Here is a 55374-nt window from a genome sequence, read left to right as displayed (position 1 = left end):
AGCGTCATGGTCCTGGGTGATGATGCAAAACCACTGGCTACCGTGACGACAAAAACCGCCGTCAGGACGCCCCAATAGATCATCAGAAAACGCTGCCCCGACACGCTCATCGTTCCATCCCCTCCCGAATGAGGTGCGCCGCAGTCTTTCAGATAACCACCCGCAACTCAGGGAGAAAAGCAATGAGAGCCATCGGAGCAACACTGATTGCGGCGATTGCGATGATATCGATGCCCGCCAAAGCGGCCAACGACACCGGCGAAGAACTCTACACTTTGCTGAAGCGCTACGTTGATTCCGTTGAAAGGCAGCCGGTTATTCCAGACGAGGCCAAGGATTTCGCCATGGCCCAAAACATAGGCTACGTTCTGGGCGTTTGGGATGGCATCATGATTGCGCGCGTCATGGCCAAGAAGGATACGAGCTGCATGCCCGCCGGACTGTCGAATGTCGCGCTGGCTCGAACGGTCCTCGGACACATTGACGCGAAACCTGGCGAACGATCGATCAGCGCCACTTACGTCGTAGCCAATGCGCTGATCGCGTCTTATCCCTGTCTTAAAGATTCCAAGTAGCTATGGTTGAGCCCCGCCATGAGTGAGGCTCTTGGCACTTGGCTACAGCGGTTCAGAAGCGGAATTCCACCCCTGCCGCATAATTATCGAACGTGACCTTGTTCTTGAAACCGTACGCCTCGTAGCGCGGAGCGTAGTGGTCATAGGTAAAGGCCAGGCTGACCTGCGGACTGAAGTCGTAACCAAATCCGATGCCTGCGTAATAGTCGGTGTCGTAGCTACGGTAATGGTCACTGAAACCCTCCGTGGCTACACCATCGAGCGTACCTGTCGAACGCACGCGAATGGTGTTCCTGTAACGGGCGACGCCAGCATGCGCGGTGATGAAGTACTGCGCGGGGAGTTCCCACTTGCCGTTCACACCGAGGAGCAGCGCTTCGTTCTTCGACGTGATCCGGCTATGGCTCGTATACGCGTGCGTACCCGTAACGTCGGCAAAGCTCATCGACTGGTCGAATGTGGAATGAACGCGGTTGAGATTCGCATAACCACCTTCGACGCCGAGGTAGAAAGGCGCATCGACTGCCCAACGGTAGCCACCCAGCGCGCCATACGCGGGACTGCCTTTGGATTCCGAACTGGAGCGTCCGACGTTCGCCTGGACGAAGGCCCCCTGGCTATCCGCATACACGGCGGCGGAGGCGGAGAGTGCCGCGATGGCAGCGGCGAGTAACAGAACGTTCTTCATGAATTTCCCTGTTCCTGATTCGACCCCCGGCCAACTGGCCGGCGAGACCCTTGGGGCGGTCGCATTCTAGCCGTAAGACGGTGCGACCGTAGTCAACGACGAGCTTCAGCAATGACCCCTTATTGTCCGGGCTTATCGCCGCCCAGCAGAATCATTTCAGTCAGTAATGCAGCCCCTAGCCCCGGCGAGTCCACCTCCCGATAGCCCACTGCCTTGATTCCCGAGCTTTCCTCAGCCTGTATCAAGATGACGGGCGTCTTCTTTCCGGACGCCTTGTCGACGTGCCAGGCGTATTGCGGGATCTTGATGTCGAGGGGCGTACCAACGGACGTGCCGGCGTTACCGATAGCGAATGCCGCGCAGCCTTTCTTCATGTCCGCCGATGTAGCAGGACGAGCACGAACGAAGCAGTCTTTGGGCAACTCTGGCCAGACGATGCCGGTGGCTTTTCCCGTTTCCGAGAAAACACCTAAGGCGAGCAAGCCGATGAAAACCAGCCTGAGATTTATCACGACAGGCATCCTTAGTGGCGCTGGTTGTGCTCGCGTATGCACTGAGCTGCGTCCTTTGCCGAGCCGCTGCCTTTGTTAAGGCACTTGATGAAGGCTTTGTCCCGGCGCTCATCCTTCAGGCAGCGTTTCATCGCGTCTTCTCGCTCGGATGAGGACAGCGGTGAGGCCGACTCGGTAATGTCCTTCAGAACCGCTTCGCTGGCCCCCACGACTTGCTGGCATTCGGCTTCTGAGTAGTGCCGGCGACACCCTCCAAGGGCTAGCGCGAGCAGGAGAAGGACCGCAAGGTGTGCCTGACGCATAATCATTCCTTGAAGGAGCGTTGGGTGACCGGCGCCTCCCCATAGAGCGCCACCGGCAGCAAGTTTTTGCGATGGTATCTATGGATTGAGAGCCTGTCGATAGCGCCTGAGGACTGAACTCAGTCTTCCGTGGCCGGAAAGAAGATCGGCTTGATCTCAACCCCGAAGGGTTCGTGCATGACCCAGGTGGGTTCGGCGACCGTCAGACTCGGCGCCAGGAGCTCGTAGGGCACGTATATGAAGCGAGCAAAGCCCGGCGCTTCCAGCTGCACACGAAGTGCGTCCTTCACCGGCGAGTTGTATCGATCCGGAATGTTTACGTCAGCCGCAAGCGCGACACCAATGACTCTCCCCTCCCCTACCGCTGCGAGGAATGCACCGGCCATCAGTTGATACATTTCCTGGCTTTTGGGCATCTCATCGCCGTCCCAACCTCCGACAGCGGCCAGGTCGCCATCGGGCGACAGTGTCGCGCCGAACGGAAAGAACTCCCCGGCGTCCTTGAGCATGGTGTGGGCGAAATCCATGCAATAGGCCAGAAGCGGATGTAGTTGATCAGGTGTCGCTGCCATGGATTTACTTCTTTGACTGGATGGCCGTGTTTTCGAGAATCGCCGTGGCGCACGCAGCGGTCTTGCCGCCGGGGCCCGATGAGCACATGGGCTTGGAGCCCTGCACACCGACGGGGGGACGATCGTCAGCCCAGTTGGGCGACGCCGTGGCGCAGGCCGAAAGACAGAACACGACGCACAAGCAGGCAAGAAGGCGCATGGATGACACTCCTTAGACCAAATTGATTCGACGCGTTCAGCGCGCGCCAGAAGCGGCGAGAATGGGGGCGAGGTATTGCTGGGCGATCCACCAGAATCCTCCTACCAATGCCACCATCACGGCCATCGCGCCCCCCATGACCCAGGCCTTCGTCGCCACATGTGCCATCTGTGTCTCGATCCGTCCGATCGAAACCTTGATGTTAGTGAGATCGCCATCAATTCGCTCGACGACTCTTTCCAGGCGGTCAACTCTCGGGTTCATACCACCATCGTGGGGCCCGTCCCCGCCACCGTCAACAGGTGGTCGATATTTTGATCCTTTGAGATCGTGGACCGTTCCCATCAGCGAATTCCCTCCGGCGGGAGAGGTTCGTTGCCGTTCTTCAACCAGTAGTCGTACAACTGCCGATTTGTAAACCAAACATTTCCGCAGTTCATGCAGGTCATAACAATGAGCGGCAGGAAGAGATCGACATTTGCTTTGGTCTGATCTAGCGCCGAGGGCAACGCAGCCGTCGGTGCTGACGCATCATCATTCATGATCGCCCAAGCTAAAGTCCCACATCGGTCGCAGGTGTGAGAGATCACTCCTTTAGCGGAATGAAATCGAAACAGGGAACCCCCATCGATGGGGGAATAGTGCGTGTTTTCGTCCGTCGACATGACCTCACCAAGTTGACCCAGATACGCTGACGAGTCTGAGCAACAGACCAAGCCGTGTCTGTAGGACAACGGCGGCCAGTCGCAAGATAACGCGAACGTGACGTGAATCACGCCTGGAGCTGTGTAGGGAAAGGACTACAGAAAGTTCAGAGCCACCCTACAGAATTACCGCCGAGACGGTACTCATGATGCCCTCGCCTCTTCGATGCATGGGGCGCCCACTATCAGGGGAAACGTATGAAACGAGCCGCGCTCGTCGTCGGCAGTTCGGTCGCGCCTGCCCTCACGCAAGAGCATCTCTGCAGATGAAGAAACTACTCCTTCTCGCGTGCCTATTGGCGCCACCAGTAGCTTCCGCGCAAACCACAAAATTTTTTGGCTATTTCGGCGGTGACGGAATCACTCCAGGCGCTCCACCAGCATTTTCTGAAATGAAGGACCACATCAACCTCTACACAATCTTGGGATCCCAGCCGGGAAATACGCCGGGAGATCGTGCCATCTCTGAAGCCTACATTCTCGGCCAACTATCATTGGCCAAAGCCGCGCACGTTCATGCGATGGTTCCTGGCGCACCAYTCATCTTTCAAGTGAATGGAGCCTGCTCGACCCCCGATCCTACCGGCGCGGCAAACTGGGCGGATTTCGCCCAGAAAATGGTTGACCAGGGCTACCTCATTCCTGGCGACGCGGCGAGAAGCACTTTAGTCGCCATATACATCTCGGATGAACCGAACAGCGAAAACTCGTGTCTTAACGATTCTGGCGGAGCGGCAAATCCAACCTTCCAGGGCGGCGTATCTATCCTTAGGCAAAACCCGTTTACTGCCACCGTCCCCATTGCCTCGGTACTGAGCCGGAACGCGAACAACTTTACGCAAGGGGCGAAGTTGCTCGATTGGGTGGGATTTGACTACTACCCCGACGATGGAAACAAGTGGAAGAATGACTTCGCCTCCTTCAAGGCCGCCGTTCCGGGGAAGAGATACATCATCCTCCCGGGAGCGCAAACCGGGTGCAAGGACGTTACTAAGAATGATCCAACAGCATTCTTGGATGCAATGAGCAACGATCCTTCGGTCGTTTGGTTGGCACCGTTCGCGTGGTTCTCGGGTAGTGAAGCTTCAGGGTCGGCCCCTTGTCTCGGAGTGCGCGACATACCTTCCCTGAGAGCCACGTACACGGCAGAGGGACACCAGATCACAGATCTGCAGTGCAGCTCTTCGATCGCCGACAAGTGGTTTTGCGGCAAGCCGACAAACATAAACGCGGCGGTCAATTACCTGCTCGACAACTAACGCGATCCGCCTCGCTTTCAGATCAACGGAGCTCGGAAGACAACTCGCTCCATACCCATACAGAAGCCAAGGGGAATCCCATGAAGACTGCCACCATTGCTATCGCTCTTATGAGTCTATTCGCCTCAGCACATRCATTCGCTGCTTCGGACGTTAACCGCACTATCGTCTCACTGGGATCRCAAGGCACGGGCTATGTCCAGGTCGCGCCTGTTCTCTCGCAGCCCTGCAAGTTCGGCACCGTCTATTTGCCCGACCTTAGCCAGCCCAACGCCAAGGGAATGATGGCTGTGCTGCTGTCAGCCCAAGCACGCGGCGCACTTGTCGCGCTGACCTATGATATGGACGTCAACGGCATCTGCACCGCCAATACGGTTTCCGCCCAGTAACGATAGCGTTCCGGAGGGTGGACTTTATCGCCACCCTCACCCTTCGATGCGAAGAATCTCGCCGAAGCAAGTTTCGGCCTCAGTGACCGCGACATGGTGCCCGGAGTCGGACTCGAACCGACATACCCTTGCGGATGAGGGATTTTAAGTCCCTTGCGTCTACCGATTTCGCCATCCGGGCGGAAAGAAAAAAGGCGCAACCGCGGAAACGGATGCGCCTTCAAAATGCGATGGAGGCCGAGGTCGGAATCGAACCGGCGTACGCGGATTTGCAGTCCGCTGCATGACCACTCTGCCACCCGGCCATCGCTTGCGCAGCGCGAGAGTAACCGCGAAGCGCTTAAAAAACAAAACCTCGGAGGTCCGAGGTTTTGTAGAATTACATGGAGCGGGAAACGAGACTCGAACTCGCGACCCCGACCTTGGCAAGGTCGTGCTCTACCAACTGAGCTATTCCCGCGTCGTTGTCCAGCTATTCTAAATCAGATCGGAAATGTGTCAACCACTTTGCACCGACTTTTTTTCACTTTTTTTCACGTCGTCTGAATCCCCGCGCAAACTGGGCCACGCAGCCCTCAGGTAGTCCACTCCCGACCATATGGTCAAGATGCCGGCGAGGACCAGGAGCGCCTCACCGATGTTGTACGAAGCCAGGGACTCGGTGTCGTGCTGGACCAGCAGCACCACCAGCGCGACCATCTGCGCCAGGGTCTTCAGCTTGCCGAGGAAAGCCACCTTCACTTTCGAGCGCGCGCCGATCTGCGCCATCCATTCACGCAGCGCGCTGACACTGATCTCACGGCCCACGATCACCGAGGCGGTTACGGCCAGGAGCACGCCCTGCCAGCCGCCCGGATGGGACTGCACCAACAGGAACAGGGTCACCGCCACCATGAGCTTGTCGGCCACGGGGTCGAGAAACGCTCCGAAGGCCGAGGTGAGGTTCATCCGGCGGGCCAGGTAGCCGTCGAGCCAGTCCGTAAATCCGGCAATCACGAAGACCGCGGCGGCCCCGAGATTGGACCAGCGGAATGGCAGGTAGAAGACGACGACCATGACCGGGAGCAGGAGCACGCGGAAGAGGGTCAGCCAGGTAGGCAGGTTGATTCGCATAGTCGGTCGCATGCAACTTAGGGATGAAGCATGGCATAGATGCGTTCGGCGAGACCGCGATCAATCCCCTTCACACTCATCAATTCTTCGACACCGGCCGCTTCGACGCCGGCCAGGCCACCAAAAGCCTTCAGTAGCGCGGCGCGGCGACGTGCACCCACGCCAGCCACATCTTCCAGCGTACTCCGCTCGCGTGCGGCTTCACGGCGCCGGCGGTGCCCGCTGATGGCGAAACGGTGCGCTTCGTCACGAACCGCGGCGACCAGATGCAAGGCCGGCGACGACGTGCCCGGATGCAGCGTCTTACCCGTCTCCGCCAGGACCAGCGTCTCCTCACCGGCGCGACGCCCGGGACCTTTCGCCACGCCGACCACGCGAATGCCTTCCACACCCAGCTCGCGCAGGACGTCCACAGCCTGACCCACCTGCCCCATACCGCCGTCGATCAGCAGGATGTCGGGACGGACCCCGCCCTCCACCACTTTCTTGAAGCGGCGAGTGAGTGCCTGGTGCATGGCGGCGTAGTCATCGCCGGGCGTGATGCCCGCGATATTGAAACGGCGGTAATGCGATTTCTCCGGCCCTTCGGGACCGAACACCACACAGGAGGCCACGGTGGCCTCGCCCCGCGTATGACTGATATCGAAGCACTCGATCCGTCGCGGCGGTGCCTCGAGCTCGAGCACCTTCTGCAAATCGTCGAAGCGCGCCAGCAAGGTATGCCGGCTGGCGAGACGTGATGTGAGCGCCGCGCTGGCATTGCGCTGGGCCATTTCGAGGAAGCGCGCGCGTTCGCCGCGCACACTGGGCTTCAGCGAGACGACGTAACCGGCGTGATCGGAAAGGACCCCTGCGAGTACATCGATGTCTTCCACTGGGTCGCTCAGCACCAGTTCGCGCGGCACCTGGCGCTCCAGGTAGTACTGCGCGATGAACTGCGCCAACACATCGCCGACGGAGGCATCGATCGGCAGGCGCGGGAAGAAGTCGCGCGAGCCCAGGCTCACGCCGTTGCGGAAGAACAGCACGCTCACACAGGCCATGCCGCCCTCCAGGCAACACGCGATGACGTCCATGTCGGCGCTGGCGCCCTGGACAAAGTGCTGGGCCTGCAGCTTACGCAGCGCCGAGACCTGGTCGCGCAGCGCGGCGGCGCGCTCGAAGTTCAACGCCATGCTGGCCTGGTCCATTGCCACGGCCAGCTCGTCGATCACCGCACTACTGCGGCCTTCGAGGAACATCTCGGCATGGCGCACGTCGTTCTGGTAGTCGGGTACGTCGATGAGCCGCACGCAGGGCGCACTGCAGCGACCGATCTGGTGCTGCAGGCAGGGACGCGAGCGATTGCGGAAGTAACTGTCCTCGCACTGACGCACCTTGAACAGCTTCTGCATCAGCCCAAGGCTCTCGCGCACCGCGAAGGTGCTCGGATACGGCCCGAAATAGCGCCCCGGCCCCGTCTTCGCACCGCGATGGAAGCCGAGGCGCGGATAGTCCTCGCCCCCCGACAGATAAATGTACGGATAACTCTTATCGTCGCGCAGCACGATGTTGTAGCGCGGCTTGAGCGACTTGATCAGTTGGGATTCGAGCAGCAGCGCCTCGCCCGCGGTACGCGTCAGGGTGACTTCCGCCCGCGCGATCTGCGACACCATCGAGGCGATACGCGGATCCATCGGTGGCTTGAGGAAGTAGTTGCTGACGCGCTTCTTGAGGTTCGCCGCCTTACCGACGTACAGCAGCTCGTCTTCCGCATCGAAATAGCGGTAGACGCCTGGCGAGGTGGTGAGGTGTCGGACGAAGGCCTTGCCGTCGAACGGATGCGACTCGGTGTGCTCCATGTCCGGCATTTTAGCGTGTCGGCGCCGACCAGACGCGAAAACGCCGGCATGGGGTGGAGTCCATGCCGGCGCCGACCTTCCGTGGGCTGTCGCCGTCCTTGGGGGATGACAGTGGCGACAGGGATAGATTAAGGGCTTGCCCGTGGCCACGCGCCCGGCGCCGGCCGTCTACGGGCGTCGGGCGAGCCCTCGCTCGGCTGTAGGGGAATTCCGACCCAACTCAATGGCCGCCGGAGGCCAACCACCGCTCGGCCCGCACCAGGTCCTCGGGGGTATCGATGCCCGGTGGAAACGGCTCCGGGGTCAGTTGGACCGAGATGGCGTAGCCGTGCTCCAGGGCGCGCAGCTGTTCCAGCGATTCCGCACGCTCCAGGGGCGTTCTCGGCAGGGCCGCCAGCCGGCGCAGGAAGCCCGCACGGTAGGCGTAGATGCCGATGTGACGCAGGAAGGGCACGTCCGTCGGGAGGCTGTCCCGGCTCTGGGCGAAGGGATCCCGCGCCCAGGGCGCCGGCGACCGGGTGAAATACAGCGCGCGGCCATTGCTGGCGCGGACCACCTTGACGATGTTCGGATCGAAGAATTCGTCGGCATGGGTGATCGGCGTGGCCAGCGTGGCCATGGGGGCCTCGTCGCCCGCCAGCGTGGCGACGACGGCGCGGATGCCCGCAGCCGGCGCAAAGGGCTCGTCGCCCTGAAGGTTGACCACGATGGTGTCTTCGGGCCAGCCAAAATTGCTGGCGGTCTCGGCGATACGGTCACTGCCCGAGGCGTGATCCTCCCGGGTCATGCAGACCAGGATGTCACCGCAGCCGCGCAACTCCCGCGCCACACGATCGTCGTCCGTCGCCACCACCACCTGTGCGGCACCGGCGAGCCCCGCCCGTTCGGCGACGCGCCGGATCATCGACTCGCCATCGATCTTCAGCAGGGGCTTGCCCGGCAGGCGGGTCGAGCCGAAGCGCGCGGGCACCACGACGACGAACGGTGGGATCTTGGAGACCATGACGACATCCGTAACAGGAAGGCAAAGCCTAACGCCTTCCCGCGACGGGGGCCATGTATCAGCCTGCCCTTTCCAGCTGGAAACCCACGCCGTTCGCCAGCTCCATAAAGCCCGGGAACGAGGTGGCGACGTTGGCGCAGTCACCGATAGTGATCGGTGCCGAGGCCACGAGGCCGGCGATGGCGAAACTCATGGCGATGCGGTGATCGCCGTGGCTGTCGATCACGCCGCCGCCGATCGTACCGCCCTGGATCATGGCGCCATCCGGCAGCTCGTCGATCTTCACGCCACAGGCCTGCAGACCCGCGGCCATGCTGGCGATCCGATCCGATTCCTTCACACGCAGTTCGGCGGCGCCACGGATGGTGGTCAGGCCGTCGGCCACTGCGGCGGCGACGAACAGCGCGGGGAACTCGTCGATCATGTCCGGCACGATATCCAGTGGCAACGCCACGCCATGCAATCGGCGATAACGGACGACGAGATCGCCGATGTCTTCACCGCCACTGCTCCGCTCGTTCTCCACCGAGATGTCGGCGCCCATCAGTTCGAGCGCAGCCAGCAGACCGGTGCGACGCGGATTCAGGCCCACGCCTTTCAGGCGAAGCTCCGAACCGGGCACGATGCACGCCGCGACGATGAAGAACGCCGCCGAGGAGATGTCCGCCGGCACGTCCACGTCGACAGCGTGCAACGTATGCCCGCCTTCGACCGTCGCCTTGCCCGGCGAATACTCGATCGGCCAGCCGAAGGCCTTGAGCATGCTTTCGGTGTAGTCGCGCGTCGGGTGCGGCTCGATAACTTCCGTCTTGCCCTCGGCGTACAGGCCGGCCAGCAACAGTGCCGACTTGATCTGCGCACTGGCGACGGGCGGGTGGTACGTGATGCCCTTGAGCTTCGCACCGCCATGGATACGAAGCGGCGGCCTGCCATCGTCCGTGTCGATCGACGCACCCATCGTGGCGAGCGGATCGGTCACGCGGCGCATGGGCCGGCGCGACAGCGACTCGTCGCCGACCAGGGTCGCGTCGAAAGCCTGGCCCGCCAGCAACCCCGCGAGCAGGCGCATCCCCGTACCCGCGTTGCCGCAGTCGAGTGGCTCGGTCGTACCGCGCAACCCGTGCAGGCCCACGCCATGGACCCGACGCTCGCCCGGTGCCGGTGTCTCGAAACGCACGCCGAGCTTCCCGAGGATGGCCGCGGTGGCGCGCGTGTCCTCGCCCTCGAGGAAGCCACGAATATGCGACGTGCCTTCCGCCAGTGCGCCGAACATCAGGGCGCGATGCGAAACGGACTTGTCACCGGGCACGATGACATCACCACGCAAGGCACAGACAGCGGCGCGACTCAGCCAATCCAGGCGGGTCATGGCAGGTTCTCCAGAAGACGTTGCAGCTCGGCACGACTACCGACACTGATCCGCACGGTGTGCGGCAGGCGGTAACCGCCCATCGGACGGACGATCACGCCACGTTCGAAAAGATGCGCTTCGAAGGCGGCGGCGTCGCGACCGAGGTCGACGAGCAGGAAGTTGGTTTGCGAAGGCAGCACACGGAGGCCACGGGCGGCGAGCTCATCGGCCAGCCATGCGCGGTCACGATGATTGGTTTCGCGGACGCGCGCGCGATGCTCATGATCGCCAAGCGACGCTTCCGCCGCCGCCAGTGCGACACCGTTGACGTTGAACGACTCACGCAGGCGCTCGCACACGGCGGCCACGGACGGATGACTGAGCATGTAACCGATACGCAGGCCCGCCAGCGCATACGCCTTGGAAAACGTGCGCGTGACGATGAGATTCGGAAAACGGCCGAGCAGGTGCATCGCCGTGCTCAGACCCGCGGCATCCACGTATTCGTGGTACGCCTCATCGACGACGACGAGCGCATGCGCCGGCACCTTGCCGAGGAAATCCTCGAGTGCGGCGTCGGTGAACCAGGTGCCCGTCGGGTTGTTCGGATTGGCGAGGTAGACCAATCGCGTCGACGGCGTCACCGCGGCCGCTATCGCATCGAGGTCGTGGCCATACGGTGCCTCCGGATGATCGGCAGGCAAGGCCGACACGGCGACGGAGGGCGCGCCAGCCGCGGCCGCGGCGATCGGAAACACCGCGAAGCCGTACTGCGAATGCACGACCGGGTGGTCGGCATCCGCGAAGCACTGCGCCAGCAGCATCAGCAACTCATGCGAGCCGTTACCCAGCGTGATGCCGGAGACCGGCACACCGAGTTCGCTCGACAAGCGGTGCTTCAGCGCCGCGCCAAGCGGATCGGGATAGCGCCAGATGTCTTCCAGGACACGTGTCGCGGCGCGCATGGCGAGCGGGCTGGGGCCCAACGGGTTCTCGTTGGAACCCAATTCGGACAACACGGCACCGAACTGCAGGCGCAGTGCCGGAAGGTCATGACCGGGATCGTACGCACGCAGGGCCGACGTCGCCCGGTTGGCGAGCGTGGCCGCATCGAACGCGGCGGTCATGGCAAGGCGACAGGGTAGGAGCCGAGCACGCGGACATCCGCGGCGGCCGGTTTCATCTCGTCGAGTGCCGCCTGCAGCGCGGCATCGTCCACATGACCGGACACGTCGATGAAGAAGGCGTACTGCCACTTACCGGTGTGTGCCGGGCGCGATTCGATGCGATTCATGCTGATGTCATGGCGTGCGAGCGGGCTGAGTACGTCGTAGAGCGCACCGGGCTTGTCCTTCACCGACACGAGCAGCGACGTGCGATCGTTGCCCGAGGGCGGAAAAATCGAACGGCCGATGACGAGGAAGCGCGTGGTGTTGTCCGAGCGATCCTCGATCGGTCCGGCGATGGTCTTCAGGCCGTAGACGCGACCCGCCGTCTCACCGGCGATCGCCGCGGATTCCGGCGCAAGGCGCGCCATGCGCGCGGCTTCGGCGTTGCTCGATACCGGTACGCGCTCGGCATCCGGCAGGTTCACGCGCAGCCACGCCTGGCACTGCTGCAGCGACTGCGGATGCGAGTACACGCGCTTGACGTCCTTCAGTTCGCCACTGAGCGAGAGCAGGTTCTGGTGGACACGCAACTCCACCTCACCACAGATGGTCGCCTTGGACACGAGGAACATGTCCAGGGTCATCTGGATCATGCCCTGCCCCGAGTTCTCCACCGGCACCACGCCGAAATCGGCGTTGCCGGCAGCCACTTCCTGGAACACTTCCTCGATGCTGCCCAGCGGCAGGCCGTACGCGGCGTGTCCGAAATGCTTGCGCACCGCCTGCTCACTGAAGGTGCCCTCGGGACCGAGGAAGCCGATCTTCAACGGCTGCTGCTGCGAAAGGCAGGACGACATGATCTCGCGGAACAGTCGTACCAGTTCGGCGTTCGGCAACGGGCCATCGTTGCGATCGATCACACCGCGCAACACCTGCGCTTCCCGTTCGGGTCGGTAATACTCCACCGCCGCCTTCAACGGGCCCTTGGCCCGGCCGACCTGCTGGGCCCAACGGGCACGCTCACTGATGAGCGACTGCAGTTGCTGGTCGATGCTGTCGATGCGCGTACGCGCTTCGACGAGCGTGGCTTGTTTGTCGGCAGGGGTCTTACTCATGGACGTCCAGGCGGCTAAGTGGTTGCAAATGAAACGGTTACCACCGCAACTGCCATGCTGCAGTGCGGTGACCCCCGACTTTAACCGTGCTTCGCCGCAAAGTCCCGCATGAAGTTCACAAGCGCATCCACGGCCTCCTGCGGAACCGCGTTGTACAACGACGCGCGCATGCCACCGACGGCCTTGTGTCCCTTCAGTGCAAGCAGGCCCGCAGCCTCGGATTTCGCAAGAAAAGCCGCATCCAGCGCACTGTCGTGCAGGGTGAATGGCACATTCATCCGCGAACGCGCATTCACGGCAACCGGGCTGCGATAGAAACCGCCGGAGTTCTCGAACGCGTCATAGAGGGTTTTCGCCTTGCGCGCGTTGCGCTCGCCCATAGCGGCGAGACCGCCCTGCGTCTCCAGCCATTCGAAGGTGAGACCGGCGAGGTACCAGCCCCAGGTGTTGGGCGTGTTGAGCATGGAGTCGTTGGCCGCGTGCTCGGCGTAGCGGAAGATCTTCGCCATCGGCCGCCCCTTGCGCGCCAGCAGGTCGTCGCGAATGATCATCACCACAAGACCGGACGGACCGATGTTCTTCTGCGCGCCAGCGTAGATCAGGCCGAACTTCGCCACGTCCACCGGTTCGCTGAGGATGTTCGACGACATGTCGGCAACCAGCGGCACGTCACCGACGTCGGGTACGTCGTGGAATTCCACGCCGTGGATCGTTTCGTTCGGCGTGTAGTGCACGTACGAGGCGGCCGGATCGAGGACCCAGCTCTCGCGCGGCGGGAGGTCGAGGTAGTGCGCGGCCTCGGAGCTGCCCGCAACACGGGCGTTGATGTAAGGCGCCGCTTCACGCACGGCTTTCTCACCCCAGTGCCCGGTCACGATGTAGTCGGCACTGTCACCTTCGGCGGCGAGGTTCATCGGGATCTGGGCGAAATGCTGCGTGGCACCGCCCTGCAGGAACAACACCTTGTAACCCGCCGGTACGCCGAGCAGACGTCGCAGGCGCTCTTCCGCGGTCGCTGCCAGCTGCATGAAGGCCTTGCCGCGATGGGACAGTTCCATGACGGAAGCGCCCGATCCGTTCCAGTCGAGCATCTCGGCCTGTGCGCGTTTCAATACGGCTTCGGGTAGCGCCGCCGGTCCGGCGCTGAAATTCCAGGCTCTGCTCACTTCGTCTCGTCCACGGGGAAGGTCCCCGCATTATGCCGCTCAAAAATGGACGAACAGCACCATGGCGATGCCTAAAGCGAGGATGGCTGCCGTCAGGATCAACCACCACACCTCGCCCCGCGGGCCGGCCACGTCCTCGGGAAACGAGACGTCCGGCTCGGGCTCGGGCATGACGACCACCGGTTCGGCGGACCAGCCGGGGCCGTCGAGCACGAAGCGATGCGCTGCCAGGCCGATCTGGTCGCCGGGCTGCAGTGCGGCACGCACGACCTTGACCCCGTTGACCCGCACGGCATGCCGTGCGGGAACGCGCGAGCCATCGAGCATCAGCTCGCCGTCGTCCCAGGCCAGTACCAGCAGCGCCGCGTCGTTGCCGGGCAACTCCAGCGGCAAGGCACCGTGGGTGGCGCCCAGTTCGAGGCGATCGCCCACCGGGATGGTACGGCCGGACAACGGACCGGCCACCGGGCGCAGGGCCACGGTGCAGCGGGCATCGGTCGGTTCGGTCAGATCACGGGCATCCACATCCGCATCGTCGCGAATGAGCATGCGGCAGTCGCCCAGGGAAAGGCTGTCGCCGGCGCGCAGGAGCGCGCGCTCACGCACGGGACGCGCATTGACGTAGACGCGGCCGGCCTCGGGAAATACGGACAACACCAGACCGCGACGGTCGCGATGGATGCGGACGTGGTTGGCGGCTACCTGGCTCTCGGAAACGACGAGGTCGTTATCGTCGGCGCGACCGATCGTGAGGACGGGCCGTGACCAGTGGAAATCACCGCGAGCCGAGCTGACGAATTCGATGCGCATGGAGGAACCGGGACGTTGACGAAGCGACTTTAGCAGAGTGCGGTATCTGTTTGAACGCAAAGGTGTCGCTGTCTGTGTCGACGTCACGTGACGCCGGGCCTGATAGACTCCGGCGCTTTCCACTGGACGAGGACGCCCCATGGCGAAGATCGATATCCGCCGCCCGCACGGCAAGACCGTCGCCGAGGCGCGCGCCGTGGTCGAACGGGTGGCCGACCGCATGCGTGAGAAGTTCGGTACCGAAGGCGCCTGGGAGGGCGACACCCTCACCTTCCAGCGCTCAGGCGTCAAAGGCGCCATCGCCGTTTCCCCCAGCGACGTGCACGTGACCGCCAAACTGGGCATGCTCCTGTCGCCGCTGAAGGGCACGATCGAAGAAGAGATCCGCAAGAAGCTCGACGAGCAGTTCGCCTGAGCCCCGGCTGGCCCGCGAGGGCCGGCTATGGCATACTAATGGACTTATGCGGCCATTCCGGCCGTTCATCCGACCCGGAACACATGGCAAAAGACGACGTCATCGAAATGGAAGGCACGGTCCAGGAGACCTTGCCCAACACCATGTTCCGCGTACAGCTCGAGAACGGGCATGTCATTACTGCCCACATCTCCGGCCGTATGCGTAAGCATTACATCCGCATCCTGACGGGCGATAAGGTGAAGGTCGAAATGACCCCCTACGACCTGACCAAGGGTCGCATCACCTACCGCATGAAATAAGCGAGTCTGATGCGATAACGAGAAAGGCCGCGCAGTGCGCGGCCTTTTTTCGTGCCTTCTGTAGGAGCCGATTCATCGGCGATGCCTAACTGTGTCGCGAGCACCCATCGCCGATGAATCGGCTCCTACCGAGCTAGCTCTGTAGGAGCCGTTTCCGCGGCCTTATGCGGTCACGTGCGCCGGCTCGGCCGACTCCGTTTCCACGTGCAGCTCGTCGCCCTCGACCGAGAGGGTCACCTTGCCACCTTCGGCCAGCTTGCCGAAGAGCAGCTCGTCCGCCAGTGCGCGCTTGACCTTGTCCTGGATCACGCGGGCCATCGGACGGGCACCCATCTGCGGATCGAAGCCGTGCTCGGCCAACCAGCGGCGGGCCTCCGGCGTTACATCCACACTGACCTTCTTCTCGGTCAACTGGGCTTCCAGCTCGATCAGGAACTTGTCCACCACGCGCAGGATGTGGTCGAAGTCCAGTGCGTTGAACTGGATGATCGCGTCCAGACGGTTGCGGAACTCCGGCGTGAACATACGGCGCAGGGTCTCCATGGCATCCGGTGCGTGGTTCTGCTTCATGAAGCCGATGCCGCGACGCGACGCCAGCTGGGCGCCGGCATTCGTGGTCATGACGATCACGACGTTCTTGAAGTTGGCCTCGCGACCGTTCGTGTCCGTCAGCACACCGCGATCCATGACCTGAAGCAGGATGTTGTAGACGTCCGGATGTGCCTTCTCGATTTCGTCCAGCAACAGCACGCAGTGCGGATGCTTGGTGATCTGCTCGGTGAGCAGGCCACCCTGGTCGAAGCCGACGTAGCCCGGAGGGGCACCGACCAGGCGCGAGACCGAATGCGCTTCCATGTACTCGGACATGTCGAAGCGAACCATCTCGATACCCAGCTGCATGGCGAGCTGCTTGGTGACTTCCGTCTTGCCGACGCCGGTGGGGCCGGCGAGCAGGAAGCTGCCGATCGGCTTGGACGGATCACCCAGGCCCGAACGCGCCATCTTGATCGACGAGGCCAGGGCCTCGATCGCCGCGTCCTGACCGAACACGACCATCTTCAGGTTGCGCTCGAGGTTACGCAGCACGTCACGATCCGACGCCGAAACCTGCTTGGCGGGGATACGCGCCATCTTGGCGACGATGTACTCGATCTCGGCGACGTCCACCTTGCCGGTCCGCTGATCTTCCGGGAGCAGGCGCTGGCGGGCACCGGCTTCATCGATGATGTCGATGGCCTTGTCCGGCAGCAGGCGGTCGGGAATGTGCTTGACCGCCAGGTCCACCGCGGCGCGAATCGCCTCATTCGTGTATTCCACGGAATGGTGCTCTTCGAAGCGGCTCTTCAGGCCCTTCAGGATCTCGATGGAGTCGGCCACGGTGGGCTCGACCACGTCGATCTTCTGGAAGCGACGAGCCAGCGCGCGGTCCTTCTCGAACACACCACGGAATTCCTGGAACGTGGTCGAACCGATGCAACGCAGTTCACCCGAGGCCAGCATCGGCTTGATCAGGTTGGAGGCGTCCATGGTGCCGCCCGACGCGGAACCCGCACCGATGATGGTATGGATCTCATCGATGAAGAGGATCGTGTTCGGCTGCTTCTTGAGCTGGGCGATGACCGACTTCAGGCGCTTTTCGAAGTCACCACGGTACTTGGTGCCGGCAACCAGGGCGCCGAGGTCCAGTGACCAGATCGTGCAGTCTTCCAGCACTTCCGGCACCTGGCCTTCGACGATGCGCTTGGCCAGACCCTCGGCCAGGGCGGTCTTGCCCACGCCGGCCTCACCCACGTAGAGCGGGTTGTTCTTGCGACGGCGGCACAGAACCTGGATGGTCCGCTCGACTTCGTCGTTACGGCCGATCAACGGGTCGATCTTGCCCTGGATGGCAAGCTCGTTCAGGTTGCTGGCGTATTCGCTGAGCGGATTGCCCTTGCCCTCGCCGCCTTCCTCGCCATCCCGCTCGGGGCTGGACGAAGGAGCGGCCGACTCGTCACCGATCTTGGCGATGCCGTGCGAGATGTAATTGACCACGTCCAGGCGCGTAATTTCTTGCTGGTGCAGGAAATACACGGCATGGGAGTCCTTTTCGCCGAAGATGGCGACCAGCACGTTAGCGCCGGTGACTTCCTTCCGACCCGAGGACTGCACGTGGTAGACGGCGCGCTGGAGCACCCGCTGGAAGCCCAGCGTGGGCTGCGTATCGCGCTCGTCCCCGGCCGGAAGCACCGGCACGGTCTCGGCGATGATCCGCTGGAGATCGGCCGCGAGGCGCGGCAGATCGACGCCACAGGCGCGCAGGGCGGCCAGGGCGGAGGTGTTTTCAGTCAAGGCAAGCAGCAGGTGCTCGACCGTCATGAATTCGTGGCGCTGTTCCCGGGCCTGCTTGTAGCAGTGCCCGATGGTGACTTCGAGATCCTTGCTGAACATACGGACCGTCTCCGATAGCTGTGGGCGGCGGGGACCAGCCCCTGTCATTGCCGCATGAACACCAGATGGGGGATCAGCTACATCTTTTCCATAGTGCACAACAGCGGGTGCTGATGAGACCGTGAGTATTCGTTGACCTGGGTCACCTTGGTTTCTGCCACCTCGCGAGTGAAAACGCCGCACACGCCCTTGCCTCGGGTATGAACGTGGAGCATGACCTGGACCGCACGCTCCTGATCCATGCCAAAAAAGCTGCGCAAAACCTCGATCACGAAATCCATCGGGGTGAAGTCGTCGTTGAGCAGGACGACCTGGAACAGTGGCGGTCGTGCCGTTTCCGGACGCGTCGTTTCAATGGCGAGGCCATGGCCCCGGTCGCTTTCCTGATCGTGTTCGTGTTCCTGGGACATTAATTAAGAACCTTCGGTACGCGATTCGATTATATACACCGGTTTCCCGACCACTTTGGGGTCGACATCCACAGGTAATGGCACAATATGCCTTTTACCAGAGCCCCCCTCCCCCCAATAAGCCGATGCCATCCTCACTTTCTCAGGCCGAATCTGTCTGGTGCCCCCGTGTCACGGTGGCCTGCGTGGTCGCGCGTGGCGATCGCTTCCTGATCGTCGAGGAGGAGATTTTCGGTGAGCTCGCCTACAACCAGCCCGCCGGCCACCTCGATCCGGGCGAAGCGATCCCGTCCGCCGCGGTCCGCGAGACCCTGGAAGAAACCGGGTACACGATCGCCCTGGATGCCTTCCTCGGGGTCTGGCAGTGGACCAGCCATGAGCATGGCGATCAGGTCCTGCGCTTCAGTTTCGCCGGCCACGTGGTGTCCCATGACCCCGATCGGGTCCTGGACGAGGGCATCCGTCGCGCCTTGTGGCTGCGCCGGGACGAGATCGAGGCCATGGGGCCCCGTCTGCGCAGCCCGCTGATCATGCGGACCATCGACGCCTGGCTGGACGGCCGGCGCCTGCCCCTGGATACCGTGGAAAGCCTGCTGCCCGGACTGACGCCGTGAAAGTGATCCTCGGCGTCTCCGGCGGCGTGGACTCCTCCGTCGCGGCACTGCTGCTCCAGCAGAGCGGGCACGAGGTCGAAGGCATGTTCATGCAGAACTGGGAGGAAGACGACCGCTCCGGCCCCTGCACCACCGACGACGACCGCAGGGACGCCGTAGCCGTCTGCGGCCGCCTGGGCATCCCGTTCCACGCGCGCAACTTCGCCGGCGAGTACTGGGACGGCGTGTTTGCTTACTTTCTCGCCGAGTACGCGGCAGGCCGCACGCCCAATCCGGACGTGCTCTGCAACCGCGAGATCAAGTTCAAGACCTTCCTGGAGCACGCCCAGGCCCTGGGCGCGGAAAAGATCGCGACCGGCCATTACGCACGCGTGGATTTCCAGGATGGGCGCTATCGCCTGCTGCGCGCCGTGGATGCGGCCAAGGACCAGAGCTACTTCCTCCACGCGCTCGGCCAGACGCAGCTGGCGGCCACGCTCTTTCCGGTGGGCGAGATCGAGAAGCCGCTGGTCCGCGAGCTGGCCCGTGAGGCCAACCTGCCGACCCATGCCAAGAAAGACTCCACCGGCATCTGCTTCATCGGCGAGCGCGATTTCCGCGCCTTCCTTGCCCAATACCTTCCGGCGAAGCCGGGTGCGATGGTCGATCCGGACGGCCGTGTCATCGGCGAGCATCAGGGCGTCATGTATTACACGCTGGGCCAGCGCAACGGCCTGGGTATCGGCGGCCGCGCGGATGCGCCGAACGAGCCGTGGTACGTGGTCGGCAAGGATGTCGAGACGAATACCCTGATCGTGGCCCAGGGCGGCGAAAACCGTTGGCTGCAGTCCACGCGGCTCACCGCCACCGACGTGACCTGGGTGGCCGGCGAGCCGCCCGGCTTCGACGTCTCGTGTGACCTCGGTGTCGAGCCCCCGAGCGCCCTGTTCCGCTGCACCGCCAAGACGCGCTACCGCCAGGCCGACCAGGCCTGCACGGTCGAGCTGCGCGGCGACACACTGCATGTCAGCTTCGACGAACCCCAACGCGCCGTGACGCCCGGCCAGTCCGTGGTGCTCTACGACGGCGAGGCCTGCCTCGGCGGCGCCGTGATTTCAGCGACCGACGCCCCCTACGGCGGCCTCGCCGCATGAACGGCGCAACCGCAAGGGCAGCAACGGCTCGGGAAACAACGGCTCGGGTAGGAGCCGATTTATCGGCGATGGGTGCTCGCGCCGACTCCCGACACTGCGCTCCGCAGGGATCGCCGATAAATCGGCTCCTACAAAATCCCCACTCCCTTTTTGAGTTTTTCCGATGAACGAAGAACGCGTCCTCGCACTTGCCGGGGTCTTCCAGGGCGCTGCCCTGGCCCAGCAGCTGGCCACCGATGGCCGCTGCGACGACGTGGCGTTCGAGTCCAGCCTCGCCAGTGTCTTCCGGATCGACGCCGATTCGGTGGCCTCGGTCTATGGTGGAGTGGGTGGCGTGCGCCGTGGCCTGCGCACGCTGGTTGCCCAGTTCGAAGACGAGACGCGCGACGTCGCCGTCATGCGCATGGCGATCACCGTGCTTCGCCTCGAGCGTTCACTGGCGCGTAACCGTCCCGTGCTCGACCGCTTGCGTGAAGGCATCGTCGCCACCCAGCGCCAGGTCGAACACTTCGGCATGAACCACGCGAACGTCACAGCACGACTGGCCGAGGTATACGCCTCCACACTCTCCACGCTGAAGCCGCGCGTGATGGTGACCGGAACGCCGGCACACCTGCAGCAGAAAGCCAACGTGGATCGCGTGCGCTCGGCATTGCTGGCTTCGGCGCGCTCAGCGGTGCTCTGGCATCAGCTCGGCGGCCGGCAATGGCAACTGCTCATCTATCGGAAGCAGTGCGCGATGCTGGCGCGTGGGTTGCTGACGGGGTCGACGCTGGAAGGCGGCGGTTAGAGCATCGCCGATGAATCGGCGCCCACATAAATCGGCTTTTGGCTGATAAATCGGCTCCTACCGAGCGGTAGCGGCGTCGAGGCCGGGAATCGTCCCGGCCAGCTCGCGCAACAGATCGCCGAAGCGCGCCAGGTCGTCCCGCCATGGCGTCGCGCTTCGCCAATAGAGCGCAATATGCCGCCCCGGTCGGGCACCCTCGACAGCCGCCAGGACGACGTTGGGAATCGACCCAAGCCGGTCGTGTGCAAGGATCGGCACCAGCGTGTAGCCGCCACGCAGGGCGACCAGGGTCGCCAGGCTTTCGATACTCAGGTCCTGGATACGCTCCGGACGCGCCGCCCCTGGCATGCCGAGATCCGACACCCCGTTGCCATGGCTTTCGGCCATCAGGGTCGCGTCGGCAGCATCCAGCTCGGTGAGGGCGATGGCGCTACGCCCGGCCAGCGCATGCCCTGCCTGCAGCAACAGCTCATAGGGCTCGAAGAAGAGCGCGGTCGAATCGAGCCCGGTGATCGTGGCGCTGGGCGGCGCCAGGACCGCATCGAGCTCACCTTCGTGAAGACGCCGAAGCAAGCCTCGTGGTTTGCCCTCGGAGATGGTCAGTCGTGCGCCCGGAAAACGCTGGGGAAACGGCTCGATGAAATGGGGCAGCAGGTAGGGACCCAGGGTGGAGGGCACGCCGAGCCGCAGTTCGCTGCCGAAGGCGATGTCGCCAGCCCGGGCCGCGTGCTCCAGATGCTCGGCCGCCCCCAGCACGGCCTCGATGTAGCCGAGCAGCCGCTGACCGCTGGTCGTGGGCACGACCCGCCGGCCGCCCCGCTCGAACAAGGGCATGCCCAGCGCCTGCTCCACCTTCTGTACCTGGTGCGAGAGGCCGGAGGGACTGATGTACATGGCGCGGGCCGCGCTGTTGAAGCTGCCTTCGCGGGCCACGGCCTGGACCAGCGCGAGGTCGCGCAACGACACCGATGAGAGGGCCATCGAAATCATCGAACGCTGCATGCCATCAAATACGTTTGCGCCCATCGTCCGCCCGCTCCATCCTTTCGCCGCCGAATTCGCGCGGCCTGCGCCACGAACCCGCCATTCTAGCCGGTCACCGGTCTCACGGCGGTCGCACGCAGGGACCAGACTGCGCGATAATCGACGCTTTGGCGCCTCCCCAGGGGGCGTCAGGCCTCCCCAGCTTAAGAACACGCCAGGAGTACAGCATGAAAGACTCGTTCTCAGTCCGAGACAGCATCGAAGTCAACGGCAAGCGCCACACCATCGCCAGCCTGGCCAAGTTCGGCGACAAGTTCGACATCAAGCGCCTGCCCTACTCGATGAAGATCCTCCTGGAGAACCTTCTCCGCCAGGAAGACGGCCTGAACGTCACCTCGAAGGAAATCGAGGCGGTGGCCAAGTGGGACGCCAAGGCCGAGCCGGACATCGAAATCTCCTTCATGCCCGCCCGCGTGGTCCTGCAGGATTTCACCGGTGTGCCCTGCGTTGTCGATCTGGCCGCGATGCGCGATGCCGTCGCCAAGCTCGGCGGCGACCCGAACAAGATCAACCCGCTGGCGCCGGCCGAACTGGTCATCGACCACTCGGTGCAGGTCGACGCGTTCGGTTCGGAAGGCGCGCTGGAACAGAACGTCGAGATCGAGTTCGAGCGTAACCAGGAGCGTTACTCGTTCCTGCGCTGGGGCCAGAAGGCGTTCAACAACTTCAAGGTCGTGCCGCCGCGCACCGGCATCGTTCACCAGGTGAACCTGGAGAACCTCGCCCGCGTCGTCTTCACCGCCGATGTCGACGGCGAGTCGTTCGCCTATCCGGATACCGTGTTCGGTACCGATTCGCACACCACCATGATCAACGGCCTGGGCGTGCTCGGCTGGGGCGTGGGCGGTATCGAAGCCGAAGCCGCCATGCTCGGCCAGCCGTCGTCCATGCTGATCCCGCAGGTCGTCGGCTTCCGCCTGACCGGCAAGCTCAGCGAAGGCGTCACCGCGACCGACCTGGTCCTGACCGTCACCCAGATGCTGCGCAAGCTCGGCGTCGTCGGCAAATTCGTCGAGTTCTTCGGCGAAGGTCTGCCGAACCTGCCGCTGGCCGATCGCGCGACGATCGCCAACATGGCCCCGGAATACGGCGCAACCTGCGGCATCTTCCCGATCGACCAGGAGTCGCTGAACTACATGCGTCTTTCGGGTCGTGACGAGGCGCAGATCACCCTGGTCGAAACCTATGCCAAGGCCCAGGGCCTCTGGTACGACGCGAACACGCCGGATGCCGAGTTCACCACGACGCTCGAGCTCAACCTCGCCGACGTGCGTCCGTCGATGGCCGGCCCGAAGCGTCCGCAGGATCGCGTCCTGCTCGAAGGCGTGAAGGACAGCTTCCTCGATGCCGTCGGTCCGCTCACGATCAACCGCAAGCCGAAGAACGGCGACGTCGCCCGCTTCAGCAATGAAGGTGGCGGCACGGCCGTCGGCAACGACGCCAACAACGTCAGCAGCGACGGCGTGCTCGTCGAGAAGGACGGCCAGTCCTTCCGCATCAACGACGGCTCGGTCGTGATCGCCGCGATCACCTCGTGCACCAACACGTCCAACCCGGCCGTCATGCTCGCCGCCGGCCTGGTCGCCAAGAAGGCTGCCGCGCGTGGCCTGACCTCCAAGCCGTGGGTCAAGCCCTCGCTCGGACCAGGCTCGCTGGTCGTGACCGAATACCTGAAGAAGACCGGCCTGCTCGAGGAACTCGAGAAGGTGAACTTCTTCGTGGTCGGCTACGGCTGCACCACCTGTATCGGCAACTCCGGCCCGCTGCCGGCCGAGATCAGCAAGGGTATCGCCGAGGGCGACCTCGCCGTGGCCTCGGTGCTCTCCGGCAACCGTAACTTCGAAGGCCGCGTGCACCCCGAAGTGAAGATGAACTACCTGGCGTCGCCGCCGCTGGTCGTCGCTTATGCGCTGGCCGGCACGCTGAACATCGACCTGACCAAGGATCCGATCGCCAACGGTAGCGACGGCCAGCCGGTGTACCTCAAGGACATCTGGCCGACCAACAAGGAAGTCTCCGATGCGATCGCCGGTGCGATCAATCCGCAGATGTTCAAGGACAGCTACGCCGACGTGTTCAAGGGCGACAGCCGCTGGAATGCCATCGCCTCGCCGGATGGCCAGACCTACGCCTGGGACGACTCCACGTACATCAAGAACCCGCCCTACTTCGACGGCATGTCCGCCGAGGCCGGCACGATCGAGGACATTCACGGCGCGCGCGCCATGGGCATCTTCGGTGACTCGATCACCACCGACCACATTTCGCCGGCCGGCTCGATCAAGAAGGACTCCCCGGCGGGTCGCTTCCTGATCTCCAAGGGCGTCGAGCCGAAGGACTTCAACTCCTATGGTTCGCGTCGCGGCAACGATGACGTCATGGTCCGCGGTACGTTCGCCAACATCCGCATCAAGAACCTGATGCTCGACGGCGTCGAAGGTGGCTTCACGAAGCACATCCCGACCGGCGAAGAAATGGCGATCTACGACGCGGCCATGAAGTACAAGGCCGACGGCACGCCGCTGGTGGTCCTCGCCGGCAAGGAATACGGCACCGGCTCGTCGCGTGACTGGGCGGCCAAGGGCACCCTGCTGCTCGGCGTCAAGGCCGTGATCACCGAGAGCTTCGAGCGCATCCACCGCTCCAACCTGGTCGGCATGGGCGTGCTGCCCTGCCAGTTCCAGGAAGGCGAGAACGCGCAGACGCTCGGCCTGAAGGGCGACGAAGTGTTCGACATCACCGGCCTCAACGGCGGCGAATCGAAGACGGCGACGGTCAAGGCCACGCGTCCGGATGGTTCGGTCAAGGAGTTCACCGTCAAGGTGCTCCTGCTGACTCCGAAGGAGCGCGAGTTCTTCCGCCACGGCGGCATCCTGCAGTACGTGCTTCGCCAGCTGGCGAAGGCGGCGTAAGAAGCCCCACGGAAACGCCCCGGTGAAAGCCGGGGCGTTTTTTTGTGGCTGATGCCCCTGTTGCAGCCGTGCGCCCGCTTTAGGTAGGAGCCGATTCATCGGCGATGGGTGCTCGCGACACGGTTAGAAATCGCCGATGAATCGGCTCCTACCGAGCGGGGTACGGTGACTTAGAGAGCCTTCTTCCAGGTGGCGGTAAAACAGCGCCACTCGCCACCCTCCTTCCGCCAGCCCGTTTCCACCTGGTACGCGCCAGCGTTGTCCGGAAGAACGCCCGCACCTGCGGTGAGCGTCGCGGTGAACGTCGCAACCATGCGTTCGCCGCGCCGTTCGATCGTCGTGGGGCCCATCAGGACGTGGATCGACTGCCCACGCAGCGCATAGAAGCGCACGAGGTTGGCCAGCGAGCGCTTGTCCAGCTCCCCGATGTTGCCATCGAAGTCGTCCGTGAGCACCTCCACGGCATCGCTGGCCTTGGCAGCCTCTGCGCCCGCGACCGTCGCGGCGATCGCTTTGCGCACCTGTTCCTCGTCCGGCGTATGCCGACAGCCGGCCAGTGCCGACAACAGCAGAAATGCCAGTGCTATCCAGGGTTTCGACATCGTGTTATCCCTTGTGCTGTCTCGTTGCGTTGCGGCTTGCCGCTATACGCGCGCGTATGCTCCAATGCCGCGATCGTACGACAGGCCGCCGTACGACTGTCCTTTCAGGAGTTCGTCCGATCCATGAGCATTGAGCGTCCGTGGCTTGACCACTATCCGGCCGGCATTCCCGCCGACATCGACGTCAACGCGTACCGCTCCGTGGCGGCCGTCTTCGAAGAGTCCTTTCAGAAATTTCGTGATCGCCCTGCCTATAAGAACTTCGGCAAGGTCCTCACCTACGGGCAGATCGACGAGCTGTCCGCCGCGTTCGCGGGCTACCTCTCCGGCGAACTCGGCCTGAAGAAGGGCGATCGCCTGGCGATCATGCTGCCGAACCTGCTTCAGTACCCGATCGTGCTGTTCGGCGCCCTGCGCCTCGGCCTGACCGTCGTGAACACCAACCCGCTGTACACCACCCGCGAACTGCATCACCAGTTGGAAGATTCCGGCGCGAAGGCGCTGGTCGTGCTCGACAACTTCGCCGCGACCGCCGAGCAGGCGCTGGACGGCACCCAGGTGAAGAACGTCATCACCACGGCCGTCGGCGACATGATCGGGTTCCCCAAGGGGAACATCATCAACTTCGTGGTCAAGAGCATCCGCAAGGAAGTGCCCGCATTCAAGCTGCCGATGGCCGTCCGTTTCAGGGATGCGCTCGCCCGCGGCAAGTCCCACCCGATACCGAAGACCGACGTCGGCCACGACGATATCGCCTTCCTGCAGTACACCGGTGGCACCACCGGCGTCGCCAAGGGCGCGATGCTCACCCATCGCAACATGGTCGCCAACATGCTCCAGGCCGATGCCTGGATCAGCGGCTCGGCCAAGATGGGTGAGGAAATCATCGTCACCGCGCTGCCGCTGTACCACATCTTCTCGTTGACGGCGAACGGCCTGGTCTTCACGCGCATGGGCGCGCTGAACTTGCTGATCACCAATCCGCGTGACATGAAGGGCTTCGTCAAGGAGCTCTCGAAGGAGCGCTTCACAGCGATCACCGGCGTCAACACCCTGTTCAACGGGCTGCTCAACACGCCGGGCTTTGCCGACCTCGATTTCTCCGGCCTGCATCTGTCGCTCGGCGGCGGCATGGCCGTGCAGCGCGCCGTGGCGGAACGCTGGAAGAAGACCACCGGCATCACGCTTGCCGAGGCCTACGGCCTGACTGAAACCTCGCCGGCCGCCTGCATCAATCCGCTCGACCTGAAGGAATACAACGGCTCGATCGGCCTTCCGATCCCTTCCACCTATGTGCAGATCTGGACCGATGACGGCCAGGTGCTACCCATCGGTGAAGTCGGCGAGCTGTGCATCAAGGGCCCTCAGGTGATGAAGGGCTACTGGAACCGCCCCGACGAAACCGCCAAGGTGCTCGACGCGAACGGCTGGCTGCGTACCGGCGACATTGCGCGCATGGACGCCAACGGTTACGTCTACATCGTCGATCGCAAGAAGGACATGATCCTGGTCTCGGGCTTCAACGTGTACCCGAACGAGATCGAGGACATCGTCATGGCGCATCCGGGCGTGGCCGAAGTGGCCGCCGTCGGCGTCGACGACGAGCATTCGGGCGAAGTGGTGAAGATCTTCGTGGTCCGCAAGGATCCGGCGCTCACCGAAGAAGCCCTGCGCGAGTACTGCCGCGAGAATCTCACGGGCTACAAGCGCCCCAAGCAGATCGAATTCCGCGACGCATTGCCGAAGACCAACGTGGGCAAGATCCTTCGTCGCGAATTGCGCGATGAGGATCGGGCGAAGCGGAAAGCGGCCCAGTCCTGATAAGACGACAAAGCCCCGCCTTGAGCGGGGCTTTTTTTATGCATCACCGAAGAGCATCGCCGATGAATCGGCTCCTACCGAGCAGGGGATCGCCGTCTGCCTCGTCCCGCTAGGTAGGAGCCGATTTATCGGCGATGGGTGCTAGCGATCAATCGTCAGTCCACGCCTCGAGCGTATCCGCATATCCCCCCAGCAACTCCCACAACGGGGCCTGCTTGTCCTCGGGGATGAGGGTATAAGCCATACCGATCTGCCGCGCCGAAACGCGGGCGACCATGGCTTCCATATGAATATGCAGGTCATGGCCGAAGACCATGTCGAGGATCCAGGTCTGGCCGGGCTCGCCGCGCCAGCCGAGCGGGCGACGCAGCATGGCGCCGGTCGCCGAAATGTCGACCAGGTCGGTGGGGTGTGCTTCGCCGCCGCGGCTCATCAGGACCGCGGTCTGCACCTTCATCCGCGCGTGGCGATAGCGCATGTTTGAACTCTCCTTGTCAGACATCTGCTGCATTTCCATCCATTTCGGTTCCTGCTGGACCTTATACGTCGAGTTCGGCATGACCGCACCCCGTACGACTTACGTTTCGTGTCACAAACGGACACATTAGCGCAGTCGTAGGGTTCGCCCGCAACACCGGCGTTCACTCGCTTCCGCGCGTCTTCAGCACACCCGCGCGGACCAGGGCACCGGCGCCGAAGCGCTCGTTGATCCGGTCCTGCACGCCATCGGAGCGTTTTTCCGAGACCGGCGCGGCGAACATGTCCTGTTGTTCATCGCTGTGCCGGGCATCGAACCCCGAAAGCGTCACACCGAGCAAGCGAAGCCTCGGTCGTGGATGCTGGTTCCACCAGACCTGAAGCAAGCGACGTGCCACCGCATAGATATCCGGTGTCGCGTTGCCGGGAACCGGCAACTGCGCCTGCCGGCTGTGAGTGACGAAGGGCGGCTCACGCAGCTTTACCGACACCGTCCGGGCGTCCACGCCGCGCGACCGCGCCCTCGCCCCTACCCGCTCGCACTGGCGCAGGAGCCATGCCTCGGCGATCGGCAGTTCGTCCACGTCGACATCGAAGGTCCATTCCGAACCGATCGACACTTCCGGCGCGTCCGTGACCACGGCCCGCCGGTCCTCGCCGAGGCACAACTGACGCAGTTGGGCAGCATGACGCTCACCGACGGCCTTGTTCAGCCGCCAGGCATCCGCGCGGATCAGGTCGCCAATGGTGCGGATACCGACCTTGTGCAGGGATTCCTCAGCCACCTTGCCGACCGTCCACATGCGTCCGATCGGCAGCGGGTCGAGGTAGCCCTGCACTTCCCCGGGATGGATGTGCAGGAAGCCATCCGGCTTGGACAACTCGCTGGCCAGCTTGGCGAGCAGCTTGTTGTGCGCCATGCCGACCGAGGCGTTCAGGCCCGTACGCTCGCGAATGCTTTCCTTGACCCGACGCCCGATGGCCTCGATCGAGGCGAACAGGCGCAGGCTGGCCGTGACGTCGAGAAACGCCTCATCCAGGGAGAGCCCCTCGATCATCGGTGTGACCTCGCCGAACACCGAAAAGACGATCTCCGAAATTTCTGCGTAGCGGGCGTGACGAGGGAAGATATAGACGCCGTCCGGGCAGCGGCGGCGCGCCTCGGAGGTCGGCATGGCCGAACGGACCCCGTAGGTGCGCGCCACGTAGTTGCAGGTGGACACCACGCCGCGCCGCCCCAGCCCCGCCACGATCACGGGTTTGCCGACCAGGCTCGGGTCATCCAGCTCCTCCACGGACGCATAGAAAGCGTCCATGTCGACATGGATGATCGCGCGAGGGGCCTGCTGCATACCGATATTGTGCCGGAACCGCGGGACGCCCGGCAGGCAGGCCGCTGGACTTGGGCGGGCACAGGCGATACCCTGTGCTCAATCGGGTGAACTTATTCGGGCGTCGCGCCCTCACCGGTCCGTGTTTCGGGACCGTGAGCGGACCGCTCCCGACGATCTTTCACAGGCGGTGACCCTCCTGGGGTGTCCAGCGGCAATGCCCTTCGCTCGTCGGCGACGATGCGTGGCATGCCGGGCGAGGTGGCGGTATAGCCGCCGGACGGCATCGATTGTTACGTTCCTGGTCGCACTCGCGACCCTTCTGACGTGTGCCGATGACTAACGAGACAACCGAAGTTCAGGTAGTCGAAAAAACCCAGGGTGCCTTCGCAGGCGTCCCGCAGCAGCAGGAAATGCCCCTCGCGCTCGTGCGCGGGCAGCCTGTGCTGCAAATGCCGCAGGATCTGTACATCCCGCCGGACGCGCTCGAGGTCATCCTCGAATCGTTCGAAGGGCCGCTCGACCTGCTGCTTTACCTGATTCGCCGGCAAAACCTGGACATCCTCGACATCCCTGTGGCCGAAATCACCCGGCAGTACATGGATTACATCGACATGATGCGCGAGGTGATGCGACTGGAGCTCGCCGCGGAATACCTGCTGATGGCCGCGATCCTGGCGGAGATCAAGTCCAGGTTGCTGCTGCCCCGGCCACCGAGCGAGGAAGGCCTGGAGGACGATCCGCGCGCGGAGCTGGTTCGCCGCCTGCAGGAGTACGAACGGTTCAAGCGGGCCGCGGCCGATATCGAAGCCATGCCGCGCCTGGAACGCGATACCACCGTGGTGCACGCCTTCGTCGGCGAGCACAACGTGGTGCGCGTACCGCCCCCGCTCGACCTGAAGGAGATGCTGCTCGCGCTCAAGGACGTGCTCGGACGTGCCGATCTGTTCACGCACCATGCGATCCAGCGCGAACCGCTCAGCGTGCGCCAGCGCATGGGCGACCTGCTCGAATCATTGGGTCGCGGCGGGTTCCACCGTTTTGAAACGCTGTTCGACGTGACGGAAGGTCGACTCGGGGTCGTTGTCACCTTCCTCGCCATGCTCGAACTGGCCAAGGAAATGCTCGTCGAGATCGTCCAGGAAGAAGCCCTCGGGCCGATCTATCTGAAGACGAAGGTACTGAGTGATGCCGAGCCCGAAGAGGCGCTCGCCTGACGGCCCTTGAGGGCCACGAACATCGAACCGATCCGCGCGACCCGCGCGGTACACCCGAAGGCCTATGCAACCCGAACAACTGAAACCCATCGTGGAAGCGGCGCTGCTGGCGTCGACCCAGCCGATGACGATCGCGCAGTTGAAGGCGATCTTCGGCGACGAGGACGAAGTGACCACGGACGACATCGTGGTCGCGCTCGCCTCGCTGACGCACGACTGCGACGGCCGCGGCGTCGAGCTGATCGAAGTCGCCTCGGGCTGGCGTTACCAGGTCCGTCGCGATGTCCACGGCTGGGTGTCGCGCATGTGGTCCGAGAAACCCAGCCGCTACTCCCGTGCCTTGCTCGAAACACTGGCCCTGATCGCTTACCGCCAGCCGATTACCCGCCCGGAGATCGAACAGATCCGCGGCGTGGTGGTTTCCTCGAACATCATCAAGACGCTCGAGGAGCGCGAATGGATCCGCGTCGTCGGCCATCGCGACGTTCCTGGCAAGCCGGCCCTGTTCGGCACCACGCGGGGATTCCTCGACTACTTCAGCCTGAAGTCGCTGGACTCCCTGCCCCCGCTTTCCGAGATCCGCGATCTCGAGGAAATCAATCCGCAGCTGCGGTTCGACGGTGACGGCATCCCCGCGCATGCCCGCGTCGGCGCCACCCTCTCGATCGACCCGGACAACGAAAACGAAAGCCCAACGAATACCGAAGCATCCGATGATGTCGTGGCCGAGGCCATGACGATCGAAGAAACACCCGCTTCCGAGACCCCGTCCCCTGAGGACGAGACGGTCGAGGTCGCGAACCAGCTGCCTGCCGGCGACGACGTCGCCGCGGCTTCCGCCACTGCCGAAGAGGCAGAGAACCCCGAAAGCGACGTCGCCAAAGACGACGCTGAAGAAGATACCGAGGAGTCACGCGCATGAGTGCGCCGCAACGTTCCGTTCTATCCCTTAAGCGCGGCGAAAGCCGTCCCGACGATGGTGCCGTGCTCGAAGAGCGCCTGCACAAGGTCCTGGCCAACGCCGGCCTCGGCTCCCGCCGCATGCTCGAACAGCGCATCCAGGCCGGCGAAGTCGAAGTCAACGGCACCGCCGCGACCATCGGCGCCAGCGTCCACGCCGGTGACCGCGTCGTCCTCGACGGCAAGCAGTTCGTCGTCGCTACCGACAACCGCAACGACGCCGAAGTGATCGTCTACCACAAGCCGGAAGGCGTGGTGACCACGCGCGAAGACACCGAAGGCCGCCCCACCGTGTTCGAACAGCTGCCGCGCCTGAAGGGTGCGCGCTGGGTCGCCGTGGGTCGCCTCGACATCAACACCACCGGCCTGCTCCTGCTCACCACCGATGGCGAACTCGCCAACGCGCTGATGCATCCGAAGAGCGGCCTCGAGCGCGAGTACCTCTGCCGCGTCCACGGCGAAGTGCCCGACGAGACCATCGAACGCCTCAAGGCCGGTGTCGAACTCGAAGACGGCCCTGCCCGCTTCGACGAAATCGCCACCATCAGCCGTGGCGGTAGCCACAGCTGGTTCCGCGTAACCATCCGCGAGGGCCGCAACCGCGAGGTCCGTCGCCTGTGGGACTCGCAGGGCTTCCTGGTCAGCCGCCTCAAGCGCATCCGCTACGGCAGCGTGGAACTCCCGCGCGCCCTGCGTCGCGGCGACAGCGACAACCTCGACGAGACCGCGATCAAGGAACTGCGCGAGCGCGCAGGCCTCGGTGCGCCGGCTCCGGTGCTCACCCTGAGCGCCGTGGTCCATCAGCGCCGCGCACCGCGTCACGTCACCGAGTACAAGCCGGACGGCCGTCCGGCGGGTGCCTGGAGCTCGGGTCGTCACGACGAAGCCCGTGAACTGACTGCCTTCGATCGCCTGCGCGACGACAACCCGCGTGGCGGCCGTGGTGGCGCCGGCGGTGGTCGTGGTCGCCCCGGTGGCGGCGGTGGCCAGGGCGGCGCTCCGCGTCGCGAAGTGAACGGCAACGTCGCTCGTCCCGAGCGCGGTGGTGGTGGCGCGGCCGGTGGCCAGCGCTCGCGTCGCGTCGCGCCGGGTCAGGAACTGCCGTCGCCGCGCACCTGGTTCGCTGGCGACAGCCGTACCGGTGGTGGCAATGCCGCAGGCAATACCGCGGGCAACCGTGGCCCGCGTACGGGTGGCCGTAGCGGCGGCCCGGGTGCCGGTGGCGGCAATCGCGCCCCGGGCCAGGGTGGTCCGGGCCGTTCCGAAGGTAATCGCAGCGCCGGCGGTGGACGCTTCGAGGGCGGTGGCGCTCGCTTCGACGGCGGTGGCGGCGGTAATCGCGGCCCGCGTACGGGCGGCGCACCGGGCGGTGGCGGCAATCGCGCCCCGGGTGGCGGTGGCGGCTTCGGTGGCAACCGCGCGGCCGGTGGCGGCGGTGGCAATCGCGCCAGCGGTGGCGGTGCCAACGGCAATCGTGCGGGCGGCGGTGGTAATCGCGCGCCCGGCGGCGGCGGTGCACGTCCCGGCGGCAATCGCGGCGGTCGTCCCGGCGGCGGCGGTGGCCAGGGCGGCAATCGCAGCGGCGGTGGCGGCGGTGGCGGCGGTGGCAACCGCGGCGGCAACCGGTAAGCGACAGACCTAAACGGTAGGAGCCGATTCATCGGCAAAAAGCCAACGGAGCGGCGAAGCGGCAACGCCCATCGCCGATGAATCGGCTCCCACACAGAGCATCGCCGATGAATCGGCTCCTACAATGAGACTGAGGTTAGCCTGCGTGTCGCGCGGCTAGTTTCGCCGCCACGGCATCGAACCCGATGCCGCGGGCGCGCAGCACGACCATCAGATGAAAGACCAGGTCGGCGGCTTCGCCGATCAGGGCGTCGTTGCCTTCGGCAACTGCGGCGAGTGCCGTTTCGACACCCTCCTCCCCCACCTTCTGCGCCATGCGGCGAATGCCGCCTTCGAACAGCTTTGTCGTATAGCTGCCGTCCGGCCGTTCCGCATGCCGCGATGCAACCAGCGCGTCGAGCTCGCCGAGGAAACCCAGCGACGGCTTGACGTCGTCACCGAAGCAGCTCGACGTGCCCGTGTGGCAGGTCGGGCCGGCGGGTATGGCGCGCACGAGAAACGTGTCGGCATCGCAGTCCAGGCGGATGTCGACGAGCGCCAGCGAATCACCCGAGGTCTCGCCCTTCGTCCACAAACGCTGCTTGCTGCGGCTGAAGAAGGTCACCAGGCCGCTCGCGCGCGTTTTCGCCAGCGCGGCGTCATCCATGTAGCCGAGCATCAGTACTTCGCCCGAATGCGCATGCTGCACGATCGCTGGCAACAGGCCGTCGCCCTTGGCGAAATCGGGAATCACCTCGTTCATAGCCTTACCTCGATACCCTGCAGGCGCAGTTCGCGCTTCAGCGCGGGAATGCCAATGTCGCCGCTGTGGAAGACGCTCGCAGCGAGCGCCGCATCCACATCGGCGTCCTTGAATACTTCGGCGAAGTGCATGGGGATACCCGCACCGCCGGAGGCGACCAGCGGTACGCGGGTGATCGCGCGGGCCGCGGTCAGTTGTTCGATGTCGTAGCCGCGACGTACGCCGTCGGTGCCCATGCAGTTCAGGACGATTTCACCGGCACCCAGTGACTGCACCTCGTCGATCCACTCGAGCGTACCCTTGCGCAGCGCCCTGGTTCGCGATGGATCGCCGGTGTACTGGCGAACGCGCCATTCGCCGTCCTCGTCGCGCAGGCTGTCGACGCCGACGACCACGCACTGCACGCCGAAGGCGTCGGCGATCTCGCTCACGAGGGCCGGCCGCTCGAGCGCCGGCGAATTGATCGAGATCTTGTCGGCTCCGGCATGAAGCACCTCTCGCGCATCGTCAACGCTGCGGATACCGCCGGCGACGCAGAACGGGATGTCGATCTCCCGCGCCACGCGCTCCACCCAGTCACGATCGACGCGGCGCCCTTCCGGGCTGGCCGTGATGTCGTAGAACACCAGCTCGTCGGCGCCCTCGTCGCGATAACGCAGTGCCAGCTCGACAATCTCGCCGACGACGACGTGGTCACGAAAACGCACGCCCTTGACGACCTGTCCGTCGCGCACATCCAGACAGGGAACGATGCGACGGCTCAGCATGTCGCGTTCGCCTTGTCGGCGGTCGCGATGGCGTCGCGTAGCCCGAACGCGCCCTCCAGCAGCGAACGGCCGAGGATGATGCCGGCGACGCCCTGCAACGAGAGATCGGTGACGTCGGCGAGCGACTTCACGCCGCCCGAAGCCTGCACATCTAACCCGGGGGCCAGCGTGGCCAGATGACGATACAGCGCCAGGTTGGGGCCGCTCATGGTGCCGTCGCGATCGATGTCGGTACACAGCAGATGGCGCGCACCGGCGGCTTCGTACCAGGGCACGAGATCGTCGAGCGTGTGGACTTCGTCGGCCGTCCAGCCCGCACTGGGCAGCTTCCACAGCCCGTCACGGAWGCGTGTGTCCAGGGCGAGCACGATGCGATCGCAGCCGTAACGACCGATCCATGCCGCGACCGACTCCGGATCACGAATGGCGACGCTGCCGACAACGACACGCTCGACGCCCGCATCGAGCAGCCGGCGAACGCCCTCCTCGTCGCGAATGCCGCCACCGGCCTGCACGCGCAACCGCCCGCCCGAGGCGATGCCGGCGATGGTGGAGAGGTTCTCGAAGTGGCCCGAGCGCGCACCATCGAGATCGACGACATGCAGCCACGTCGCGCCATCGTCGGCGWAGCGCGCTGCCAGCGCTTCCGGTTCGAAGGCGAAGGTGGTCTGTTGCGCGTAGTCGCCCTTGAATAAGCGGACGACTTTGCCCTCGCGCAGGTCGATAGCGGGTATCGGTAGGGTCATAGGGAGAGGAAATTCCGCAGAAGCTGGGCACCCACGCCGGCCGAACGCTCGGGGTGGAACTGCATGCCCATGAAATTGCCGGAGGCGACCACCGCCGAGAACGGTGTACCGTGCTCGCTCGCCGCCAGGGTGTAAGGACCGGTCGGGACGGCGAAGCTGTGGACGAAATACGCCGTGTCACCCTCGCGCAAGCCGGCGGTCAGGCAATGCGGCGCCGTGACCTGCAGCGTGTTCCAACCCATGTGCGGCACGCGCAGACCCGGTGCATCGGTGAAACGCTTCACCGCGGCAGGAATGACGCCAAGGCACGCCGTGTCGCTTTCTTCCGAGCGTTCGCACAGCAGCTGCATGCCCAGGCAAACGCCGAGTACGGGCTGGGTGAGACCACGCAGCACGTCGACCAGACCTGCCTCGCGCAACATGCGCATGCCCGGCGCCGCGGCACCGACGCCCGGAAGAATCACGTGACTCGCCGCGCGAATGCGTGCCGCATCCGAGGTGAGCTCGGCATCGGTGCCGAGGCGTTGCAAGGCGTAACGCACGGAGCCGATGTTGGTGCCGCCCGCGTCGACGAGGACCACCTTCATCAGAGGCTTCCCTTGGTGCTCGGCAGTTCGGCGCCTTCGCGGCGTATCGCCTGACGGAGCGTACGGGCGACCACTTTGAAGCAACCCTCGACCATGTGGTGCGCGTTTTCGCCATGCACAGTGAGATGCAGGTTGGCGCCCAGCGTCTCGCAGAGCGAACGGAAAAAGTGCGGCACGAGTTCGGTCGGCACATCGCCGACGCGGTCGCGCGGGAAGCTACCCTCGAAGACGAAGTAGGGCCGACCTGACAGATCGAGTTCCGCCCGCGCCGCACTCTCGTCCATCGGCAGCGCGAAGCCATACCGGCCGATGCCACGTTTGTCGCCCAACGCCTGGCGAAGTGCCTGGCCAAGGGCGAGCGCGGAGTCTTCGATGGTGTGGTGCTCGTCGATATGCGTGTCGCCCTCGCAGGTGAGGCTCAGGGCGAAACCGCCGTGCTTGCCGATCTGCTCGAGCATGTGATCGAAGAAGCCCAGGCCCGTGTGCACGTTCGGCTCGGCAACACGGTCGAGATCCACGTTCACGCGGATGGCGGTCTCTTTCGTTTTGCGCAGCACCTCGGCGGTGCGTGGCGCATCGAGCAACGCGTGCGCCACCTCGGCCCAGCTCGCCCCGTCGGCACCCACACGGAAACCGCGGACCCCGAGGTTGGCGGCGAACGCGAGGTCGGTGTCGCGGTCGCCGATCATGGCCGACTGYGCGCGGCTCCAGCTATCGTCCGCCAGCCAGTGGCGTGCGAGCCCGGTGCCCGGTTTACGGGTATCGAGGTTTTCGTGTGGGAAGCTCCGGTCGATCAACTGCTCACGGAACGTGACGCCCTGCGAGGCAAAGATGTTCACCATCAGGGCATGCGGCCCATCGAACGACGCCTGCGGAAACGAGGGCGTGCCCAGGCCATCCTGGTTGGTGACCATGACCAACTCGTAGCCCGCGGCGACGCAACGCTGCAGCGCCGCGATCACGCCGGGCATCAGGGCGAGCTTTTCATAGCTGTCGATCTGCTGGTCGGCCGGTTCCTCGATGAGGCAACCGTCGCGATCGACGAAGAGGATCTTGCGACTCATGCCGGCGCTCCCGCGCGTAGCACGGCCAGCACGCGATCGTTTTCGTTACCGGTGCCGATGGTGATGCGCAAGGCATCCTCCAGTCCGGCGTATCGGGACACGTCGCGCACCACCACGCCAGCGGCGAGGAGACGGCGATACGTCCCAGCGGCATCGTCGAAGCGCACGGCCAGGAAGTTGGCGTGCGACGGCATCACCTCCCTCACGCCCGGCAGCTTCTGCAAGGCGACGACCATCCGCGCGCGCTCGTTGAGGATCTCGTGCAGATGGTGCCGCTGCACGCGCCGGCCTTCGTACGACAGCGCGCCCATGGCGGCATCCACGCAGGGCGACGGCAGCGGGTACGGCGGGATGATGCGGCGAAGCAGGCCAATCACTTCCGGTCGCGCGATGCAGGTGCCCACACGGGCGCCCGCCAGCGACCAGGCTTTGGACAGCGTGCGCAGGATAGCGACGTTGTCATACGGGTCGATAAGCGACGATGCGCTGGCGACGCCACTGTATTCCGCATAGGCCTCGTCGATGACGAGCAGCGCACGGCCTTCGAGCGCCTTGGCGATGCGCTCCAGATCGACGCGATCGACGAGATTGCCCGTGGGGTTGTTCGGCGTGCAGACGAAGACGATGCGCGTGGCCGGCGTGACCGCGGCCAGGAGCGCATCGATGTCGAGCACCCCCTGGCGACTGAGTGGCGACTCGATCACGGCCGCGCCCTGGATGCGCGCGCACACCGCGTACATCCCGAAGGTCGGCGGGGAGATGAGTACGGCGTCTTCGCCGGCACGGCAGAAGGCGCGCACGAGGAGGTCGATCGACTCGTCGCTGCCACGGGTCACGAGGACGCGATCACCGGTAGTTCCGTAAAGCTCGGCGAGGGTTTCCACCAGCCCGCGCGGCTGCGGATCGGGATAGCGATTGAGCCCCTCACCACCGGGAATGTTCGGCGGTCGCGACGACTCGTTCGCGTTGAGCAGTACCGTGCCCCCCTGCGCTTCCATGCGGGCGCTGGAATACGGCGCGAGCGCGCGGATATCGGGACGTGCCAGATCGAGGATACTCATGCGGCGGCATCCATGGCGGCGAGCCTGAGGGTGACGGCCCGGCGGTGTGCCTCGAGCTGCTCAGCCTCGGCGAGGATCGCCGCGCAAGGACCGATGTTGCGCAGCCCTTGCGCCGTGAGCTCCTGCACCGTCACCTGCTTCTGGAAGCTGGCGACCGAAACACCGCTGTAGCTGCGCGCATAACCGTAGGTGGGCAGCACGTGGTTGCTACCACTGCAGTAATCGCCCACCGACTCCGGCGTCCATTCGCCGAGGAACACCGAGCCAGCGGATTCGACGGCATCGAGCAGCGCACGCGCATCGTTGGTCTGGATGATGAGATGTTCGGGGGCGTAGCGATTGCTCACCTCGACCGCCTCGCCGAGGTCGGCGACCAGGATCAACCGGCTTTCGCCCAGCGCACTCGCGGCCACCTCGGCGCGCGGTAGCTCGCGACGTTGACGCTCCACTTCGATTTCGACGGCATCGAGCTGCGTCGCCGACGGGCTGACCAGAAGCACCTGCGAATCGGGGCCGTGCTCGGCCTGCGAAAGCAGGTCGGCGGCGATGAAGCGCGGATCGGCATCGGCATCGGCGATGACGAGCACCTCGGATGGACCGGCGGGCATGTCGATCGCAGCGCCTGCCGGATCGCCGGCGACCTGCAGTTTGGCTTCGGTGACCCAGGCATTGCCCGGCCCGAACAGCTTGTCGCAGCGAGGCACGGACGCGGTGCCGTACGCCATCGCGGCGATCGCCTGCGCGCCACCGAGTTTGAACACGCGAGTGACGCCGGTCGCCCGGGCAGCGAACAGCACCGCATCGTCGCAGCGTCCGTTAGCTTGCACGGGCGTGCAGAGAACGACGTCGCGACAGCCGGCAATCGCTGCGGGCACGCCGAGCATGATCGCTGTCGAAGGCAACGGCGCCCCGCCGGCCGGCACGTAAAGCCCGACGCGACGAATCGGGCGCAGGACGCGCTCCACAGTGACGCCAGGCGCGGTTTCCACGCTCACCGGCGTCGGTGCGGCAGCCCGATGGAAACGCTCGATGCGTGCCGCCGCCTCGAGCACGGCCGCCTTCAGTTCAATCGGCAGTCGTGCTTCCGCCGCGGCGAATTCCGCCTCGGTCACGGCGAGCGCGTCAAGCGTTGCGCCGTCGTAGCGTGCCGTGAGTTCGATGAGCGCGGCATCGCCGCGCACGCGCACATCCGCGATGATCGCCTCGACGCCGTCGCGCAAGGCAGCCGCGCGTGACTGCAGCGGACGGGCGAGCGCCGCCTCGCGACCTGCCGCGTCGAGACCCTTCCAGTCGATCCGTTTCATGCCAGCATCTTCTCCACCGGCAGCACCAGCATGTCGCGGGCGCCGGCGCGTTTCATGTCTTCGAGCTGGCGCCAGCTCACCGAGCCGGCGCACAGGGCCTGCAACACCACCTGGTCGGGCGCGCCATCGACGGGTGTCAGCGTCGGGACAGGCAGCCCGGGCAAGAGTCGCGTGATCGCGGCCAGTGCATCGCGCGGTGCCTGCATCAGGATCAGGCGCGAATCGCGCACCTGGATGACGCCGTCGAGACGGCGCAGGAGCAGTTCGGCAATCTCGCCACGCTCGTCCAGCGGAAGTTCGCGACGGCCGGCCAGCACCGCCTCGCTTTCCACCACCACGACGGCCTCGCGCAACTGGTTGGCCACCAGCGTCGCGCCGCTGGAGACCAGGTCGCAGATGGCATCGGCCGTGCCGAGGCGTGGCGCGATTTCCACCGAACCGGCGAGCATCACCACCTTCGCGTCGACCCCGTGGCTGCGCAGCCATTCGCCGAGCAAGCCCGGGTACGACGTCGCAATGCGCTGCCCCTGAAGCTGGGCCGGGCCGTCGTAGGCGTCTTCCTGGGGCACGGCGATGGAGAGTCGGCAGTGGCCGAAGCCCAGCGGCCGCAGCTCGTCCATGCCGGCACCCGTGTCGGGGTTGGTCAGCTGGAACTCACGCAGCACGTTGCGACCGACGATGCCGAGATCGCAGACCCCTTCGGCGATCAGCCCCGGGATGTCGTCGTCGCGAACCAGCAGGAGGTCCACCGGCTCGCCCTCGCCGAAGCAGAACAGCTTGTCGCGGCTCTGCCGGAATTTCAGGCCGCAACGGGCCAGGAGCTCCTGGGCGGGCTCGGTCAGCCGGCCCGACTTCTGCATCGCGATGCGCAGCCGATCGCGCGGCTTCATGCGACACCTGCGAGGTTGCGACGCGCCGCGGCGGCCATGTAGCCACCGCTTCCCTGGTTGAGATAGCGGGCCACCCGGCCGATCGTGGTGATGCTGACCGACGTCTTTTCGTGGATTTCGCGGTAGGACCGCCCTTCCAGCAGGAAGGGCACCACCCGCCAGCGGTCCACCATGACCTCGATCTCGGCCGGGGTGCAGAGGTCGTGCAGGAAGGCACGCATCTCATCCACGCTCGAGAGACCGAGCAGGGCCTCGCAGAGGCTGGTTTCGGCCGAGTTGGCCGGCATTTCGGGGTCGATCGAGCGACGCTTCATAGTGTACTAATGCGTTAATACGATAACTTATCCTATCGCGGCAACTTCGGCGTGGCAAGCACCGACATGCAATTGCGCTTTTCTTCCATATACCCCGCCCGGGTCGCTCGACAAGATGACGGCTTTTCCACCGTCGCGAGCCCCTGCCATGTCGAGCACCGTGATCATTGCCGACGATCATCCGGTCGTCGTCGCGGGCGTCGAGACCATCCTGAAGTCACACCGCTACCAGGTGGTTGCGCGTGCCCACGATACCGATGCCCTCTTCGATGCCCTCGCCGACCATCCTTGCGATGTCGTCGTCACCGACTTTTCCATGCCCGAGGGCAGCCAGCCCGATGGCATGCCGATGATCCGCCGCATCCGCGCCCTACGGCCGGATACCGGCATCGTCGTGCTGACCATGCTGTCCAATCCAGCCATCCTGCGCACCCTGCTGGACATGGGCGTGGCCGCCATCTTCGACAAACGGACCAGCCTTCGCGACATCCCGGTGGCCGTGCACGCGGCCGAGGTCGGGCGCTCCTACCTGAGCCCGGCCATTCGCCGGCTGTTCCACGAGGCGGACTGCGCCGACAACGCGGACGAGCTCGCGACACGCCTGTCGCCACGCGAGGTCGAGGTATTACGTGCCTATGCGCAGGGCTACGGGCTGGTGGACATCGCCGCGTCGATGGGCCGCAGCCTGAAAACCATCAGCCGGCAGAAGCGCTCGGCCATGGCCAAGCTGGGCCTCATCAACGATGCCCAGCTCTACCAGTACCTGGCCGGCATTCGCGCCGGCACGCTCGACGACTGGTCGCCGGCGATCGAAGCGGCGGCCAGCCTGCGCTTCTTTGCGCTCTAGCGCCCGCTCAGGCGACCAGGCGACCGGAGGCGACCAGTTCGCACACGAGGCGAACGTCGCCATCCATCGCGCGGTCGCGCTGCATGAAAGCGATGTGCTCGCGCAGCGTCGCCAGAGCGGCACGGACGGCAACGCCGCCATGGAAATCCTCGGCGCGCGCCAGCGCGTCCATGAGCGCCCGCACTTCCGTCTCAAAGCGGGCGAAATGCGGCGAATCGCTGCGCGGCGCGCCATTGATCTTGGCGGCCAGGGCTTCCCAGTCGCCACGGTGAGCCAGGGTCCGCGCGGCATTGAGCATGTCCTGGCGGTACTCCAGCGCCTGTGCGGCGGTGTACAGCTCCATCGCCAGCACGTGACCGAGGTCCTCGGTCATCTCGAGCACGTGGCGCGCTTCGTTGGCACCCATGGAGACGTGGTCCTCGGCGTTGGCACTGGTCGGCACGGAGTAAACCGACGCCGGGTGCGCGCGCGTCGCGAGGTCGTTGACCAGCGCCGCCGCCGTGTACTGCACGATCATGAAGCCCGAATCGGTCGCGTCCTCGTTACCGATAAGGAAAGCCGGAAGGCCGTCGTTATTGGCCGGGTCGACCAGTTTCGCGGTGCGGCGCTCGGAGATCGAGGCGAGCACGGGAATCGCCGCCTTCACGTAGCTCATCGCCAGGGCGAGCGGCATGCCGTGGAAGTGACCGGCCGAGATCACCTGGTCTTCGATCACCTGGGCGTTCTCGGCGTCCGGGAACACCAGCGGGTTGTCGGTCACTGCGTTCAGTTCGATATCGAACACGCGGCAGGCCTGTTCCCAGGCATCGCGAACGGCGCCGTGCACCTGCGGTGCGCAACGCAGGCAATAGGCGTCCTGCGGCTGGTGCTTCTTGCCGCCCTTGAATGGGAGGAAGCGCGAATAGAACGCTTCCTTGCCGTGGCGCTGCGTCGCCGGCACCCAGTCCCAGCTGATGTCGAAGCGATACGCCTGATCCGAGGGCTCGGACCAGGAATCGGCCAGCCACGGCTTGAACCGCGGGACCATGTGGTAAGCGATATCCGCCAGCGTCGAACCTTCGAGAAGATGGCTGATCTGCTTCGCCGTCTCGACCTGGCCCGGATGCGGACGCAGGGCGTGAACCTGCTCAGCGTAAGCGCCCTTGCGGCCAGCGAAGGCATCGAGCGTCATCGCCGCGGCGAGATCCGCCGTGCGGATCAGCATGTCCATCGTATCCAGCGCGAGCACGCCCGTAGCGAGCATCTGCGTCGTGCCATTGTTCAGCGCCAGGCCCTCCTTGAAGGACAGGCGCACGGGCTCGAGGCCGGCCTTGGCCAGCGCTTCGGCACCCGGCATACGCACACCTTCGTAGAAGGCTTCGCCGCCACCGAGCAGGACGATCGCGAGATGCGACAGCGGGGCCAGGTCGCCACTGGCGCCGACCGAGCCCTTCTCCGGAATGACCGGGACGACATTGCGGTTGAGCAACTCGGCCAGCGCGCGCAGAGTTTCGACGCGGATGCCCGAATGCCCCTTCATCAGCGTGTTCACGCGGATGGCGAGCATGGCGCGCACGACGTCCTCGCCGAACGGCTTACCCACGCACACCGCGTGGGTGATGATCAGGTTGTGCTGCAGCTCTTCCAGCAAGGTGCCCTCACGCGGCTCCGGGTTACCACCCGGCAGCTCGTCGCGCACGCGGTGCGCGCCGAGCAGCTTGTCGGCATTGCTGCCAAACCCCGTGGTGACACCGTAGATCGGCTCACCGCCACCGACCTTCTCGGCGAGGAAATCCGCGGCGCGCTTGACCTTGACGAGCTGCGCCTCGTCGAGGCGGATGGTGGCGCCCTGGCGCGCGATGGCGGCGACCTGGCTGCGTGTGAGGCTACGCCCGTCGAGAAGGATGCTGCTGGTCATGGGGACTTTGGCCGTGCAAAAGGGAGGTGGGGGATGGGAGCGGCTCAGCGACCGATGTCGGCCTGGGCTAATTCGACACGCAGGGTTTTGACCAGTTCCGTCCGGGCGACTTCGAACTGATCCTCGCGACGAAGATCCTTCACGGTGACGACGCCCTTGGCAATCTCGTCCTCGCCCAGGACGATCACGAAGCGGATGCCCGCACGGTCGGCGTACTTGAACTGCTTGCCCAGCTTGCTGCCTTCCAGGACGACCTCGGTGGCGATGCCGGCGTTGCGCAACTCGGTGGCGAGGGTCAGATAGGCCGGCAACTGGTTGGCGTCCATCTGCGTGACCAGCACATCCACCGTGCTCTGTGCCGTGGAGATCAGGCCAGCGTCACGGAGCTGCCAGTAAAGACGCGTCAGGCCGATCGAGATACCCACGCCCGGCAGGTGCGACTTGGTGTACTGCCCGGCAAGGTTCTCGTAGCGGCCGCCCGAACAGATCGAACCGATACCCAGGTGATCGTTCAACGTCGTCTCGTAGACCGTACCCGTGTAGTAGTCGAGGCCGCGGGCGATGGAAAGATTCAGGGCGAAATGCGATTCCGGGACGTCGAAGTCGCGGATCATCGCCAGCACTTCCTTGAGCTCGGCACGGCCCTGCTCGAAGGTCTCCGAACCGGAACCGAGGGCGTCGAGCTTGGCGAAGGCATCGCTCACGGAGGTCGAACGCACCTGGACGAAGGCGAGAATCTTGTCCGCCACGTCCGCCGACAGGCCGAACGCCTCACCGGTGAGCGTCTCGCGCACGTAGTCCGCGCCCCGCTTGTCGAGCTTGTCGACTTCGCGCAACACCAGCATCTGCTGCTCGGCATCGCTGACGCCGAGGTTCTCGAAATAACCGCGCATCAGCTTGCGGTTATTCAGCTGGATGGTGAAGGCGCCGATGTTGAGCTCGCGGAAGACACTGTAGATGACCGCCGGGATTTCCGCGTCGTAGCGCACCGACAGCGAGTCCTTGCCGATCACGTCGATATCGCACTGGTAGAACTCGCGGAAGCGACCACGCTGCGCCCGCTCACCGCGGTAGACGCGCTGCATCTGGTAACGGCGGAACGGGAAGCTGAGATCGTGCTCGTGCTCGGCGACGTAACGCGCCAGCGGCACCGTCAGGTCGAAGCGCAGTGCCAGCTCGGGCACACCGCCCTTCTCCGCCGCCGCGCCGAGGGCGCCGGTCGACTGGACGAAATACACCTGGCGTTCCGTCTCACCGCCGCTCTTGGTCAGCAGCACGTCGCTATGCTCGATCACCGGCGTTTCGATCGGCAGGAAGCCGAACCGCTCGTAGTTGCGACGGATGGTGTCGAGCATGCGCTGGAAGGCGATCTGGTCGAGCGGAAGGAGCTCGAGGACACCAGGCATGGTGCGGGCCGGGGTGAGTGCCATGCAATTCCTCTTGGGACAGGCTAGTCGGAGCCGCCACGCGGCAGCCGCTTAGATTAACAGATGGCCGCCTGCCAGCCCTGCGCCAAAGCCGGATGCCGTCGATTTGTAAAAAAGATGCGACGACCTGTTGCGAATCGGTAGGGTCATGGCTAATATACGCGGCTCCCGTCGGGGTGTAGCTCAGCCTGGTAGAGCGCTACGTTCGGGACGTAGAAGTCGCAGGTTCGAATCCTGTCTCCCCGACCAATATTCGAAGAGCAAGGCCCTGAAAACCGCAGCGATGCGAGCTTTCAGGGCTTTTTTCTTTTGCCCGTGTGCCGGAAGTACGGAGGCCCACCGGCACACGCGCACGCTATCGCCCGCCCCTACGATGCCTCAGTCATCTAACGGAACGGGGATCAGCATGGGTAGGAACGGCACCGGCATCCTGATGGCAATCCTGCTTTGGCAAGCACAGGTGGCGCACGCAGATGCCTCCACCGCAAATCAGGTCGATGAGATCGTGGCCAAAGACATGGCTACCCGGCACACACCCGGCGCATCAGTGGCTGTTATCAAGGATGGCAAGGTCGTGCTCGAGAAGAGCTACGGACTTGCCAGCATCGAACTGAACGTCCCAGCCACGAATGCGACCCTGTATCCCCTCGCATCCACGACGAAGGAATTTACCGCCGTCGCGATCATGACGCTGGTAGAGCAGGGCAAAGTCTCGCTGGACGATTCTGTCAGGAAGTACCTTCCGAACCTTCCTGCCTCATGGACCCCGGTGACAATCCGCCACTGCCTCTCCCACACCTCAGGCCTTCCGGACGATGTGGCGGCCGATACGGTCAATGTGCTGCCGCTTGCCGGGACTCGCACCGACCTGATGGCTCTACTTGGGACGAAGCCGGTCAAAGCGCCGGGGGCCTTCATGGTCTATAACCAAACCGGATTCATGCTGCTTGGGGACATCATCGCGCACGTCAGTGGCATGCCGTACGAAAGCTACATCAACGAACGGCTGCTGAAGCCGCTCGGCATCGCGGGCCTGCAGTGGGGCGATACCTGGACGCTCATCCCCGGTCGTGCATCGTTGTATACCGCACTGCAGCCGACGGCTGATCACTCAAAACTTCAACTCGACGAGAAGGGTGCGCCGGTTTTCTCGACCGACGGCATCCACCCTTTTGGCTCGAAGATCGCGACAGAGTGGCTGATGCCCGCAGCAGGACTGAGCGGCAACATCGAGGCCATGTCTGCCTGGGAAAACGCGCTCTGGAACGGTAAGGTCATCAAGCCCGCAAGCCTCGCACTGATGGCCAGACCGTACGTCATGACCGACGGGAAAACCGGTGATTTTGGTCTCGCGCTGATGCACGATAGCCAGYAGGGACATGTGACGATACATACCGGCGGGGGTGCGGCCGTCTGGATCACCACGGTTCCCGATCAACACCTGACGGTGATCGTACTGACAAACCTACAGGCGTCGCAGCCTTACAAGCTGGTCGCGGGAATTCTCGACGCGTACATGGTCGGCCAGCACTGAAATCGGCGGCAGCCGAAATTCCGGGTGGCAGCCTTGGTGGCCTGATTGCGGCCCACAAAAAAGCCCTGTAAAAACAGGGCTTTTTGCAAACTGGCGGAGAGTGAGGGATTCGAACCCTCGATAAGGCTTTTGACCCTATACTCCCTTAGCAGGGGAGCCCCTTCGGCCACTCGGGCAACTCTCCGTGAACGTTCGTCGTTGAGGAACGTGCCTTAACGAGCGAGCAAGGATACTGGTCCTTGCTTCAGCCGTAAAGAGCTTTACTGGTCCTGGTCGTCCCCGGTGTGGCCGGCAGGATCGTTCTCGTTCTTGATGCGCTGGTAAATCTCTTCGCGGTGAACCGCGACGTTTTTCGGTGCATTGATACCAATGCGAACCTGGTTACCTTTGACACCCAGAACAGTGACGGTCACCTCGTCGCCGATCATTAGGGTTTCACCGACCCGGCGGGTCAGAATCAGCATGATTGATACTCCATAAAATCAGGTATTGGCTTCCCCACCAACGACAACTCACCCCGAGTGCTTGCCGTCAATGGTTGACGTTTCGACCATCGAAGGCCGAGCTGCCTTCCCCGGCTCTAGTTGTGTGTGTCGCTGACCAGCTGTCCTGCCTTTGTTTCGATCCAGCGGATCGGTGCCGAAAAATGCTTTCGGCATTCGGATCATACTAGCCGAGCCAAACCAGCGGGCGCAACGCACGACAGGACAAAACGGCCGGTTGGATGCCTTTACGGCACCCTCCCGTTCACGCTGGCCGGTTTCGTTCAGTGCAGCCGGGACTCGACCCAGGCCGGGATCCCCGCAAGGATCTGCGGAAGCTCCGGCGAGTCCACGCCGCCGCCCTGTGCCATGTCCGGCCGACCACCGCCCTTGCCGTCGATTCGCGACGCCACTTCGGCCACCAGGTCGCCGGCCTTAACGCGACCCAACGCCGCACCGCCAACGCCCGCAACCAACGAAACACGGCCGTCGAGCGCACCTGCGAGAATGATCGCGCAATCGCCGAGCTGTTGCTTGAGGACGTCTACGCTATCGCGCAGCGACTTGGCGTCGAGACCTTCAATACGCGCGGCCACGATTTTGATACCGGCGACATCGACCGCCGAGGTCGCAAGATCCGCCGACGCCGAGCTGGCCGCCTTCGCCTTGAAGGATTCGATCTCGCGTTCGAGTTTCTTCTGCTTGTCGAATAGCTGACGAAGCTTCTCGACCACGTCGTCGCCGCTGGCCGCTAACAAACCGGACACTTCGCTCAGTACGCGCTCTTCATCGGCAACACGCGCCAGTGCGCCGGCACCGGTCACCGCTTCGATACGACGCACGCCGGCGGCAACGCCGGACTCCGAAACGATCTTGAACAGGCCGATATCGCCCGTGCGCGACACATGCGTGCCACCGCAAAGTTCGGTCGAGAAGTTGCCCATCTTCAGCACACGGACTTCGGCGCCGTACTTCTCGCCGAACAGCGCCATCGCGCCGAACTCGATCGCCTCGTCGTAGCCCATGTTGTGGACTTCGGCCTGGGCGTTGTGGCGAACCTCGTCGTTGACCATGCGCTCGATCAGCTTGAGCTCGTCAGCGGTCATCGGTTTGAAATGCGAGAAGTCGAAGCGCAGGCGTTCCGGCGCGACCAGCGAGCCCTTCTGCGACACGTGGTCACCGAGCACCGTGCGCAGCGCGGCGTGCAGGAGATGCGTGGCCGAGTGATTGAGCACGGTGGCCTGGCGCTGCGACGCGTCCACGGCTGCCCCGACCACATCACCCTTGTTCAGAGGTGCCGAACCCTGCCAGCTGCCGAAGTGCGCAAAAAACGCGCCACCGACCTTCTGCGTGTCCTGCACGGCGAGGGCGCCGGACGGATGGCGGATCATGCCGGTATCACCCACCTGCCCGCCCGACTCCGCATAAAACGGCGTGCGATCGAGCAGGAGGAAGGCCTCTTCGCCGTCGGCAAGCCGGTCGACAGCCTTGCCGTCGCGCACGATGGCAACGACCTTGGCGTCGGCCAACTCGAGCGAGTCGTAGCCGGTAAAGATCGTCGGCGACACGGCGCTGGCCACATCGGCCGGCAGCTGGGCCTTGCTGCCGAAGTTACTGGCAGCCCGGGCACGAGCGCGCTGTTCGCCCATGGACTGCTCGAAGCCGTCCATGTCGACGCTCATGCCGCGCTCACGCGCGATATCCGCCGTGAGGTCGACCGGGAATCCATACGTGTCGTAGAGCTTGAACGCGTCGGCGCCCGGAATGATCTGGCCCGACTTCGCAGCGATGTCGTCGAACAGGCGCATGCCGTGCTCGAGCGTCTCGCCGAAGCGGTCTTCCTCAGTCTTCAGCGCCTGCTCGACGAAGGCCTGCTTCTTCGCGATTTCCGGATAGGCTTCGCCCATCTCGGCAACCAGCGGCGCGACCATCTTCCAGAAGAAGTCACCGCGCACGCCGAGCATCCAGCCGTGGCGCAGCGCGCGACGAATGATGCGACGGAGCACGTAGCCACGGCCCTCGTTCGACGGCAGTACGCCATCGACAATGAGGAACGAACAGGCGCGGATGTGATCGGCGATGACGCGTAGCGACTTGTTCGAAATGTCCGCCGTGCCGGTGAGGCGAGAAGCCTCGGCAATCAGGTGGGCGAACAGGTCGATCTCGTAGTTGGAATGCACGTGCTGGAGCACGGCAGCCAGGCGTTCCAGCCCCATGCCGGTATCGACGCAGGGAGCGGGAAGCGGCGACAGCGTGCCGTCCGGCGCACGGTCGAACTGCATGAACACGAGATTCCAGATCTCGATGTAGCGATCGCCGTCTTCGTCGGGCGAACCCGGGGGGCCACCTGCGACGTCGGGACCGTGATCGAAGAAGATTTCGGTGCACGGACCGCAGGGGCCGGTGTCGGCCATCTGCCAGAAGTTATCCGAAGCGAAGGGGGCGCCCTTGTTGTCGCCGATGCGGACGATACGGTCCGCCGGCACGCCAACTTCCTTATTCCAGATGTCGAAGGCCTCGTCGTCCGTGTGATACACGGTGACCCAGAGCCGTTCGGCGGGCAGTTTGTAAACCCCGGTGAGCAGTTCCCACGCGTAGCGGATGGCATCGCGCTTGAAATAGTCGCCGAACGACCAATTGCCCAACATCTCGAAGAAGGTGTGGTGGCGGGCCGTATAGCCCACAGCGTCGAGGTCGTTGTGCTTGCCGCCCGCGCGCAGGCAGCGCTGGACGTCGGCCGCACGAACGTAACCCGGCTTTTCGCTGCCGAGGAAGACGTTCTTGAAGGGAACCATGCCCGAGTTGGTGAACAACAGGGTGGGATCGTTCGACGGCACCAGCGATGCCGAGGGCACGATGGTGTGGTCCTTGGAACGGAAGAATTCGAGGAAGGTCGAACGGATTTCGGCGGTTTTCATGAGCTATCGTGGCTTGGGCGCTGCGAGACATGTCGCGGAGACGCTCCGTCCAGAATCAAGGCTCACTGCCTTCAATCGTCGTCGGTGTCTTCCGCATCGGCGTGGGTTAGAACACGTACTGTGGCGGCGGCGAAGCCTCGACGCAAGAGGAATTGCGCCCGCCGCACCCGTTCCGCGGGGTCGGCCGAGGGTGAACCGTAACGACGACGCAGCTGGCTGGCGGCCAGATCCTGCCAATCGACGTCGGCGGACTCGATCAGCTCGCGGATCACGGCGTCCGTGATGCCCTGGCTACGCAGTTCGGCGCGAATACGGGCCGGCCCATAGCCCTGCCCGATCCGGCTCCGCATGAGCGACGCGGCGAAGCGGTCGTCATCCTGATAACCCTGGTCACCAAGCCGGGCGACGGCATCGGTGGTCTCCTCACGAGCAAAACCGCCGCGATCAAGCTTCTGCTTGAGTTCGCGGCGGGAGTGCTCGCGCCGGGCGAGCAACCCGAGCGCCTTGTCGTACGCGGTACGGGTGGGGCGATCGGCCTTGCCGCCGCCCTCCCCCGTGCCTTTATCAGACTTCCTCAAGCTCGTCGGCCTCGGTCGAGGCTTCGGCCTTCGGACCTGCCTTGACCAACAGACGGGCGCGCAGCTCGGCGTCGACTTCGTTGGCGATGGCCGGGTTGTCGCGCAGGAACTGACGGACGTTTTCCTTGCCCTGGCCGATGCGGTCACCCTTGTAGCTGTACCAGGCGCCCGCCTTGTCGATCAGATTCTCGCGCACGCCCAGCTCGATGATCTCGCCTTCGCGCGAGGTACCTTCGCCGTAGAGGATCTCGAATTCGGCCTGGCGGAACGGTGGAGCCACCTTGTTCTTCACGACCTTGACGCGGGTCTCCGAACCGATGACTTCGTCGCCCTTCTTGACCGCACCGATACGGCGGATGTCGAGACGGACCGAGGCGTAGAACTTCAGCGCGTTACCACCGGTGGTGGTTTCCGGGCTGCCGAACATCACGCCGATCTTCATGCGGATCTGGTTGATGAAGATGACCAGGCAGTTGGTCTTCTTGATGTTGGCGGTGAGCTTGCGCAGCGCCTGGCTCATCAGTCGGGCATGCAGGCCGACGTGGGAGTCGCCCATTTCGCCTTCGATTTCCGCCTTCGGGGTCAGCGCGGCGACGGAGTCGACCACAACCATGTCCACCGCGCCCGAGCGCACCAGCATGTCGGCGATCTCGAGAGCCTGCTCACCCGTATCCGGCTGGCTGACCAGGAGGTCGGCCACGTTCACGCCAAGCTTTTCGGCGTAGCTGGGGTCGAGGGCGTGCTCGGCATCGACGAATGCCGCCGTGCCGCCGGCACGCTGGCAGGAAGCGATTGCCTGCAGGGTCAGCGTGGTCTTACCCGAGGATTCCGGACCGTAGATTTCGACGACACGACCGCGCGGCAGGCCACCGATACCCAGGGCGATATCCAGGCCGAGCGAACCGGTCGACACCGTGTCGATCGCATCGTCGGCGCGATCGCCAAGACGCATGACGGCACCCTTGCCGAACTGCTTTTCAATCTGGCCGAGGGCACTCGCCAGCGCCTTGCGCTTATTGTCGTCCATCGTCATATCCGGGTCTCGTGTGTAGGTAGGTATCTTGCCCGACCGTGGTCTCAGGGACTGCGATCCGCAATCGCCAAGTGTGCCACAGGGGACCGAGCTCAGCCCCTGAGCTCGGAGGTCATTCCAGCAAGTGCGCGGGCCACCGTCTGTCGGCGAACTGCCTCGCGATCGCCCGAAAAGTGGAAGAGCTCGGCACGCGCATACCCACCCCGACGCTTCCAGCCAATCCATACCGTTCCCACCGGCTTGTCCGGCGTCCCGCCGGACGGGCCCGCGATACCGGTGACTGCCACCGCCACGCCCGCGCCGTATCGGGCCAGGGCACCGGAAACCATCTCGAGGACAGTCTCCTCACTCACGGCGCCCGTCCGCTCGAGCGTGCGCGGGTTTACCCCCAGCAGGGACTCCTTGGCGCTGTAGCTATAAGTAACGACACCCGCCTCGAACCACGCCGAGCTGCCGGCCAGGTCGGTCAGGGTCTTGGCGATCCAGCCACCGGTACACGACTCGGCCGTCGCCACCATGACCCGGCGCTCTTGGGCAGCGGTAGCGACGTCCTGGGCCAGCGCCATGAGGTCGGCGTCGGAGGGGATGGCTGGCGAATCCATGGGCGGGTCCTGTGGGGAAAGGGAGAGGTTCTACTCCCGGGGCTTAGCGATGTCGATGCGGCCACGAGCCGCGAGAGTGATTATTTGAGAAAACTTCTACGTGGATTGGCGTTGTTGCGATGGCGTGGCGCCGCTACCATGACAACTTGTTGTTGGCACTATTTTGCCTATCCTTGATTGGCTTCGGGCGACGCCACGYACCCAACCCGCTTTCCACGTTGGGTACTCGGCTGCGCCCGCGCATCTCGAAGACAAGACCTACACAGCTCGACGAGCCAGAGCCACTCATCCGTTGCGGTTCATTCAGTCACCATCTCACCACTCCAGCTTTTCGCGCCACGCACGACATTCGATCGTGATCCTCAACACATTGAAAACATCAGCGTGTAGCGCGCCTGACACCAAAAAATGGCAACTTGCGAAACAGGGAGGCAGAGCACGAAATGGTTTCAATGGCAACATTCACGAGCTTTACACATTTGCGGCAATTGAGTGCGCCACTGCACAGTTGTGCAGTGACGTGCGTCCCGTCGGAGCGCGTTTCACGCATGTTACATGCCAGAAATGTGTGACAAGAGCCGCAAAAACACGCACATGCACCACTAGTCAGAAATTTCTTGTTGCGTTATGTTTACGGCGCAGACAGGGATCTGCAAAAGGGGTGGGGATACACAGTCGGTAAGACGCAACTATAGGTAGGCGATATCGTCATCGCTCCTGATGCGCGCGACCATTCTTCGCTGGCACGTTATGCAAGGGCGCTCTGCGCTCGTACAGGATGTTGTATGGATGATTTGCATGTCGCTCGGGGCCGGTTGGCCCGCCGTTCCAGTCTGTTCCAGGGATTTTGCTCAAGCCACGCCTATCGCGTGGTGGCACGCCGACAGATCGCTTGCCGATTCGCTCCCCCGGCTCGCGCCCTTATTCAATCCGTAGCGCTGTAAACGCTTTCCGGCTTCGCCCTACGGCGAGGAGCCGCGGTGTCTGTTGCCTGCGTTTTTCCCTTTGCTTTCGATGACTTACGAGCCAAGCGTGAATAGAACCCTGAATCCCCTCGCCCTCGGCCTTGTCTCCGCACTCGCCATGCTCCTTTCCGCCTGCGGTACGCCCGCCGCCAAGGACTTCGGCGGTAGCTGGAAGCCGGTCAACAAGTACGACGACAAAGTGGTCGAGATTCCGCTTGCCCTGCCGTACACGTACTACGCAGCGCCGATGGACAGCACACTGAAGACGATGCTGACCCGCTGGACGAAAGACACGGGGCTGAAGCTCCAATACCGTCTTCGTTCGGATTTCAGCCTCACGCGCGCGGCGTCCGGCATCCACACCACGGAACTGCGCGACGCAACGGCACAGCTGAGCAAGATCTACGGCGCGCAAGGCGTCGCCGTCACGGTCAATGGCTCGGATCTCGTCGTGGAAGAAGTGAGCGCCAGCGTTGCACCAGCACCTGCAGCGCCACCGGCCTCGGCATCGGTCGCCGCGCCCAGCGCTCCGGTCCCGGCTTCCGTACCCGAACCCACACCTGCCGCCGCTCCCGCCAACGACGGACACGTCGTCGCGAACGCGGACGCCAAGTAAGCGACGACAGGACAGCTATCCGATGCTCAAGAAGAAGAATTCACCGAAGATCGACCAGGCCGTTGCGCAGAGCGTGAGCTTTGAAGTCACTGTCGCCGACCTGGCGAAGCGGAGCGAAAAGCGTGCGTGGATCGTCGCGGGCTGCTCGGTCGCCGTCTCGCTGATGCTCGGCGGCACCATTTTTTACATGATGCCAATGAAGGAAAAGGTCCCGTACCTCATCCTCGCTGACGCGTACTCCGGAACGAGTTCGCTGTCCCGCCTCTCCGACGATGTGGTGAATCGCCAGATCACGTCTAGCGAAGCGGTCAACCGCAGTAACGTCGCGCACTTCGTACTCGCGCGTGAAGCGTATGACCTCGCGTTGACCAACCTGCGCGATTGGCCGACGGTCCTGACGATGGCGGCGCCTGATGTGGCGCAGGCGTACATGAACCTGCATGCGGCGAATAACGAACAGAGTCCTTACAAGATCTACGGCAAGTCGCGCGCGATCCGGGTAAAGATCCTCAGCCTTTCCCTGATCGGTGGCGAGAACGGCCAGACGCCGAAGGGTGCGACAGTTCGCTTCCAGCGCAACGTGTTCGACAAGGTGAACGGGTCGACCTATCCGCTCGACGCCAAGATCGCCACGATCTCCTTCACCTATAAACCCAACCTGCGCATGGATGACCAGAACCGGATCGAGAATCCGCTGGGCTTCCAGGTGACGGGCTACCGTGTCGATAACGACTACGGCTCGCCGCCGCCTGCCGAGTCGACGGATCCGAATGCAGCGGCCAACGCCGCAGCGATGAATGCCGCCGCACCCGCCCAGGGTGGCGTCCCCGTCCAGGGTGGTGCGCCCGGCGCGCCCACCATGCAGGTACCGGGCGCTCCCGGTGTCGCACCTGCTCAGCAACCAGGGGTGCCCACCGGCTACGCGCCGCAGGCACCCGCCGCAGTGCCCGGCCAGGTACCGCAGGCCCAGGCCATTCCGCTCCAGCAGTCGGTCGGTATTCCACCCTCGCCCATTCCCTCAGAGGGGGGCTACGCCACGCAGCCACAGGCTGCAGCGCCGGCCGCTCCGTATCCGCAAGCCGCACCGCCCGCGGCCCGTCCCGTGACCCGCGCCGCCAATGGAGGGCGCCGTTAAATGAACCGTTCCAGCAAGCTGAGACTGGCCTGCAGTCTGGGACTCGCCCTATCGGGTGTCCTGACCGTGGCCTCCGCGGAAACCAATCCGACCACCACGCCCGCACCGTCCGCCACGGGAACGGCGATCGCCGTACAGCCCTACGAGTACCAGCCCGACCGGATCTACACGGTACGGACAGGCCTCGGCATCACCACGCAGATCGAGCTCAGCCCCAACGAGAAGATCCTCGACTACAGCACGGGCTTCAGCAGCGGCTGGGATCTCACGCGTCGCGACAACGTCTTCTACATCAAGCCGAAGAACGTCGACGTCGACACCAACATGATGATCCGCACGGCTACTCACTCCTACATCCTGGAGTTGAAGGTCGTCGCGACGGACTGGAAAACGCTCGACCAGGCCCGTCGCGCCGGCGTGCAGTACAAGGTCACCTTCACCTACCCCGCCGACACGAGCTTCATGAGCGAGTCGAAGAAAGTGGAGGAAACCCCCGAGCTCGATACGGACCTCGTGAAGGGCCGTGACTACAACTTCGATTACGACTTTTCCAAGTCGCGCAAAGTCGCTCCGTGGCTCGTGCCGATCAACGTCTATGACGACGGCCGCTTCACGTACATCAAGATGCCGGATCTCAAGCAGTTCCCGACAGGTAACTTCCCGACGATCTACATGCGCGAGAAAGAACACGGAGAAGACTCGGTAGTGAACACCACGGTCGAAGGCAACACGATCGTGGTCCATGGCACCTACAACTACCTGGTTATTCGTCACGACGACAATGTCGTGGGCCTGCGAAGGAACACAAAGAAGTGAGCCCGAACAATCCCTATCAGCCGGACGACGAGTCCAACGGCAACAACCACGTTCCGCCGCCGAGTGAGCATCACGCCGGTGAGCGCGATCCGTTGGCGAGCAATCCGTATTCCAACCAGCAGCGTCAGGCGCCGCAGCCCGATCTGGACGGCGGTGCGCCACACCTGACCACGAACGATATGCGTCGCATGAACCGCAGCGCGCTCGGCTTGCTTGCCGGTATCGTCGTGCTTCTCGTGGTCGTTGCCTTCTGG

General features: G+C 64.1%; 56 protein-coding genes, 5 tRNA genes and 1 pseudogene (1 of these 62 only partly in view). 20 read left to right on the top strand and 42 right to left on the bottom strand.

Annotated elements, in window-relative coordinates:
* Positions 1-110, bottom strand: the beginning of a protein-coding gene (locus AC1DYM_RS15360; protein ID WP_477339742.1) for a hypothetical protein. The gene continues 172 nt to the left of window position 1, outside the view; only the first 110 of its 282 coding nucleotides appear in the window; the start codon lies at positions 108-110; its stop codon lies off the left edge, out of view.
* A gap of 72 nt (positions 111-182) precedes the next feature.
* Here AC1DYM_RS15360 and AC1DYM_RS15355 point away from each other — a divergent pair, with 72 nt between their 5' ends.
* Positions 183-575, top strand: a complete 393-nt coding sequence (locus tag AC1DYM_RS15355) for a Rap1a/Tai family immunity protein (protein WP_477339740.1) — start codon at positions 183-185, stop codon at positions 573-575.
* Between the two features lie 52 nt (positions 576-627).
* On the opposite strand, the gene AC1DYM_RS15350 is transcribed toward AC1DYM_RS15355, so the two are convergent.
* The 7 genes from AC1DYM_RS15350 to AC1DYM_RS15320 all read right to left on the bottom strand — a co-directional run bounded on the left by AC1DYM_RS15350 (position 628) and on the right by AC1DYM_RS15320 (position 3513).
* On the bottom strand, positions 628-1263 hold the full coding sequence (locus tag AC1DYM_RS15350) for an outer membrane protein (protein ID WP_477339738.1): 636 nt from the start codon (positions 1261-1263) through the stop codon (positions 628-630).
* A gap of 119 nt (positions 1264-1382) precedes the next feature.
* Positions 1383-1775 (bottom strand): hypothetical protein, encoded by a 393-nt coding sequence (locus AC1DYM_RS15345; protein ID WP_477339736.1) that lies wholly within the window; start codon positions 1773-1775, stop codon positions 1383-1385.
* 11 nt (positions 1776-1786) lie between these two features.
* On the bottom strand, positions 1787-2077 hold the full coding sequence (locus AC1DYM_RS15340) for a hypothetical protein (RefSeq protein ID WP_477339734.1): 291 nt from the start codon (positions 2075-2077) through the stop codon (positions 1787-1789).
* 119 nt (positions 2078-2196) lie between these two features.
* Positions 2197-2649, bottom strand: a complete 453-nt coding sequence (locus AC1DYM_RS15335) for a hypothetical protein (RefSeq protein WP_477339732.1) — start codon at positions 2647-2649, stop codon at positions 2197-2199.
* 4 nt (positions 2650-2653) lie between these two features.
* Positions 2654-2848, bottom strand: a complete 195-nt coding sequence (locus AC1DYM_RS15330) for a hypothetical protein (protein ID WP_477339731.1) — start codon at positions 2846-2848, stop codon at positions 2654-2656.
* Between the two features lie 36 nt (positions 2849-2884).
* Complete coding sequence (locus tag AC1DYM_RS15325) at positions 2885-3193, bottom strand: hypothetical protein (RefSeq protein ID WP_477339729.1); 309 nt, start codon at positions 3191-3193, stop codon at positions 2885-2887.
* Positions 3193-3513: a hypothetical protein gene (locus tag AC1DYM_RS15320; RefSeq protein ID WP_477339727.1), complete on the bottom strand. Its 321-nt coding sequence runs from the start codon at positions 3511-3513 to the stop codon at positions 3193-3195. Before AC1DYM_RS15320 ends, AC1DYM_RS15325 begins: the two co-directional genes overlap by 1 nt.
* 305 nt (positions 3514-3818) lie before the next feature.
* Here AC1DYM_RS15320 and AC1DYM_RS15315 point away from each other — a divergent pair, with 305 nt between their 5' ends.
* Together AC1DYM_RS15315 and AC1DYM_RS15310 are read left to right on the top strand one after the other, a co-directional pair.
* A complete protein-coding gene (locus AC1DYM_RS15315) occupies positions 3819-4811 on the top strand; it encodes a hypothetical protein (RefSeq protein WP_477339725.1) in 993 nt (330 codons plus the stop codon).
* An 80-nt stretch (positions 4812-4891) separates the two neighbouring features.
* Entirely contained in the window at positions 4892-5200 is a 309-nt protein-coding gene (locus AC1DYM_RS15310; protein ID WP_477339723.1) for a hypothetical protein, read from the top strand.
* A gap of 94 nt (positions 5201-5294) precedes the next feature.
* On the opposite strand, the gene AC1DYM_RS15305 is transcribed toward AC1DYM_RS15310, so the two are convergent.
* The 11 genes from AC1DYM_RS15305 to AC1DYM_RS15255 all read right to left on the bottom strand — a co-directional run bounded on the left by AC1DYM_RS15305 (position 5295) and on the right by AC1DYM_RS15255 (position 14708).
* Positions 5295-5381, bottom strand: a tRNA-Leu gene (locus tag AC1DYM_RS15305).
* Between the two features lie 50 nt (positions 5382-5431).
* Positions 5432-5505, bottom strand: a tRNA-Cys gene (locus tag AC1DYM_RS15300).
* 79 nt (positions 5506-5584) lie between these two features.
* Positions 5585-5660 (bottom strand) — tRNA-Gly (locus AC1DYM_RS15295).
* A 38-nt stretch (positions 5661-5698) separates the two neighbouring features.
* Positions 5699-6313, bottom strand: coding sequence for a CDP-diacylglycerol--glycerol-3-phosphate 3-phosphatidyltransferase (gene pgsA, locus AC1DYM_RS15290; RefSeq protein WP_477339721.1), 615 nt, complete (start codon positions 6311-6313; stop codon positions 5699-5701).
* Between the two features lie 17 nt (positions 6314-6330).
* Positions 6331-8154 carry an excinuclease ABC subunit UvrC gene (gene uvrC, locus AC1DYM_RS15285; RefSeq protein ID WP_477339774.1) on the bottom strand — a complete coding sequence of 608 codons (1824 nt, stop codon included), beginning with the start codon at positions 8152-8154 and terminating at the stop codon, positions 6331-6333.
* 220 nt (positions 8155-8374) lie between these two features.
* The gene (kdsB, locus tag AC1DYM_RS15280; protein WP_477339719.1) at positions 8375-9157 is read right to left on the bottom strand and encodes a 3-deoxy-manno-octulosonate cytidylyltransferase; all 783 of its coding nucleotides are present in this window, start codon (positions 9155-9157) and stop codon (positions 8375-8377) included.
* A 58-nt stretch (positions 9158-9215) separates the two neighbouring features.
* Positions 9216-10526 carry a 3-phosphoshikimate 1-carboxyvinyltransferase gene (gene aroA, locus AC1DYM_RS15275; protein WP_477339717.1) on the bottom strand — a complete coding sequence of 437 codons (1311 nt, stop codon included), beginning with the start codon at positions 10524-10526 and terminating at the stop codon, positions 9216-9218.
* Entirely contained in the window at positions 10523-11635 is a 1113-nt protein-coding gene (hisC, locus tag AC1DYM_RS15270; RefSeq protein ID WP_477339715.1) for a histidinol-phosphate transaminase, read from the bottom strand. Before hisC (AC1DYM_RS15270) ends, aroA begins: the two co-directional genes overlap by 4 nt.
* On the bottom strand, positions 11632-12732 hold the full coding sequence (pheA, locus tag AC1DYM_RS15265; protein ID WP_046966082.1) for a prephenate dehydratase: 1101 nt from the start codon (positions 12730-12732) through the stop codon (positions 11632-11634). Before pheA ends, hisC (AC1DYM_RS15270) begins: the two co-directional genes overlap by 4 nt.
* Positions 12733-12812: 80 nt before the next feature.
* Complete coding sequence (gene serC, locus AC1DYM_RS15260; RefSeq protein ID WP_477339712.1) at positions 12813-13898, bottom strand: 3-phosphoserine/phosphohydroxythreonine transaminase; 1086 nt, start codon at positions 13896-13898, stop codon at positions 12813-12815.
* Positions 13899-13937: 39 nt separating this feature from the next.
* Positions 13938-14708 (bottom strand): FHA domain-containing protein, encoded by a 771-nt coding sequence (locus AC1DYM_RS15255; RefSeq protein WP_477339710.1) that lies wholly within the window; start codon positions 14706-14708, stop codon positions 13938-13940.
* Positions 14709-14847: 139 nt separating this feature from the next.
* Between AC1DYM_RS15255 and AC1DYM_RS15250 the strand changes: the two genes are divergently transcribed.
* Entirely contained in the window at positions 14848-15123 is a 276-nt protein-coding gene (locus tag AC1DYM_RS15250; RefSeq protein ID WP_477339706.1) for a polyhydroxyalkanoic acid system family protein, read from the top strand.
* Between the two features lie 83 nt (positions 15124-15206).
* The gene (infA, locus tag AC1DYM_RS15245) at positions 15207-15425 is read left to right on the top strand and encodes a translation initiation factor IF-1 (RefSeq protein WP_019466733.1); all 219 of its coding nucleotides are present in this window, start codon (positions 15207-15209) and stop codon (positions 15423-15425) included.
* Between the two features lie 162 nt (positions 15426-15587).
* Here the strand turns inward: infA and clpA are convergent, their stop codons facing one another.
* Positions 15588-17855, bottom strand: a complete 2268-nt coding sequence (gene clpA / locus AC1DYM_RS15240; RefSeq protein ID WP_477339704.1) for an ATP-dependent Clp protease ATP-binding subunit ClpA — start codon at positions 17853-17855, stop codon at positions 15588-15590.
* 77 nt (positions 17856-17932) lie between these two features.
* Positions 17933-18265 carry an ATP-dependent Clp protease adapter ClpS gene (clpS, locus tag AC1DYM_RS15235; protein ID WP_046966087.1) on the bottom strand — a complete coding sequence of 111 codons (333 nt, stop codon included), beginning with the start codon at positions 18263-18265 and terminating at the stop codon, positions 17933-17935.
* A gap of 77 nt (positions 18266-18342) precedes the next feature.
* Here clpS and AC1DYM_RS15230 point away from each other — a divergent pair, with 77 nt between their 5' ends.
* From AC1DYM_RS15230 to hflD, 3 genes are all read left to right on the top strand, one after another.
* Positions 18343-18879 carry an NUDIX hydrolase gene (locus tag AC1DYM_RS15230; protein WP_477339702.1) on the top strand — a complete coding sequence of 179 codons (537 nt, stop codon included), beginning with the start codon at positions 18343-18345 and terminating at the stop codon, positions 18877-18879.
* A complete protein-coding gene (gene mnmA, locus AC1DYM_RS15225) occupies positions 18876-20012 on the top strand; it encodes a tRNA 2-thiouridine(34) synthase MnmA (protein WP_477339700.1) in 1137 nt (378 codons plus the stop codon). Before AC1DYM_RS15230 ends, mnmA begins: the two co-directional genes overlap by 4 nt.
* A gap of 163 nt (positions 20013-20175) precedes the next feature.
* Complete coding sequence (hflD, locus tag AC1DYM_RS15220; protein ID WP_477339698.1) at positions 20176-20802, top strand: high frequency lysogenization protein HflD; 627 nt, start codon at positions 20176-20178, stop codon at positions 20800-20802.
* Between the two features lie 57 nt (positions 20803-20859).
* On the opposite strand, the gene AC1DYM_RS15215 is transcribed toward hflD, so the two are convergent.
* Entirely contained in the window at positions 20860-21804 is a 945-nt protein-coding gene (locus tag AC1DYM_RS15215) for a LysR family transcriptional regulator (RefSeq protein ID WP_477339772.1), read from the bottom strand.
* Between the two features lie 209 nt (positions 21805-22013).
* Between AC1DYM_RS15215 and acnA the strand changes: the two genes are divergently transcribed.
* Complete coding sequence (gene acnA, locus AC1DYM_RS15210; RefSeq protein WP_046966091.1) at positions 22014-24758, top strand: aconitate hydratase AcnA; 2745 nt, start codon at positions 22014-22016, stop codon at positions 24756-24758.
* Positions 24759-24928: 170 nt separating this feature from the next.
* On the opposite strand, the gene AC1DYM_RS15205 is transcribed toward acnA, so the two are convergent.
* Positions 24929-25360: a hypothetical protein gene (locus tag AC1DYM_RS15205; RefSeq protein WP_477339696.1), complete on the bottom strand. Its 432-nt coding sequence runs from the start codon at positions 25358-25360 to the stop codon at positions 24929-24931.
* A gap of 123 nt (positions 25361-25483) precedes the next feature.
* Here AC1DYM_RS15205 and AC1DYM_RS15200 point away from each other — a divergent pair, with 123 nt between their 5' ends.
* Positions 25484-27181: an AMP-binding protein gene (locus AC1DYM_RS15200; protein ID WP_477339694.1), complete on the top strand. Its 1698-nt coding sequence runs from the start codon at positions 25484-25486 to the stop codon at positions 27179-27181.
* Positions 27182-27329: 148 nt separating this feature from the next.
* Here AC1DYM_RS15200 and AC1DYM_RS15195 read toward each other — a convergent pair whose 3' ends face one another.
* Positions 27330-27698 carry a PilZ domain-containing protein gene (locus tag AC1DYM_RS15195; RefSeq protein ID WP_046966152.1) on the bottom strand — a complete coding sequence of 123 codons (369 nt, stop codon included), beginning with the start codon at positions 27696-27698 and terminating at the stop codon, positions 27330-27332.
* A 124-nt stretch (positions 27699-27822) separates the two neighbouring features.
* Positions 27823-29010: a DNA polymerase IV gene (gene dinB / locus AC1DYM_RS15190; RefSeq protein ID WP_477339691.1), complete on the bottom strand. Its 1188-nt coding sequence runs from the start codon at positions 29008-29010 to the stop codon at positions 27823-27825.
* Between the two features lie 392 nt (positions 29011-29402).
* Here dinB and AC1DYM_RS15185 point away from each other — a divergent pair, with 392 nt between their 5' ends.
* The 3 genes from AC1DYM_RS15185 to AC1DYM_RS15175 all read left to right on the top strand — a co-directional run bounded on the left by AC1DYM_RS15185 (position 29403) and on the right by AC1DYM_RS15175 (position 32795).
* The gene (locus AC1DYM_RS15185) at positions 29403-30206 is read left to right on the top strand and encodes a segregation and condensation protein A (RefSeq protein ID WP_219811414.1); all 804 of its coding nucleotides are present in this window, start codon (positions 29403-29405) and stop codon (positions 30204-30206) included.
* A gap of 64 nt (positions 30207-30270) precedes the next feature.
* The gene (scpB, locus tag AC1DYM_RS15180; protein ID WP_477339689.1) at positions 30271-31128 is read left to right on the top strand and encodes an SMC-Scp complex subunit ScpB; all 858 of its coding nucleotides are present in this window, start codon (positions 30271-30273) and stop codon (positions 31126-31128) included.
* A complete protein-coding gene (locus tag AC1DYM_RS15175; protein ID WP_477339687.1) occupies positions 31125-32795 on the top strand; it encodes a pseudouridine synthase in 1671 nt (556 codons plus the stop codon). Before scpB ends, AC1DYM_RS15175 begins: the two co-directional genes overlap by 4 nt.
* A 136-nt stretch (positions 32796-32931) precedes the next feature.
* Here AC1DYM_RS15175 and hisIE read toward each other — a convergent pair whose 3' ends face one another.
* From hisIE to AC1DYM_RS15130, 9 genes are read right to left on the bottom strand one after another with little or no spacing between them, the layout of a single operon-like run.
* Entirely contained in the window at positions 32932-33537 is a 606-nt protein-coding gene (gene hisIE, locus AC1DYM_RS15170) for a bifunctional phosphoribosyl-AMP cyclohydrolase/phosphoribosyl-ATP diphosphatase HisIE (RefSeq protein ID WP_477339685.1), read from the bottom strand.
* The gene (hisF, locus tag AC1DYM_RS15165; protein ID WP_477339683.1) at positions 33534-34304 is read right to left on the bottom strand and encodes an imidazole glycerol phosphate synthase subunit HisF; all 771 of its coding nucleotides are present in this window, start codon (positions 34302-34304) and stop codon (positions 33534-33536) included. The genes hisIE and hisF overlap by 4 nt, the downstream gene beginning before the upstream one ends.
* Positions 34298-35050, bottom strand: a complete 753-nt coding sequence (locus tag AC1DYM_RS15160) for a 1-(5-phosphoribosyl)-5-[(5-phosphoribosylamino)methylideneamino]imidazole-4-carboxamide isomerase (RefSeq protein ID WP_477339681.1) — start codon at positions 35048-35050, stop codon at positions 34298-34300. Before AC1DYM_RS15160 ends, hisF begins: the two co-directional genes overlap by 7 nt.
* On the bottom strand, positions 35047-35637 hold the full coding sequence (gene hisH, locus AC1DYM_RS15155; protein WP_477339679.1) for an imidazole glycerol phosphate synthase subunit HisH: 591 nt from the start codon (positions 35635-35637) through the stop codon (positions 35047-35049). Before hisH ends, AC1DYM_RS15160 begins: the two co-directional genes overlap by 4 nt.
* Positions 35637-36701, bottom strand: coding sequence for a bifunctional histidinol-phosphatase/imidazoleglycerol-phosphate dehydratase HisB (hisB, locus tag AC1DYM_RS15150; RefSeq protein ID WP_477339677.1), 1065 nt, complete (start codon positions 36699-36701; stop codon positions 35637-35639). The genes hisH and hisB overlap by 1 nt, the downstream gene beginning before the upstream one ends.
* A complete protein-coding gene (gene hisC, locus AC1DYM_RS15145; protein WP_477339675.1) occupies positions 36698-37762 on the bottom strand; it encodes a histidinol-phosphate transaminase in 1065 nt (354 codons plus the stop codon). The genes hisB and hisC (AC1DYM_RS15145) overlap by 4 nt, the downstream gene beginning before the upstream one ends.
* Positions 37759-39066: a histidinol dehydrogenase gene (gene hisD, locus AC1DYM_RS15140; RefSeq protein WP_477339673.1), complete on the bottom strand. Its 1308-nt coding sequence runs from the start codon at positions 39064-39066 to the stop codon at positions 37759-37761. The genes hisC (AC1DYM_RS15145) and hisD overlap by 4 nt, the downstream gene beginning before the upstream one ends.
* Positions 39063-39956: an ATP phosphoribosyltransferase gene (gene hisG / locus AC1DYM_RS15135; protein WP_477339671.1), complete on the bottom strand. Its 894-nt coding sequence runs from the start codon at positions 39954-39956 to the stop codon at positions 39063-39065. Before hisG ends, hisD begins: the two co-directional genes overlap by 4 nt.
* On the bottom strand, positions 39953-40270 hold the full coding sequence (locus AC1DYM_RS15130; protein WP_477339669.1) for a YerC/YecD family TrpR-related protein: 318 nt from the start codon (positions 40268-40270) through the stop codon (positions 39953-39955). The genes hisG and AC1DYM_RS15130 overlap by 4 nt, the downstream gene beginning before the upstream one ends.
* 148 nt (positions 40271-40418) lie before the next feature.
* Here AC1DYM_RS15130 and AC1DYM_RS15125 point away from each other — a divergent pair, with 148 nt between their 5' ends.
* Complete coding sequence (locus tag AC1DYM_RS15125; protein ID WP_477339667.1) at positions 40419-41117, top strand: response regulator; 699 nt, start codon at positions 40419-40421, stop codon at positions 41115-41117.
* A 7-nt stretch (positions 41118-41124) separates the two neighbouring features.
* Here AC1DYM_RS15125 and AC1DYM_RS15120 read toward each other — a convergent pair whose 3' ends face one another.
* Entirely contained in the window at positions 41125-43014 is a 1890-nt protein-coding gene (locus AC1DYM_RS15120) for an HAL/PAL/TAL family ammonia-lyase (protein WP_477339665.1), read from the bottom strand.
* 44 nt (positions 43015-43058) lie between these two features.
* Positions 43059-44444, bottom strand: a complete 1386-nt coding sequence (gene hisS, locus AC1DYM_RS15115) for a histidine--tRNA ligase (protein ID WP_477339663.1) — start codon at positions 44442-44444, stop codon at positions 43059-43061.
* Between the two features lie 169 nt (positions 44445-44613).
* On the opposite strand from hisS, the gene AC1DYM_RS15110 reads away from it, so the two are divergent.
* Positions 44614-44690 (top strand) — tRNA-Pro (locus AC1DYM_RS15110).
* Between the two features lie 157 nt (positions 44691-44847).
* Positions 44848-45975, top strand: a complete 1128-nt coding sequence (locus AC1DYM_RS15105) for a serine hydrolase domain-containing protein (RefSeq protein WP_477339662.1) — start codon at positions 44848-44850, stop codon at positions 45973-45975.
* Between the two features lie 91 nt (positions 45976-46066).
* Here AC1DYM_RS15105 and AC1DYM_RS15100 read toward each other — a convergent pair.
* From AC1DYM_RS15100 to AC1DYM_RS15075, 6 genes are all read right to left on the bottom strand, one after another.
* Positions 46067-46159 (bottom strand) — tRNA-Ser (locus AC1DYM_RS15100).
* A 76-nt stretch (positions 46160-46235) separates the two neighbouring features.
* Positions 46236-46439 (bottom strand): carbon storage regulator CsrA, encoded by a 204-nt coding sequence (gene csrA / locus AC1DYM_RS15095; protein WP_046966111.1) that lies wholly within the window; start codon positions 46437-46439, stop codon positions 46236-46238.
* 302 nt (positions 46440-46741) lie between these two features.
* Positions 46742-49375 (bottom strand): alanine--tRNA ligase, encoded by a 2634-nt coding sequence (gene alaS, locus AC1DYM_RS15090; RefSeq protein WP_477339660.1) that lies wholly within the window; start codon positions 49373-49375, stop codon positions 46742-46744.
* A 71-nt stretch (positions 49376-49446) separates the two neighbouring features.
* Positions 49447-49953, bottom strand: a complete 507-nt coding sequence (locus AC1DYM_RS15085; RefSeq protein ID WP_477339658.1) for a regulatory protein RecX — start codon at positions 49951-49953, stop codon at positions 49447-49449.
* Complete coding sequence (recA, locus tag AC1DYM_RS15080) at positions 49940-50980, bottom strand: recombinase RecA (protein WP_046966154.1); 1041 nt, start codon at positions 50978-50980, stop codon at positions 49940-49942. The genes AC1DYM_RS15085 and recA overlap by 14 nt, the downstream gene beginning before the upstream one ends.
* Positions 50981-51078: 98 nt before the next feature.
* A complete protein-coding gene (locus tag AC1DYM_RS15075; RefSeq protein ID WP_071924977.1) occupies positions 51079-51588 on the bottom strand; it encodes a CinA family protein in 510 nt (169 codons plus the stop codon).
* Between the two features lie 1032 nt (positions 51589-52620).
* Between AC1DYM_RS15075 and AC1DYM_RS15070 the strand changes: the two genes are divergently transcribed.
* The 4 genes and pseudogenes from AC1DYM_RS15070 to AC1DYM_RS15055 all read left to right on the top strand — a co-directional run.
* Entirely contained in the window at positions 52621-53169 is a 549-nt protein-coding gene (locus AC1DYM_RS15070) for a hypothetical protein (RefSeq protein WP_477339655.1), read from the top strand.
* Between the two features lie 22 nt (positions 53170-53191).
* Entirely contained in the window at positions 53192-54304 is a 1113-nt protein-coding gene (locus tag AC1DYM_RS15065; protein ID WP_071924975.1) for a VirB8 family type IV secretion system protein, read from the top strand.
* The gene (locus AC1DYM_RS15060) at positions 54305-55120 is read left to right on the top strand and encodes a TrbG/VirB9 family P-type conjugative transfer protein (RefSeq protein WP_477339653.1); all 816 of its coding nucleotides are present in this window, start codon (positions 54305-54307) and stop codon (positions 55118-55120) included.
* Positions 55117-55374: pseudogene (locus tag AC1DYM_RS15055) on the top strand (hypothetical protein); the annotation flags it as partial. The gene AC1DYM_RS15060 and the pseudogene AC1DYM_RS15055, both read left to right, overlap by 4 nt.

Source organism: Luteibacter sp. P1_D3, assembly GCF_056406135.1.
The sequence above is the reverse complement of the archived record's forward strand: the minus strand, read 5'-3'. Positions and strand labels throughout refer to the sequence as shown.

Coding starts and splice junctions, on each gene's coding strand:
- hisS (WP_477339663.1), bottom strand. CDS start 44,444: ATGGCACTCACCCCGGCCCGCACCATGCCTGGTGTCCTCGAGCTCCTT.
- AC1DYM_RS15120 (WP_477339665.1), bottom strand. CDS start 43,014: ATGACCAGCAGCATCCTTCTCGACGGGCGTAGCCTCACACGCAGCCAG.
- recA (WP_046966154.1), bottom strand. CDS start 50,980: ATGGACGACAATAAGCGCAAGGCGCTGGCGAGTGCCCTCGGCCAGATT.
- AC1DYM_RS15330 (WP_477339731.1), bottom strand. CDS start 2,848: ATGCGCCTTCTTGCCTGCTTGTGCGTCGTGTTCTGTCTTTCGGCCTGC.
- hisG (WP_477339671.1), bottom strand. CDS start 39,956: ATGAAGCCGCGCGATCGGCTGCGCATCGCGATGCAGAAGTCGGGCCGG.
- AC1DYM_RS15350 (WP_477339738.1), bottom strand. CDS start 1,263: ATGAAGAACGTTCTGTTACTCGCCGCTGCCATCGCGGCACTCTCCGCC.
- scpB (WP_477339689.1), top strand. CDS start 30,271: ATGCAACCCGAACAACTGAAACCCATCGTGGAAGCGGCGCTGCTGGCG.
- AC1DYM_RS15340 (WP_477339734.1), bottom strand. CDS start 2,077: ATGCGTCAGGCACACCTTGCGGTCCTTCTCCTGCTCGCGCTAGCCCTT.
- AC1DYM_RS15195 (WP_046966152.1), bottom strand. CDS start 27,698: ATGGAAATGCAGCAGATGTCTGACAAGGAGAGTTCAAACATGCGCTAT.
- hisC (WP_477339715.1), bottom strand. CDS start 11,635: ATGACCGCCGCGTTCGATGCGGCCACGCTCGCCAACCGGGCGACGTCG.
- AC1DYM_RS15325 (WP_477339729.1), bottom strand. CDS start 3,193: ATGGGAACGGTCCACGATCTCAAAGGATCAAAATATCGACCACCTGTT.
- AC1DYM_RS15205 (WP_477339696.1), bottom strand. CDS start 25,360: ATGTCGAAACCCTGGATAGCACTGGCATTTCTGCTGTTGTCGGCACTG.
- hisD (WP_477339673.1), bottom strand. CDS start 39,066: ATGAAACGGATCGACTGGAAGGGTCTCGACGCGGCAGGTCGCGAGGCG.
- AC1DYM_RS15255 (WP_477339710.1), bottom strand. CDS start 14,708: ATGCGCATCGAATTCGTCAGCTCGGCTCGCGGTGATTTCCACTGGTCA.
- AC1DYM_RS15215 (WP_477339772.1), bottom strand. CDS start 21,804: ATGCAGCGTTCGATGATTTCGATGGCCCTCTCATCGGTGTCGTTGCGC.
- AC1DYM_RS15065 (WP_071924975.1), top strand. CDS start 53,192: ATGCTCAAGAAGAAGAATTCACCGAAGATCGACCAGGCCGTTGCGCAG.
- hisF (WP_477339683.1), bottom strand. CDS start 34,304: ATGCTGAGCCGTCGCATCGTTCCCTGTCTGGATGTGCGCGACGGACAG.
- aroA (WP_477339717.1), bottom strand. CDS start 10,526: ATGACCCGCCTGGATTGGCTGAGTCGCGCCGCTGTCTGTGCCTTGCGT.
- AC1DYM_RS15200 (WP_477339694.1), top strand. CDS start 25,484: ATGAGCATTGAGCGTCCGTGGCTTGACCACTATCCGGCCGGCATTCCC.
- AC1DYM_RS15250 (WP_477339706.1), top strand. CDS start 14,848: ATGGCGAAGATCGATATCCGCCGCCCGCACGGCAAGACCGTCGCCGAG.
- AC1DYM_RS15355 (WP_477339740.1), top strand. CDS start 183: ATGAGAGCCATCGGAGCAACACTGATTGCGGCGATTGCGATGATATCG.
- uvrC (WP_477339774.1), bottom strand. CDS start 8,154: ATGGAGCACACCGAGTCGCATCCGTTCGACGGCAAGGCCTTCGTCCGA.
- AC1DYM_RS15125 (WP_477339667.1), top strand. CDS start 40,419: ATGTCGAGCACCGTGATCATTGCCGACGATCATCCGGTCGTCGTCGCG.
- csrA (WP_046966111.1), bottom strand. CDS start 46,439: ATGCTGATTCTGACCCGCCGGGTCGGTGAAACCCTAATGATCGGCGAC.
- AC1DYM_RS15185 (WP_219811414.1), top strand. CDS start 29,403: ATGCCCCTCGCGCTCGTGCGCGGGCAGCCTGTGCTGCAAATGCCGCAG.
- AC1DYM_RS15060 (WP_477339653.1), top strand. CDS start 54,305: ATGAACCGTTCCAGCAAGCTGAGACTGGCCTGCAGTCTGGGACTCGCC.
- pheA (WP_046966082.1), bottom strand. CDS start 12,732: ATGAGTAAGACCCCTGCCGACAAACAAGCCACGCTCGTCGAAGCGCGT.
- AC1DYM_RS15230 (WP_477339702.1), top strand. CDS start 18,343: ATGGCACAATATGCCTTTTACCAGAGCCCCCCTCCCCCCAATAAGCCG.
- dinB (WP_477339691.1), bottom strand. CDS start 29,010: ATGCAGCAGGCCCCTCGCGCGATCATCCATGTCGACATGGACGCTTTC.
- pgsA (WP_477339721.1), bottom strand. CDS start 6,313: ATGCGAATCAACCTGCCTACCTGGCTGACCCTCTTCCGCGTGCTCCTG.
- infA (WP_019466733.1), top strand. CDS start 15,207: ATGGCAAAAGACGACGTCATCGAAATGGAAGGCACGGTCCAGGAGACC.
- clpA (WP_477339704.1), bottom strand. CDS start 17,855: ATGTTCAGCAAGGATCTCGAAGTCACCATCGGGCACTGCTACAAGCAG.
- clpS (WP_046966087.1), bottom strand. CDS start 18,265: ATGTCCCAGGAACACGAACACGATCAGGAAAGCGACCGGGGCCATGGC.
- hisC (WP_477339675.1), bottom strand. CDS start 37,762: ATGAGTATCCTCGATCTGGCACGTCCCGATATCCGCGCGCTCGCGCCG.
- AC1DYM_RS15320 (WP_477339727.1), bottom strand. CDS start 3,513: ATGTCGACGGACGAAAACACGCACTATTCCCCCATCGATGGGGGTTCC.
- hisH (WP_477339679.1), bottom strand. CDS start 35,637: ATGAAGGTGGTCCTCGTCGACGCGGGCGGCACCAACATCGGCTCCGTG.
- AC1DYM_RS15130 (WP_477339669.1), bottom strand. CDS start 40,270: ATGAAGCGTCGCTCGATCGACCCCGAAATGCCGGCCAACTCGGCCGAA.
- AC1DYM_RS15335 (WP_477339732.1), bottom strand. CDS start 2,649: ATGGCAGCGACACCTGATCAACTACATCCGCTTCTGGCCTATTGCATG.
- kdsB (WP_477339719.1), bottom strand. CDS start 9,157: ATGGTCTCCAAGATCCCACCGTTCGTCGTCGTGGTGCCCGCGCGCTTC.
- acnA (WP_046966091.1), top strand. CDS start 22,014: ATGAAAGACTCGTTCTCAGTCCGAGACAGCATCGAAGTCAACGGCAAG.
- AC1DYM_RS15175 (WP_477339687.1), top strand. CDS start 31,125: ATGAGTGCGCCGCAACGTTCCGTTCTATCCCTTAAGCGCGGCGAAAGC.
- AC1DYM_RS15075 (WP_071924977.1), bottom strand. CDS start 51,588: ATGGATTCGCCAGCCATCCCCTCCGACGCCGACCTCATGGCGCTGGCC.
- hisIE (WP_477339685.1), bottom strand. CDS start 33,537: ATGAACGAGGTGATTCCCGATTTCGCCAAGGGCGACGGCCTGTTGCCA.
- alaS (WP_477339660.1), bottom strand. CDS start 49,375: ATGAAAACCGCCGAAATCCGTTCGACCTTCCTCGAATTCTTCCGTTCC.
- hflD (WP_477339698.1), top strand. CDS start 20,176: ATGAACGAAGAACGCGTCCTCGCACTTGCCGGGGTCTTCCAGGGCGCT.